The 57,671-nt window shown below is 34.3% G+C and carries 45 protein-coding genes (1 of these 45 cut by a window edge); 25 read left to right on the forward strand and 20 right to left on the reverse strand.

Annotated features, from left to right (window positions below; genetic code table 11):
* Positions 1 to 322: 322 nt before the first annotated feature.
* The 7 genes from UABHE_RS04570 to UABHE_RS04600 all read right to left on the reverse strand — a co-directional run bounded on the left by UABHE_RS04570 (position 323) and on the right by UABHE_RS04600 (position 10,584).
* Positions 323 to 2,248, reverse strand: coding sequence for an ABC transporter substrate-binding protein (locus UABHE_RS04570; RefSeq protein ID WP_372369053.1), 1,926 nt, complete (start codon positions 2,246 to 2,248; stop codon positions 323 to 325).
* Positions 2,249 to 2,255: 7 nt separating this feature from the next.
* Positions 2,256 to 3,560 carry a hypothetical protein gene (locus UABHE_RS04575; protein ID WP_372369054.1) on the reverse strand — a complete coding sequence of 435 codons (1,305 nt, stop codon included), beginning with the start codon at positions 3,558 to 3,560 and terminating at the stop codon, positions 2,256 to 2,258.
* Positions 3,560 to 3,811: a hypothetical protein gene (locus UABHE_RS04580; protein ID WP_372369055.1), complete on the reverse strand. Its 252-nt coding sequence runs from the start codon at positions 3,809 to 3,811 to the stop codon at positions 3,560 to 3,562. The genes UABHE_RS04575 and UABHE_RS04580 overlap by 1 nt, the downstream gene beginning before the upstream one ends.
* A gap of 9 nt (positions 3,812 to 3,820) precedes the next feature.
* Positions 3,821 to 4,915 (reverse strand): hypothetical protein, encoded by a 1,095-nt coding sequence (locus UABHE_RS04585; RefSeq protein WP_372369056.1) that lies wholly within the window; start codon positions 4,913 to 4,915, stop codon positions 3,821 to 3,823.
* 53 nt (positions 4,916 to 4,968) lie between these two features.
* Positions 4,969 to 7,689, reverse strand: a complete 2,721-nt coding sequence (locus UABHE_RS04590; RefSeq protein ID WP_372369057.1) for a hypothetical protein — start codon at positions 7,687 to 7,689, stop codon at positions 4,969 to 4,971.
* 158 nt (positions 7,690 to 7,847) lie between these two features.
* Positions 7,848 to 9,440: a hypothetical protein gene (locus UABHE_RS04595; protein ID WP_372369058.1), complete on the reverse strand. Its 1,593-nt coding sequence runs from the start codon at positions 9,438 to 9,440 to the stop codon at positions 7,848 to 7,850.
* 172 nt (positions 9,441 to 9,612) lie between these two features.
* Positions 9,613 to 10,584, reverse strand: a complete 972-nt coding sequence (locus UABHE_RS04600) for a S1C family serine protease (protein WP_372369059.1) — start codon at positions 10,582 to 10,584, stop codon at positions 9,613 to 9,615.
* A gap of 285 nt (positions 10,585 to 10,869) precedes the next feature.
* Here UABHE_RS04600 and UABHE_RS04605 point away from each other — a divergent pair, with 285 nt between their 5' ends.
* On the forward strand, positions 10,870 to 11,721 hold the full coding sequence (locus tag UABHE_RS04605) for a hypothetical protein (protein ID WP_372369060.1): 852 nt from the start codon (positions 10,870 to 10,872) through the stop codon (positions 11,719 to 11,721).
* Between the two features lie 205 nt (positions 11,722 to 11,926).
* Here UABHE_RS04605 and UABHE_RS04610 read toward each other — a convergent pair whose 3' ends face one another.
* On the reverse strand, positions 11,927 to 12,706 hold the full coding sequence (locus UABHE_RS04610; RefSeq protein ID WP_372369061.1) for a hypothetical protein: 780 nt from the start codon (positions 12,704 to 12,706) through the stop codon (positions 11,927 to 11,929).
* Between the two features lie 32 nt (positions 12,707 to 12,738).
* Complete coding sequence (locus UABHE_RS04615) at positions 12,739 to 14,766, reverse strand: PDZ domain-containing protein (protein WP_372369062.1); 2,028 nt, start codon at positions 14,764 to 14,766, stop codon at positions 12,739 to 12,741.
* A gap of 303 nt (positions 14,767 to 15,069) precedes the next feature.
* On the opposite strand from UABHE_RS04615, the gene UABHE_RS04620 reads away from it, so the two are divergent.
* Entirely contained in the window at positions 15,070 to 15,717 is a 648-nt protein-coding gene (locus UABHE_RS04620) for a hypothetical protein (protein ID WP_372369063.1), read from the forward strand.
* Between the two features lie 14 nt (positions 15,718 to 15,731).
* Here the strand turns inward: UABHE_RS04620 and UABHE_RS04625 are convergent, their stop codons facing one another.
* A complete protein-coding gene (locus UABHE_RS04625; RefSeq protein WP_372369064.1) occupies positions 15,732 to 16,076 on the reverse strand; it encodes a hypothetical protein in 345 nt (114 codons plus the stop codon).
* Positions 16,077 to 16,159: 83 nt separating this feature from the next.
* On the reverse strand, positions 16,160 to 19,039 hold the full coding sequence (locus UABHE_RS04630) for a tetratricopeptide repeat protein (RefSeq protein ID WP_372369065.1): 2,880 nt from the start codon (positions 19,037 to 19,039) through the stop codon (positions 16,160 to 16,162).
* A gap of 562 nt (positions 19,040 to 19,601) precedes the next feature.
* Here UABHE_RS04630 and UABHE_RS04635 point away from each other — a divergent pair.
* The 4 genes from UABHE_RS04635 to UABHE_RS04650 all read left to right on the forward strand — a co-directional run bounded on the left by UABHE_RS04635 (position 19,602) and on the right by UABHE_RS04650 (position 25,823).
* The gene (locus tag UABHE_RS04635; protein WP_372369066.1) at positions 19,602 to 22,946 is read left to right on the forward strand and encodes a WD40 repeat domain-containing serine/threonine protein kinase; all 3,345 of its coding nucleotides are present in this window, start codon (positions 19,602 to 19,604) and stop codon (positions 22,944 to 22,946) included.
* A gap of 195 nt (positions 22,947 to 23,141) precedes the next feature.
* Positions 23,142 to 23,729, forward strand: a complete 588-nt coding sequence (locus UABHE_RS04640; RefSeq protein ID WP_372369067.1) for a hypothetical protein — start codon at positions 23,142 to 23,144, stop codon at positions 23,727 to 23,729.
* A 23-nt stretch (positions 23,730 to 23,752) separates the two neighbouring features.
* Entirely contained in the window at positions 23,753 to 25,102 is a 1,350-nt protein-coding gene (locus UABHE_RS04645; protein WP_372369068.1) for an HU family DNA-binding protein, read from the forward strand.
* A gap of 49 nt (positions 25,103 to 25,151) precedes the next feature.
* Positions 25,152 to 25,823, forward strand: a complete 672-nt coding sequence (locus UABHE_RS04650) for a metal-dependent transcriptional regulator (protein ID WP_372369069.1) — start codon at positions 25,152 to 25,154, stop codon at positions 25,821 to 25,823.
* A gap of 62 nt (positions 25,824 to 25,885) precedes the next feature.
* Here the strand turns inward: UABHE_RS04650 and UABHE_RS04655 are convergent, their stop codons facing one another.
* On the reverse strand, positions 25,886 to 26,761 hold the full coding sequence (locus tag UABHE_RS04655; RefSeq protein ID WP_372369070.1) for a lysophospholipid acyltransferase family protein: 876 nt from the start codon (positions 26,759 to 26,761) through the stop codon (positions 25,886 to 25,888).
* 223 nt (positions 26,762 to 26,984) lie between these two features.
* Positions 26,985 to 27,248: a hypothetical protein gene (locus tag UABHE_RS04660; protein WP_372369071.1), complete on the reverse strand. Its 264-nt coding sequence runs from the start codon at positions 27,246 to 27,248 to the stop codon at positions 26,985 to 26,987.
* Positions 27,249 to 27,430: 182 nt separating this feature from the next.
* Between UABHE_RS04660 and UABHE_RS04665 the strand changes: the two genes are divergently transcribed.
* From UABHE_RS04665 to UABHE_RS04705, 9 genes are all read left to right on the forward strand, one after another.
* Positions 27,431 to 27,817, forward strand: coding sequence for a hypothetical protein (locus UABHE_RS04665; protein ID WP_372369072.1), 387 nt, complete (start codon positions 27,431 to 27,433; stop codon positions 27,815 to 27,817).
* The gene (locus UABHE_RS04670; protein WP_372369074.1) at positions 27,814 to 28,935 is read left to right on the forward strand and encodes an NAD(P)/FAD-dependent oxidoreductase; all 1,122 of its coding nucleotides are present in this window, start codon (positions 27,814 to 27,816) and stop codon (positions 28,933 to 28,935) included. Before UABHE_RS04665 ends, UABHE_RS04670 begins: the two co-directional genes overlap by 4 nt.
* A gap of 55 nt (positions 28,936 to 28,990) precedes the next feature.
* Positions 28,991 to 31,261, forward strand: a complete 2,271-nt coding sequence (locus UABHE_RS04675; protein WP_372369075.1) for an FHA domain-containing protein — start codon at positions 28,991 to 28,993, stop codon at positions 31,259 to 31,261.
* Between the two features lie 3 nt (positions 31,262 to 31,264).
* Positions 31,265 to 32,842 (forward strand): hypothetical protein, encoded by a 1,578-nt coding sequence (locus UABHE_RS04680; protein ID WP_372369076.1) that lies wholly within the window; start codon positions 31,265 to 31,267, stop codon positions 32,840 to 32,842.
* A 2-nt stretch (positions 32,843 to 32,844) separates the two neighbouring features.
* Positions 32,845 to 33,510 (forward strand): hypothetical protein, encoded by a 666-nt coding sequence (locus tag UABHE_RS04685; RefSeq protein ID WP_372369077.1) that lies wholly within the window; start codon positions 32,845 to 32,847, stop codon positions 33,508 to 33,510.
* Between the two features lie 7 nt (positions 33,511 to 33,517).
* Positions 33,518 to 34,804: a lipopolysaccharide kinase InaA family protein gene (locus UABHE_RS04690; RefSeq protein WP_372369078.1), complete on the forward strand. Its 1,287-nt coding sequence runs from the start codon at positions 33,518 to 33,520 to the stop codon at positions 34,802 to 34,804.
* Complete coding sequence (locus UABHE_RS04695) at positions 34,773 to 35,336, forward strand: cob(I)yrinic acid a,c-diamide adenosyltransferase (protein WP_372369079.1); 564 nt, start codon at positions 34,773 to 34,775, stop codon at positions 35,334 to 35,336. The genes UABHE_RS04690 and UABHE_RS04695 overlap by 32 nt, the downstream gene beginning before the upstream one ends.
* Complete coding sequence (locus tag UABHE_RS04700) at positions 35,333 to 35,716, forward strand: NFACT RNA binding domain-containing protein (protein ID WP_372369080.1); 384 nt, start codon at positions 35,333 to 35,335, stop codon at positions 35,714 to 35,716. The genes UABHE_RS04695 and UABHE_RS04700 overlap by 4 nt, the downstream gene beginning before the upstream one ends.
* 248 nt (positions 35,717 to 35,964) lie before the next feature.
* Complete coding sequence (locus UABHE_RS04705; RefSeq protein ID WP_372369081.1) at positions 35,965 to 39,783, forward strand: DUF4062 domain-containing protein; 3,819 nt, start codon at positions 35,965 to 35,967, stop codon at positions 39,781 to 39,783.
* Between the two features lie 349 nt (positions 39,784 to 40,132).
* On the opposite strand, the gene UABHE_RS04710 is transcribed toward UABHE_RS04705, so the two are convergent.
* Positions 40,133 to 40,291, reverse strand: coding sequence for a hypothetical protein (locus UABHE_RS04710; RefSeq protein ID WP_372369082.1), 159 nt, complete (start codon positions 40,289 to 40,291; stop codon positions 40,133 to 40,135).
* Positions 40,292 to 40,579: 288 nt separating this feature from the next.
* Here UABHE_RS04710 and UABHE_RS04715 point away from each other — a divergent pair, with 288 nt between their 5' ends.
* The 4 genes from UABHE_RS04715 (at position 40,580) to UABHE_RS04730 (ending at position 43,647) form a co-directional block, all read left to right on the forward strand.
* The gene (locus UABHE_RS04715; protein WP_372369083.1) at positions 40,580 to 41,245 is read left to right on the forward strand and encodes a type II secretion system protein; all 666 of its coding nucleotides are present in this window, start codon (positions 40,580 to 40,582) and stop codon (positions 41,243 to 41,245) included.
* 67 nt (positions 41,246 to 41,312) lie between these two features.
* Positions 41,313 to 41,915 (forward strand): hypothetical protein, encoded by a 603-nt coding sequence (locus tag UABHE_RS04720; RefSeq protein ID WP_372369084.1) that lies wholly within the window; start codon positions 41,313 to 41,315, stop codon positions 41,913 to 41,915.
* Positions 41,916 to 41,960: 45 nt separating this feature from the next.
* Positions 41,961 to 43,313 carry a sigma-54-dependent transcriptional regulator gene (locus UABHE_RS04725; RefSeq protein ID WP_372369085.1) on the forward strand — a complete coding sequence of 451 codons (1,353 nt, stop codon included), beginning with the start codon at positions 41,961 to 41,963 and terminating at the stop codon, positions 43,311 to 43,313.
* Between the two features lie 34 nt (positions 43,314 to 43,347).
* Entirely contained in the window at positions 43,348 to 43,647 is a 300-nt protein-coding gene (locus UABHE_RS04730; protein ID WP_372369086.1) for an FHA domain-containing protein, read from the forward strand.
* Between the two features lie 37 nt (positions 43,648 to 43,684).
* Here the strand turns inward: UABHE_RS04730 and UABHE_RS04735 are convergent, their stop codons facing one another.
* Positions 43,685 to 44,164 carry a hypothetical protein gene (locus UABHE_RS04735; protein ID WP_372369087.1) on the reverse strand — a complete coding sequence of 160 codons (480 nt, stop codon included), beginning with the start codon at positions 44,162 to 44,164 and terminating at the stop codon, positions 43,685 to 43,687.
* A 150-nt stretch (positions 44,165 to 44,314) separates the two neighbouring features.
* On the opposite strand from UABHE_RS04735, the gene UABHE_RS04740 reads away from it, so the two are divergent.
* The 5 genes from UABHE_RS04740 to UABHE_RS04760 all read left to right on the forward strand — a co-directional run bounded on the left by UABHE_RS04740 (position 44,315) and on the right by UABHE_RS04760 (position 51,793).
* Positions 44,315 to 46,225 carry an ATP-dependent helicase gene (locus UABHE_RS04740; protein WP_372369088.1) on the forward strand — a complete coding sequence of 637 codons (1,911 nt, stop codon included), beginning with the start codon at positions 44,315 to 44,317 and terminating at the stop codon, positions 46,223 to 46,225.
* Positions 46,218 to 47,042: an FHA domain-containing protein gene (locus tag UABHE_RS04745; RefSeq protein WP_372369089.1), complete on the forward strand. Its 825-nt coding sequence runs from the start codon at positions 46,218 to 46,220 to the stop codon at positions 47,040 to 47,042. The genes UABHE_RS04740 and UABHE_RS04745 overlap by 8 nt, the downstream gene beginning before the upstream one ends.
* A 5-nt stretch (positions 47,043 to 47,047) precedes the next feature.
* Positions 47,048 to 47,863, forward strand: a complete 816-nt coding sequence (locus tag UABHE_RS04750; RefSeq protein ID WP_372369090.1) for a rhomboid family intramembrane serine protease — start codon at positions 47,048 to 47,050, stop codon at positions 47,861 to 47,863.
* Positions 47,864 to 47,947: 84 nt separating this feature from the next.
* Complete coding sequence (locus UABHE_RS04755; protein WP_372369091.1) at positions 47,948 to 50,659, forward strand: 2-oxoglutarate dehydrogenase E1 component; 2,712 nt, start codon at positions 47,948 to 47,950, stop codon at positions 50,657 to 50,659.
* A 153-nt stretch (positions 50,660 to 50,812) separates the two neighbouring features.
* Positions 50,813 to 51,793: a hypothetical protein gene (locus UABHE_RS04760; RefSeq protein WP_372369092.1), complete on the forward strand. Its 981-nt coding sequence runs from the start codon at positions 50,813 to 50,815 to the stop codon at positions 51,791 to 51,793.
* Between the two features lie 292 nt (positions 51,794 to 52,085).
* Here the strand turns inward: UABHE_RS04760 and UABHE_RS04765 are convergent, their stop codons facing one another.
* The 4 genes from UABHE_RS04765 to UABHE_RS04780 form a co-directional block, all read right to left on the reverse strand.
* Positions 52,086 to 53,612, reverse strand: coding sequence for a sulfatase-like hydrolase/transferase (locus UABHE_RS04765; protein ID WP_372369093.1), 1,527 nt, complete (start codon positions 53,610 to 53,612; stop codon positions 52,086 to 52,088).
* A 278-nt stretch (positions 53,613 to 53,890) separates the two neighbouring features.
* Positions 53,891 to 54,523: a lysophospholipid acyltransferase family protein gene (locus UABHE_RS04770; protein WP_372369094.1), complete on the reverse strand. Its 633-nt coding sequence runs from the start codon at positions 54,521 to 54,523 to the stop codon at positions 53,891 to 53,893.
* A 9-nt stretch (positions 54,524 to 54,532) separates the two neighbouring features.
* Positions 54,533 to 55,480 carry a phosphatidate cytidylyltransferase gene (locus UABHE_RS04775; protein WP_372369095.1) on the reverse strand — a complete coding sequence of 316 codons (948 nt, stop codon included), beginning with the start codon at positions 55,478 to 55,480 and terminating at the stop codon, positions 54,533 to 54,535.
* The gene (locus UABHE_RS04780; protein ID WP_372369096.1) at positions 55,477 to 56,076 is read right to left on the reverse strand and encodes a CDP-alcohol phosphatidyltransferase family protein; all 600 of its coding nucleotides are present in this window, start codon (positions 56,074 to 56,076) and stop codon (positions 55,477 to 55,479) included. Before UABHE_RS04780 ends, UABHE_RS04775 begins: the two co-directional genes overlap by 4 nt.
* A gap of 194 nt (positions 56,077 to 56,270) precedes the next feature.
* On the opposite strand from UABHE_RS04780, the gene UABHE_RS04785 reads away from it, so the two are divergent.
* On the forward strand, positions 56,271 to 56,840 hold the full coding sequence (locus UABHE_RS04785; RefSeq protein WP_372369097.1) for a TetR/AcrR family transcriptional regulator: 570 nt from the start codon (positions 56,271 to 56,273) through the stop codon (positions 56,838 to 56,840).
* Between the two features lie 116 nt (positions 56,841 to 56,956).
* Here UABHE_RS04785 and UABHE_RS04790 read toward each other — a convergent pair whose 3' ends face one another.
* A protein-coding gene (locus UABHE_RS04790; protein ID WP_372369098.1) for a DEAD/DEAH box helicase crosses the window boundary here: on the reverse strand, positions 56,957 to 57,671 show its 3' portion. 476 nt of this gene lie beyond the right edge of the window; the window shows 715 of its 1,191 coding nt (coding positions 477-1,191); the start codon falls outside the window, past its right edge; the stop codon is at positions 56,957 to 56,959.

Below are 57,671 nucleotides of genomic sequence, written 5' to 3' on the forward strand. Positions count from 1 at the left end.
TTTTTGTAACCAAAACTCCGATGAAAATATTTGTCTTAATGCGTTATGTTGTGTGAAAGAAATATTATTTTTTGTGATGTTCAACTACTGTTGAGTTAAGAGTGTTTATTTGGCGTTTCGGGGCTAGTATATTTTTATTCGTACGGAGAAATATTGTCTTGATCAATATCTTTTCATTTCGCAAGTTATCCTCTCCCGTAGGAGAGGAGTTATACATCTCTTTTGTAAACTAAAATAGTTACGAGCTGTGAACTTAACGAAAATGTATTGTCTTTTGGCCGAACTCTACCTCGATGTGTTTATATGTGAAAAATTTCAAGTACTACCTGTCAGAAACAGACCACAAATGAACTTCATTAAAAATATTAATAAGGCCGTTTATTTGTGTATATCCATGTGGAACTTTGTATTCTGGCCCAGGAGATAAAATCTTTAATTTTGGATCATGCATTATTATGTGGTTACGGCTCCACAGAAAAATATATGGTGGATCATGATGTAAAATCAAGAAAGCTTTGCGCCATGCTTGTTGTAGTATTTTTACGTCCGTTACATCGCGAGTACTATTTGCGATTTTATTAATGGTTGCGTTATGGTAACGACCATAGTTAACATTTTTGATATTCTTTTGATTTTTTTTATGCTGAAATAATCTAGTTAAATTCGGGGTTCCGGTTAATTTGACAGTTCGGAATGCGATATCAAAATCTCCCTTTTGTAGTCTTGGGTAGTAGCTGTCGGGAACAAGATAATCAATGGTCACTTCAACACCAAATTTAGCAAAATCTTCTTTTAGTGCCCCGCAAATTTGTTTAACTAGTTGATTTTTGCCTTGAGGGTTATTGGCAATGAGTGATAGTTTTGGAAAACCACTTAAAGTATTGCCTGTAATATTGACTGATTTCCATATACCAACATCTACGTTTAGCTTGTTTTGTAGTCTACGAACAAATACACGATTACCATTTGTTACTTTAATGCGCACAATTTCTTCATCTTTGCGTTGTTCGAGTTGTTTTAGTAGTTCTGCAATGGAAGACACCGGAACGCGTTCTATTTCCTTGATAATATCACCAGACTCAAATTCCTTGACGCGTTCGCCAGATGCAGAATAAACAATAACGTTGTTATCGCTCTTGTATACATCTAATCCCCAGTAACGATATAATTTTAATAAATTAAGACCTATTTCAGTGTCATCTGTATATGGTCGTATTTTGGCATTATAAAAGAAATTACGACGTGGTAAAGGAGCGGCAATAATTTCTCCTTCTCCGGCAAGAGCTTTTTTTAACATCAAACGCTTGCGGATCATGTAATTGAAAGCACGTCGAACTGCTGCTGGAACAAGATATGGATGTTCGCAATTTAAAACAAAACCGCTAAATGAATCATCTGAATAACGAAGTGTCTTTACGTTTTTTTTGCCAAGTGTATTTTGAATATAACTGACATCTGTTTGCAAAGACTCAGTTATAAGGTGTACATTTCCGTTAATAAATTGCTCGTTACGCGTAATACGCGCATTGGGAAAAGAGAACATGGTAATATATTCAACTGGTCGGTGATTGTTTGGATATTGTAGATTGCTAAAATAAGGGTGTTTTGCTGTGCGCTTCATTTTTATAAAGCGATTTTCTTCGATCGAGTCTATTTTGTAACGACCATAGCCAATATTTTTTTGTTTTCTTTTAGAAACACGTGATTTACTTGGAGTTTGACTATTAAGGTAAGATCTTTTATCGACAATAGGGAAATAAAATTCGCCAGGAAGTGGTGCTGTTCCTAATGAATTACCATAGAAGGCATTAAAAGAGTTACTACCTTGTGTTGTAATTACTAAACTATTATTTGCTTTCCAACTGTCTGGATTCAACTTTTTGTATTCTAAAGAGAAAAGAACATCGTCAAAACTAAGTTTTTTTCCATCTTGAAAGAGAGCATTTTGTAAATTAAAACTAAGAACTTCGCGATCTCTTAACTTTACAGTTCTAAAAGTAGCTAAACATGAACGATAAGCCTGTTGCCCAGAAGTTACTTGATAAATATCAACAAGGGGATCTGTAGTTAACTCTATTAGTCTTCCTTCCACTTGCGTTTGAAACCTAGCTAGTGGATTGAATGTGTATTGTCTAATTTGCTCCACAAAACTAAGTGGGAATTCCATTTCAGCGTAAACGATTTCCTCTTGTGCGAAACACACTGAAAAAAATAAAACAGCCGCACATATATATTGTAGTTTGTTCATAGCAATCTCAATCTATTTTTTCCCAGATTTTATTTTCCGCATATACATCTTTAGGAATATTTTTATCTTCTTTTTCATATAAAGAAATAAGATCTGCATTTTCAAAATCACTCATAAGAGTACCAAGTAGAGCATGTGCAGATCGTCCTTCTCCTAAACGGCATAAGGTATCTAGTACTACTAGATAGGCCTTGTGTTCTGAATGTTCTTGCAATAACTTTTGCCACATTTGTTTTGGACGACGTTCTTTAAGTAGTATCGAAATAGATCTGCCACCCAGCCAGTAGTTATTTCCTTTTAACCAAGTAAAATGAGGATGCAATTCTTCGTAATCTTCTTCTTCCATCCATAAAATAATAGCTAAACCAAGATGTGCTTCGTAAAAACGCGAAAGTTTTTTCTTATTATTAATTATCTTTTGGAAACTTTGTTTTGCAGAAGACAAATTACCTTTAGTAATTAGTTTCCAAGCGACTGCTAACGAAAATAACTGTAGATAATCATTATGCGCTTCTTCTTGTATGTTTTTTTTATTACGCGATACGAATGCTTTTCCTTGTTCCCATATTGGAATTGAAAGTTTGGCCACAACTCCTAAATGAAAAATCATATTACTTATAATTGATTTTTCATCGTCATTTATTGGTACTTGTTTATTGGCAATGTAAAACTGTTTTTTGTCTTTTATACTTTTTAGATCGGATGAACTCACTGGTTTTTTTAATAAGATATTTGTGAGTAATATGCCCGATTTTATAGTAAGATCTTTGTTTGCATTCACCATATTAAATAGCCTATGCGCTTCATCGTATAAGTTACTTTGGAGAGCAAACCAAGCTTTTGCTACAATAAAATTTTTCAATCTGGCTTGTGGAAAACTTTGTAAAAAATTTTGCACACTTTGATCTTGTCCTGTTTCGAGCAGCAAATCGAGAATATGATAGAGTTTGTAGTCTTCAATTTGCAGTTGACGAAAATACTCTTGATAGCTAGTAGGTATTTCGTCTAAAGGATCTAAAGAGTGCCCTTGCCAGTAATAAAGACGTTCTATATGCCATGTATTTATTTTTGCTTTGAAATTGCTATTTAAAGCAATTAAACACAGTATTTCTCCCAGTTGCGCCTCAAGTACTTCTGATTTTTGTTCTCTTTTTTGAGCTTTTGTGAACAGAGAAGCGCTTTTTTGAAATTCTTTTTTACTGTAGCAAATACGAGCTTGATACAAAAAATCTTCATTTGATTCTTCATGTGTTACTTGCGTTTTATCAGTACAGCTGCAAAATAGAATAAAAACGAGGAACCATTTCCACATTAAAAATTTCCTTCTTGGATTGTTCCTTCCAAATAACCTGGTGTTACCTTTCGCAAGCCAGATTTCATCGTATTTATTTCTGATTCTAAACCATCTATTTTTTGTTGCTGGATTTCCAATTTGCCTTCCATCTTCTCTAAACGAGAACTAAGGTCATCAATTGTATTCTGTTGAATTTCAACGGTTTCTTGTACTGGACTTGCACAGCTACATAAAATGATTGCAGCTATAGTTATTATTGCAGTACGCATTTTTTCTCCTCAAAAATCTAATAGACTTACTTTATTGTTTATAAATGGGTGATTTTTATTTGCAATATTTAAATAAAAATATTGTTCATTTTTTTTGATAAACCATTTCTCTTTGCGTTTCGCTACAAAGTCAATTCGCAATTTTTCGTCTTTGAACTCTAAGTATAGAAAAGAAGCTTTCCCTTGCTTTTCTTGAAAAACATGTTTGTTTTCCCACTTAGTTTTAACACCTAAAACGGTTATTCTAAACGGAATTTCAGAGTGAATAGTTATATTTATTTTTTTTGAAATATTTACTACATGCTCACTATTTTTCGAATGGAGAAAAAAGCCATCGTAAGTAAAATAACCCTTTTTTACGAATATTCTGTAGGTTTTTTGCAGACGAATGGGCAATGAAAAGCGCAAATAGTATTTCTTTTTTTTACGATCCCAATTTTCAAAGAATCCAATTTTATGCCCATCTACTTCAAGAGTTGCATTTTTTTGAGAACAGTAAATCGTTGTATCTGCAACAGGGGTATTTTCTATTTTTTCTATTATGCTCAAATATTGCTCATATTCATCTGAACTAAAATTCTGGCGAATGTGTTTACAAGTTTTTTGTGCGTAATATAGAGCGGCTGTAGGAGTAAGTTCTTTACAAAAGCCCCTTTTTCCATTCCAATCCATGAGAACAACCAAACATTGTGGGAATTCTTTCGGTAACTTAAGTGTTGGTTTTGCTGGCGTAACATAAAAATGAATTACCCCTCGTATTCGAGGGAAGGATTCGTGTTTAGGAACAGCAGTAACAGTAATGATAAAAATACCGTTACTGTTTGTTTTGGGAATCTTCCACGACAAGCGATTTGTTTCAGGAGGTAACGTAAAAATCTCTTGAGTAACACCATTTCGCTTTGCAATGGAAATACTGTAAAATTTAATATATTTGGCAGCAGCTTTGGAAGTAAGAGTTCTGTTCTTTTTTTGTATTTGCCAAGAGTTAGTATACAATGTTTCAGTATTGTATATTAGCCCTTTTTCAGCACGAAACTTTAAAACAAGTTCCGCATCTGCGCATATAAAAGTCATAAATATTACAAATAAAAAAATATACTTCATATTGAGGTCTATCCACATTCATGTTTAAAAAGTTATTGCTTGGAATTTTAAGCTTACAAATTTCTTGCGACTTGTGTATCAGCAAAATATTTCTTTATCAAAGAATATAGTCTATTCTTTAGCTTTGTCTTTCTTGCAGCAACGTTTTTTAACGCAGATGCTAGCTGCTCTTTTTTGATAGAATATACCTGTGTATCTTTGAGAGATTTTATTGTTACTAAGGAGTTTAGCATTCCATTCAATTTGCCGCGTTTAATATTGTATTTATAGTTTTCGAAAACATAAAGTGCCAGAATTTCCTTTTCTGTTCCTTCAATATTTTGAACGTATAATTTATCTTTCCATGTACAACAAAACAATGCCATATCAAACGAACTGTGCTTTCGCTCTTTGTAACGAATAATCTTAGCAATTGATTTATGATTTAAAGAGCTAATTGATAATGTTCTAGACCCTAATAATATTTGCCACTTACTATAATTGAAATTAGCTAGTGGAGCAGCAAGAGATCTTGTTTTCGTTTGAATGTCAAAATACAAAGTCGTTGTTTTGCCTTTTAATTTTGACATTCCTCCTTGAAAACTCTTCGACACGTTAGGCAGTTTTCCTACACAATTACTCCAAAGTTGTAATTGCGGGTTGTCACCAGCTGAACTTTTGACAATCGATTGAGCCTGTTTATATTTACGACTTTTTAGTAGAGGATATGTCTTTTTCGCTATTTGCTGTGCAATGTCTAACCATTCTATTTGTTGTTGTAAACGAATGATTGAATTGAGTTTACTATTTATAATTTCGAGATTACCTAGTAATTGACCACTTTTATTTTCAATAAGCAGGTTTTTTGCCTCATCGTATTGTTTGTTTGCTAGTAGTTCATCGAATTTATTAAGTACAATGTCTAGCTTCTCTTTGCTCTTGTTTTTGATGAATCTTGTTAGATTTGAGATTTTTTTAGAAGAATAACTAGGGTTTTCATCTTTGAAATTACGTAAGACAGATAGAGCGCTATTAAATTTTTCATTTAAGATACTTGCATTAATTTCAGCTGTTAATTTTTCGAAATCAGAAATGGAGTCAGACTGAGTTAGCAATTGTTCAAGAGCTAACAACTCTTTTGCTATTTCTCTTTTGTATGGGTTTTTCGGATAGTCTTTTTGAAAATTATTGAAAGCTGTTATTCTTTGTAGTACTTCTTTTTTGTCACTTGTTTTGTATTTATTTGAAATGATCGCGCTGTAGTCTTCCTGCATTTTTTCTGTGGTATTCAAGTACTTTGCTAAAAATTTATCCATAAGACCGGTGTGGTGAGCAAAATATCCTGATCCTCCCACAACAATAAGTAGCATAAATACCAAGAAGAATTTTGAAGATTTTGTTGTTTCTTCTATTTCAATATTTGCAACTTCATGGCTTTGAATTCCTACATCCTTAAGTAATTCAGGAGTAGTGACCATTTCTTCTTGCGAAGCTTCTAACGGATCTTTTTTCGGTTTTTTTCTTTTTAATGAAATTTCACCTGTTAAACCCATTACTTCAACATCTTTAGGTACATGAGAAATATCAATGCTTTTCTTGCGTTTTTTAAGATATTTTCTTAATTCCAATAGCTCTGGCTTCTTCGGGCATTTGGAACTTTTACAACGATAGCTTCTTCCTGCTTGAAATAAAACAATTTGATATCTTTTTTCACAAACAGGACAAATCATTGTTGATGTTTTTTGGCGACTTAAAATAGTTTTTATTTGTTCATTGGTTAAGTAACCCTTTTCAGCCATAATTTTACCAATTTTTTTACCTTTACAATCGGTAACTTGGCTTAGAAGAGCGTCGTTTACTTGTTCCTCTGTCGCCATCTTTAGTAGAATCGCTGCTTTTCCAAAAGGTGTGCTCATCGATTTACCTTGAGAAGGCTTTGAATATTGAGACTTTATTTTACTTACTTTTTCACTAGGTGCTTTTTTACTTTTGTTTTTAGGCGCAGGCGCAGGTGCAGGAGTAACTTTTTTTGATACTTGTTTTTTAACTGGTTTCTTAGGCTCACGTGTGGTCGTTTTCTCTGCAAATTCTGGTAAAGCGACATTACCTGAAATAGTAAATTCTGCGCTGTCTAAACGTAATGCATCTAATTCTTTTGAAGCTTCTTCTTCTGCTTCTATTGGATCAGAGGCTCTGAATGCAGGATTTTCAAAATTACTTTCGAGAAAGTCATTATCAAATTCTAAAATTTCCTCATCGGCAACAGAAGACTTACGCATTTTTTGATCGAGAGTGTCTATCTCTGGTTGCGATTCAAGTACTTCTTCTGCAAATGCCGCAGGCTTAACAAATGTAGACCCTTCTCCAAATACCGGCTCTTCAAAACTAGAGTCTTCACCAATAATAGCATGAGCAGCAATTGCTGATCCTTCACCTATAAGCAGTGGATCTTCTGAATGTGCTGTATTGAGAGGATCTTTTGTTTGTTGAGAGCTAGGAGTTTTGTCTTGGTTTTTTTTCTGTTCTTTGTTGTTGTTTGTCTTGTTCATCTCAGCGTCTAGATCATCGACACTCATTACTTTTAGCTTTAAGTCAGAAGATAAGAAGCAATCATCGTCATCAAGCTCTTCCCATGTTAATTTATCTACTTGTTCTTTAGATAAAAAATCTTTGGCCACTAAAACGTCCAAGACACTCTGATCTTTGCTTTTCTCTATGGAACACAAGTCTATCTGTTCTTGTGTTAACCATTTTCGTGCAATAGCTTGTTCTAATATATAGTCATCAGATAGCATCTACATAACCCTTCGCAATTGGGAGTCCCTATTCATATTTCTTACAATTTGGCATTAACTTGTTGTTTTTGAAGCACAACAACATTATGTACCTCAAGGCACTTCCTCTTAAAAGTACCCAAATATTATAAAATCTAAATGAGGCTACGCCCTTATTTCTAATAGATAAAATCCACGTTATTTCCAGTAAATATTATAGCACTTTTCAAATGATTTTTTTCTGCTACTTCGAATTTTATAATATTGCCAAAGTCAGTTTCTTCTTTGTATATGTTTACAATATTTCCCTTTACAGGAAAGTAATCTTCGCATTGTCGTGGGACAGCTATTTTAATTTCCATCCCAATCATTTTTTCCATTGTAAATTTTTTGACTACTTTTTCAGTGTAATCTAGTTGTTTGGTTACGACTTTAAGGTTTTTTGCAAAAACTTTACCATCACTGGTTTTATTTTTGTCACAAACAATGGCAAACCTTGATTTGCGCGAGTATAACAATTTATCAAAATAATTAATTAGCTCATGATCAGCTGTTGAAATTGCCGTTTCATCTTGAGGATACCAATTCAAGAAATCTACAATCATTAAAACTGTTGAGCGAAGAACTTTTTCTTGTTCAACTTGTTCACTGCTGTAGCTAGGTCTTGGAGCACCGAAACCACTATCAGGTAAGGCATTATTTTTTGATATAATTAATTGCTGAATTTCAGCAGTACTCATCGCAATTTTTTCTAGTAAATTTTGGTGTAATCGTTGAATGTCTGAAATAGCGGCCCACACTAATTCACCTACTTTATATGTATCTTGATTGTCATTTCCAAAAATAACTCGAAGCGATCTGTATTTTATAGAAGAACTTTTTTTCTTTGAATTAATCATTCGCATAAAGTCTTCAACAAGCAATTCAGATATATCACTTCCTACACCAGAGTAAGTCGTGATAAACCGAATTTCTTCTAATTTTTCAAGTGCGACTTCCTCAATTAACTCATCAATAGATTCAAACTGGCAGCCGTGGGCACGGCAATAGTTTTTGACTAATAGTTCTTGAATTAATTTGTTAATTTCTTCGCAAAGCTGAATATTGTGGTAGTCGATAACGAATGATGATCCATCGTCTTCAACAATTTCTAAAAATCCACCATACTGTAACCATTTAAAAAACTTACTTTTACGAAGGACTAAAGGTTGCTCGTGTTTTTCAATACATTCTTGTACTAGTACAATGATTTCTCGATATTTTTTTTGATGTAGTAGATTCTGAATATTTTCTAAGCTAATTTGTTTTGTTTCTGCGAAAATACCACAAAATTTTTCTATGGACTCTAAAAAATCGTCATACGTACCTTTTATTTTGGGTAACATTACATCAAATTCTGTTAGTAACTTGAAAGAAATTTCAATTTCCTTATCATCAACAGGTGTTACCTCCTTGGAAGGTTTTTCTTTTAGACGATGTAATTGCTGTGTGGAAAAACGAAATTTACGAACTTTATCGTTGCGTTTTAGATTTAAGTCTTGATTTTTCTGATGAACTTCAGACATAGATTGCTGCTGATGGAGAAGTAATGCTTCTCCTATAGATTTGGGTTGAATATATAAATGTCCATCGTTTTTCTCTGCTTTATTAATATTCTTGCTGTGCATTTTGTTCAGATAAATGATAAACATAAAAAAGGCGACAAATAGTATGCCCCATTTGTAATTTTCAAACCAATATTCAATACTTCCGATGTACAATAAATCTAGCATATTACACTCAAAATATGGAGATACCTCAGTGATGTATAGGAAATAAAATGCGTATTTTATCCCTTAAATTTTGTTACATATTGATATTGTGGATGAATAGTATTTTTCGCATCCAACCACGATATCTATGGCATTATATGTATTATTATTGCTAGCATCAAGAAAATTTCCTTTATCTCATAAATCTGGCTGTTAATGCTACAGGAACAACCATTATCATTTTCTTTCTTTTAATTGTAAGAGAAACTTTTTGCCCAGGAAAGTATGTTTGAATAATTTTATGAAACTTCTTTGTTGAAGAAATCTCAAAGCTGTTGATTTGTAAAATTTCATCTCCCAACATTAAGCCATTTGCTGCAGGGCTTTCTGGTTCGATATCGGTTATTTTAAGTCGCTTGTTAACATTTGTTAATTTAGCTCCTAGATAAACAGGAAAGGTTTGTAGGAAAAAAAACTCATCTGGAACTGTAATTTTTTGGGAATAAAATCTTTTTAAAAAATGGTTAATTGTGGTATTGGGAATACCTAAACCTTTATAACGATTTTGTGCGTAGCCAGAAAAGATAACCGCTACCACTTCTTTGTTTATATTAATAATTGGTCCACCGTATAGCCCAGGATTCACTGCACAATCGGTTTCTATTACATCTTTTAATGTAATTCCCCAACGTTTAAAATCATATATACCGCTTATCATTCCAAAGCTTATGCTAAATTCGCTTACTTTCGCTATGCTTCCATATGTGTTACCTATACATATTGCTAGATTGCCTATATTATAAGTTTTACACAGTTCTAATGGAGGTAAATCGGAACGTTCTATTTTTAGTAAAGTGAGTGGACTATTGTCGTCGTATGCAACGACATGAGCTTTAACTATTTGATTATCGTAGCATATGCAACGGGCAAATAGCTTGTCTTGCATAACTTTGCGCGTTGTAATTACAAGGTTTTTTCCAACAACAAAACCTGTTCCGTAGTAAATACCTCTTTTTAAAATACCTTCTTTTTTTATCTCTTCAGGAACATCAACATCAACAGCAACAATACTTGGAACTACCTGCTTGTATATATCATTAACATAACTTTTCTGAGCTATTAAAAAGTTTGAGATAAACAGCATCCAAAGAATAATTTTCAACATTTTTTCCTCTATTTTCTGTTACGCCCCTAAAGTGTATTTGTTCAGCTGTTCACGCTTACCATAATTATATGGTATTGTCTTTAAAAAGTTAAGTTACTTTTTTGTGGAGTATCGCTATTCGTCAGGGTTTTTTATAAAAAAAAAATTTTTCTCTTGAATTACCGTATGTTTTCCGTATAATGGAGGAAGTTGCAATATAGTCTCTAGAGCTTATTAACGTATCTTGTTTTATATCATATACTTTTGTGAGATGCATTATGCATCTCACAAACCGAGGTGTGGCAAATGAATGAATATTTAATATTGGAAAGCGAAACTTTTCGCAAAAAACTTTGCACAGATCAAAACACGCGTATTCTCAATGAAGTGGGGAAGCTTGAACATTTTACTAAGAACGGTTGGACAACTACTGAATACATAGCCAAATTTTATAGTGTTCCTGTGCCAACAATCAAAAGTATTGTGTTGCGTAATAAGAATGAATTGATTATGGATGGTTATAAAATTTTACAGAAAAAAGATTTGAAGACCTCTTTACTCAAATTACAAAAAACTTTTGGTATTGATATAGATAAGAAACTAAAACCTGTTCATTCAAAAATGCGTTCTATTGCTTTATTTTCAAGACGAGCAGTTTTGCGTATTGGTATGTTGTTACGAGATTCTGAAGTGGCAAAAAGTATTCGTTCTTATTTACTTAATACAGAACATCAAACAAAAAACCACAAAGATGATCGCCAAATTTTAGGACAAGTGGCTTATCAATTAACTCAACAAGCAACACAATTGGCCCAAAATGCAGAACAACTTATTTGTCAAGCCAATTTAGTAACTGCAGCGGTTAACGAAATACAACGAACAAAAGAAATTGTAAGAAAAATAGATAAACGCGTGGAATTACAAGAACAAAGACTTAAAGTTTTAGAAAAAAGTTTAAAACCGAAAAAGAAAATTTCGCAGAAAAAAATCTCACCCGAACAAGTTTTATTGCTAAAAATAGAATTAAAAAAGAAAAAGAAATCAGCGGTGAGTATTTGGAGTAAGTTTAATAAAAAATTTGGCATCACTCGTTATATAAACTTACCCGCGAGTTCTTTTGAGGAAGCATTAAGGTGGATGAAGAGGTACAAAGCTTAGGGAATTTTTGTAGCGGTTTTGAAATAATTACAGATGATGCCTCTTTTACTTTAGTTTGCTAATCTATTATTGGTGATAAACCTAGTTAGATCGAATTATCACTAAGGAATGAAATTTGTATACGATTATTTGCAAATAGAGGTACAAACATTCAAATTAAAGCGATACTTTTATTAGTAGATAACTTAAAAGCATCGCCCAGAATTTACTCTTCTTCTTCTTCTAAATCAGCTATAACATCTAATATATCTTCGGCTGGTAAGATCATTGGTAACATTGCCATTGCAGAAGCAATATTACTAGTATTGTTCATGCTCCCACCTCCACCAACTCGACTAAGTAGTAATCCAAAACATTTACCATTTTCATCAAAAGCAGGGACTCCAGCAGATATACCAAATATAACATAGTATGTACTTGGTTTTGCTATAATTGACATAATGCGTGTGTGGAAAATAAGTGGCGCTCTTCCTGTTGACGCATCCAACTTGGCTATAACAACTACATCATCTAACAGTTTTGGTTTAGCTGTTTTATCTAGGGAGATGTAAGAAAACTTCTTTTTGTTTTCTTTTGGTTTTATGAAAATGATATCCAAGTCTTGATCTTGCATTGCTATTTGTGCTGGGACTTCTGTACCATCATTGCAAACAATTTTGATGTCGGTAAACTCTGTTTTGGCATTTTGAGCTCCTTGCTGAAAGCGTCGCATTGCCACCATTGGATCAGCTTGCGCATTGGACACAATAATTAAACCTTCTTCGCTGACAACAGTACCTGGTATTTCTAGTTTACGTTCGAAGTTTCCCATTGCCGGAATTTTTACAACGAGTTGTACGGATACTACAGCATCCTTGTTTGCGTTGACAATATCCAAAACTTTTTGTTTTTTAGCTTGGCTAAGAGCCTCTACTTGCGAATGAACTTCTTCATTTTGCGCATACAAACAACTTACCACTATAAGTAAGACTAATAATCTATACATTTATTTTCCTTTGTGAAATATTGAATCTTTTTTTACCATTTTGGGCGCGCTTCTGCATAAAAATATCTTCCGCGGCGGTAAATGTAGAATACAACTGAGTTTGGTTTTTCTTTATGTAAATTTTCCATAATTTTTGCTACATCTTTGACATTTTCGATCTTGTTATTATTAATATTAAGTAAAATGTCATTTGTTGCAATGCGCGCAAGACTCATCCATCCTCCCATACGCACTTCTTTGAGGATAGCTCCTTTGTAGTCTTGAGGTAAATCTAAACTTATTTTATCCATCACTGCTAGATTACGCACTGTAAATTCAAAGTGTTCGTTGGTATATGTTTTCATTTCTTCGCTAGGTTTTGGAGACTTAGGTAATTTATAGTTGATAACCATTTCTTTACCATTGCGAATAATAGAAAAGTCTACTTTTTTTCGCGCGCGAAAACGACGAATCATTGTAGGAAATACCTGAGAGTGAGATGTATTTGAAGCGTCAATAGATGTTCCATTTAGATGAGTAAGAATGTCACCTAAGCGAAAATCACTATCATGTAATTGTGGATAGAGACGTGTAATGCGAACACCTTTTTTACCTTCTAAATTCAAGGCTTTTGCCAATGGAGTTGTTAGTACTTGTACTTTTGCTGGAAACCATGCTTTTCGAGCCCGAGCCCAATTATCCTTGTCATCTTCTCCAAGTTGTACAGCTGTTAAATACAGATCTTTTCTTCGCTCAAACTCTACGACAATTGTTTTCTTTTCCACAGAGAGTTTTGTCGTCAAATCGAGTAGAGAGTTTAAGTCGTTAACTTCCATTCCACCAATTTTAGTGATAATGTCGCCTATACGGATAGAAGGTTTGGCTTGTCCACATGGTCCTCCAGGACGAACACTCGAAATATAAACACCTTTTTTACTTTCGCGGCGTAATCTAACAGTATTGAGCTTCGTTAGGTTTCTTGCTGTAATGCCCCAATAAAGTATTTCTTGATCTGTCTCTTTTGCTTTGCCTCTTGGACGAGTAGTTAGTTTTAACTTTAATTCTTTGTCTTTACGTAAAATAGTTACCGAAACTTCATTTCCTACAGCAGTATCAAAAACAAGAGAATTAAAAACAGGGATTTGCTCTTCATAGCGACCAGAAATTCTCTCGCCACCAAATTCGGTGATGATATCTCCAGATTTAATACCAGCTTCATCAGCGGGAGAGCCTTTGATAATATCACTTGCTAAAACACCATATATGCGTTTATCAGATTTTAGAAGTGTTTGTACGCGAACGCCTGTCCAACTACGCTCTACGTAACCTTTCTTGATGATGCTATTTGCAACGCGTTTTGCCGTATTAGCAGGTATAGCGCCGCCTAAACCAGCAATACCAATTTCGTTAATTCCAATAATACTTCCATCGAGATCAACAAGTGGGCCTCCACTATTACCGCCAAAAATGGTAGCGTCATGTATAATCCAACGTACAATGCTACCAACGGGTTCTCCGTCTAACATAAAACTATTTCTACCACCAATAGCTTTAGGAATAACCATGTTCAAGTTGCCGATAATTCCATAAGTAACAGTTTGCGAAATAGCTCCAGGACTACCCATTGCGAATACTTTCTGCCCAATCTTAAGATCTTTGGAATCTCCCCAAGAAGCATAAGCAAAAGAGCGAACTGGTATACGCATTGTCCATGGTTTAAGCTTAATAACAGCAATATCGCATAGAGCGTCAGTACCAATTAGATCGGCTTCTACTTCTTCCTTGTTAGAAAGGGTACACCAAATTCTTTTTGCCCCTCCTACAACATGGTGGTTAGTAACAACATATCCGTCTGATGATATAATCGCACCACTTCCACTGGTAAAAGATTTTTGTTCGCGACCTTGCGACACAAATGCCGTTACTACAGAAATTCTGACCAGTGCTGGGTACACTTTTTTCATCACTTTACGAATTTCTACCTGGTTATTGGTTTGATCTGGTTTTGCTGTGCTTTCTTGTGCTTGCAAAGAAAGCATCATTGCTAATATCAAACACAAGTAGTGTTTTGTTCTGTTCACACTATTTCCTTCCTTGTTACATTTTAGTGAGTTATCTTTTCCAGGTGTTACATGTATGAATATTTTGTCAATAAAATCTAAGAATGACAAGGTAATTTTGTATTTGCGCGAGTATTTTGTGTGTTGTGAAATTTTGAACATTGGTGGTAGAATAAGTTTTCATCTAGGACGCTGAATAGTTTTATCTAAGTTTCATGATGACACGCTCTAAATATTTACAGTTTAAAATAACTTTGTTATAATCTTTAGAATATTACTAAATATTATGGTGCATTAAATGGAATTTTTAAGTTGAGAAAAAAGATGAACTTAAGTAAAAATGTATACTTTTTTATACTACTGAACATTTTTCCTTTGTTACTTGCAGAGCCTATTACCGTTTTGAATGCTGGATTTGAAAATAATGTTTTGGGAGATGGAGCCTTCGTAACTTTTGCTGATGACTGGATTTTGTCTAATATTGAAGGTGGAGATGGTCTTGCAGGAAGTTTTAATCCTAATTCATCGCAACTGACAAACGAAGCTCTAGAGGGAAATAATATTGGATTTAGTAATGGGCAAGATTTTTCTCAAGTTCTTAGTGATGTATTAATTGCCAATACTGCTTATACTCTTACTGTTGGTGTTGGAGATCGAGCAGACACCGCTTTCCCTGGTTATAGAATTCAATTTTTGGCAGGTGGAACAGTTCTTGCGGAGGACAACAATACACAAGCAAGTGTTAACGATGGTTTTATAACATCTACGGTCGAGTTTATTGCACTAGTAGGGGATGCAAATCTTGGGGAGGCTTTAGAAATTAGGCTTATTAATCCAGGAGGAGCACAACTGAATTTTGATAATGTACAGTTAAATGCAACTGCAATTGCAGTTCCTGAACCGTCAATCTATGTTCTTTTATTGCTTTTTTGTTGTTTGGGTTTTTTACGAAAAAACTCTTTTAAGAGTTAGAGCTTGTCACCAGCTCAAAACTTATTTTCTATTAATTTCCAAAGAGGCGCTTCTAAAGCAATTACACTAAGAACCATAAATGAAAACATTATTATCGTAGCAATGAGCACCGCAAAATGTTCTTTAAGAGTTGTTAACTTACAAAAAATTATTGGTAAAAATGAGAGAAATAAAACAATAGCGCTAAACCTGAAATCGCCGATGCGTAGTAACGTCGTCGTAGCTACTGGCAGTTCTATTCCACAATCTTTGTAAATACCAAATAGTTGTTCTATTCTTCCGTAGTAACTAACAATAAAACCTATTCCAAAAATAAAATGAATATATGTAAATATTTTGATTATTTTGTTCTTGAACATAATGTTTTCCCTACAATACTTTATTTGTAAACTTCGACCCTAAACAATTTCAGGATCGAAGTTTATTTTGAATTACAAGTTATCTATTTTGGAAAAGGTACGCCACGTTTTTGATATGCAGCGAGTATTTGTTGTGCCCGCTCTTTTTGTCCGACTGCTGTATAAAACCAGTAGCTATCAAGCAAAGCGTGAACGCTTGTTGCATTTAAAATGGTATTTACTTCTTCGAAAGCATTGCGTAGTTGCGAATTTTTCAAATTTTGCAGCATGCTTTTGGCTTGTTGCTCACCAGACGTAGATAATAAAACCCAATACAGCACTTTTGTGGACTCGGGAAAAGAAACGGTATTTTTCTTTATGAGTTTTATTGCTTGTTTAAAATGAGCGTTTTGTACAATAGTTTGTTTGAATTGTGGATAATTGCGTAATGCTGTAGCGATTAAATATTCGTGCCCAACATCTTTTCCATATTTACCTATCTGGCCCTTGTAGGTTTTGTTTTGCATTAACACCACGTGTGTTTGCAATAGTAGACTACTGACTAGGTTGCGGTGAGCTCTTGTAGATGGAAATTTCTTGTAAAGATCTTGGGCTACTTTTAATGTTTGCGCTACGTTGGTATTGGTGCCACATTGCGCTAGAACAAAATCGTAATAAAGATGATAGGCTCCCGCGATTGCAATTGTTGTCGGATTTTTGGATTTAGTTGCCAAGCCATTGTAGTAGTTAGCTTCTTGTTGAAAAAAGCTTATAAACTGCGTTAGATTTTCTCCCCCATAATTTTTTTGCGGAAGATATTTTTGAATGCTACGTAGTTGCGTAAGTAATCCATGCATAGACTCATGGTCTTGTAGTAGAAAATAAAAAGCCGCTGCTTTTGAGTAGGTATCTATTTTTTCAGGAGCAAGAACCATGCTTTTTTTCATGTAAGACATGGCTTTTTTAAATGTCTCATTGTTGTGTAGTTGTTTTAGTATCTGTTGTTTTGAGCTTTTATTTTTGTAAAAAAAACGAAGAATCGAATCAGAAAGAAAAGACTGAAATAGTTTTAAGTCTATGCGTGAACCAATCACATCGCAAATGGATTTCTCTAAAAGATAGATATATGCATTGCGAATAATAATACTATCATTCGGAGACAAAGACACTGCTTCATCTAACAAACGCGCGGCATTATTAATGTGTTTAGGATTACCTTCTATGCCAAATAAAGAATAGTGTGCGAGTGCTTCGTTGTTTAGTGTTGCCGATGTTTTATGTTGTTTTTGATAAGAAGTAATTGCTTTTTGTAGATATTTTTGTGCGTTTGCGTTATCACCTTCTTTAAGGGCTTTGTTACCAAGTGCACTGTTGAGTAGCGCAGAGTTATTTGCATCTTCTTGATTAGTTTTCTTCAACCAAGAAATTTTTTCTTCATTATCAAGACTAGACAGAGCACAAATTTGTGCGGCGTACATTTTGTCTTCCTCTTTAGTTGAAGAATTGTAAGCTTCCTTTGCTAACTTATGTGCCTCGGTGCTATCTCCTAGTTCGCGATATATTTCTGCAAGTTCTAAGGATTTTACAGTTTGTCCTTTGTTTTGCTTTAGGAATTCTGCAAATTGTTTCTTTCCTTGTTCTTTTTTGCCCATCCAGTAGTACACTTGTCCAAGAGTAAGTTGATAACGATCACTTCCCCCAGCAACACTTTGAATTGATAGAAATAATGCTTCGACTTTTTGAAGTTGTTTTTCGCGTTCTTTTTCGTTTTGCTGTGTTCTTGCTAGGTATAATTTTACAAGACCTAAGTCCATCGCTACATTTACAATACGCGCTGCTTCACGATATTCTTCGAGTTTCGCTTTTACATTTTTGTCTTCTTTTAAATGCTTTTGAATATAGTCCATGTAAATTTTTCGCATCTTCTCTTCAGAAGTTGTACGATCATAGCGATAAGTTCTATCCATTATATTGATAGCGTCTTGGCGAGATCTCTGCCATACTCTTTCATATTCACTTTCAATACGCTTTAGACTTTTGATCCCCTTTTCTACGTAAGGAACAAGAAGTGCATCGGACATCTTTAGGTTGCCTTGTTGTGCGTAAATTTGCCCTAAGATTCGCGCACCTTCGTATTTGATAAGTTTGGTACCATGCGGTTCTAAGATTTTCTGGCAATCTTTCCAACGTTGTTGTTGTTCGTAAAGTACCGCTAAATCAGATGCGTAACTTACTTTCCCAGGATGTTGTTTCACAATAGATTCTAATAAACTTTGGCGAAGTTTAGCATCTTGTTTTTTATTACCTATTTTGTAAGTAAGATTATACAATTTATAACTTCCAAGAGCATCTGTTTGCGCACTTTTTTCTATAACTTTCATTGTTTGTACAAGGAGATTCTTATTACTTTGTGTATAATTTTGATTCACAAAAACAGTCACTATTTTTGTGGCATCTTTGATTGAACTTTTATCCAAATTATTTATGTGGTTGTCTATTTCTACTTGTCCTTGTTGCGCATAAGATGTATAGCTACGAGCTACTAATATATAATGATATAATGCTTCAGCAGTGTTGTTTTGTTCTTGAAATTGTTGTGCTTTCGCTAAATTTTGTTGAGCTCTATACTCCGGTGAGTTTGTATATTCCGACCAAATACCAGTAGCAATTAAGGAAGTTATACCTAGTAAGAGAAAATAATTCCAGCCTCTGGCAAAACGAGAAAGTGGCTCGCGGCCAAGAAAAATCCATCCTCCATTTTGTGCATCGAGAACACGGTAAGCGCGGAAAGCTAACACTGGTATAAAAAGAATAGCCAAGCAGTATGTTTTTAGGTAAGCGCCTGTTTCAGCATGATAATCTCTTTTCCCATAAACATTAGTACCAATGCCATTGACCATGTACATGGTAGGGGCTTTTTGGGTTGGTTGTATGTTCGGAAATATTTCTTGTATATCGATTTGTTCGTTTTGTTCGTTTTGCAAAATCAACTCCTTTTAATTTGCATTTGTAATAAGCGACACACGTGTTATTTATTTGTTTTTGTATTTGTTTTTATATTTGTTGTTCCTTGGCTATAAAGCTATAGCTACCCGCTTTACTAAAAGGAAAGAGATGACTCTAAATTGAGCTAAGGCACTTAATTATGATAATCTTAATTGATGAATATGAAAAAAAATGTAGAATTAAAGCGTGTCGATATTTAAGTTTTTATATAATATAGGATATTTTAAGGAATAGTTAATTTTTTGAGGGTTGTATTCTAAGAGCCTGTTATAAAATTATTTTAAGGCGCAAAATTGCTACTTTTAAATTCTGATTTCATTCTTTTTAGTGTAAAATAATAATTTTACACTAAAAAGAATGGCTTGTTTAGAAGTTGATTTTGTAACAGGTTCTTAGTGATCTGACAAAAGTAGAAGTTAAGAGAACAAAATGTTAACCGGTAGATACTTTTGCTAGGTCTTAGTAAAAAATAACTAATCACAAGCTAAGTATAAACTATTTTTTTTACAAATGCTTTAATTTTTTAATTCGCGAGATAATATGGATTTTGATACTTTTTTTGAGAAGTACTATAGTGAAAAATTTGATGTAGCAACAATGAAAAAGTGTAAAGAGCATCAACTCCATTTACGTATGCAGAATTGTCATATACGACTTATTGATGCTTTTGCCAAAATGCAGTTGCTTTCCTCTGCACAGTTGGAAATAGTTGAGCAGAAATACCAAGAATATCTGAGGCAACAAAAAATAAAACAACAAAAATCGACAGATAATTCTTTGGTAGATGATATAAGTTCTAGAGGAAATTGTCCGTCGGGAACAAAACAACAAAAATCGACAGATAATTCTTTGATGGATGATATAAGTTCTAGAGTATATGGGAAAAATTGTCTATTAGAGAAAGGCTTTGGTCGTTATAAAATAATAGAAGAACTTGGGCGGGGAGGAATGGGGGTTGTCTACCGCGTTTGCGACCCTAAACTCAATCGAGAAGTGGCGCTAAAGATTATGTTGTCGCAAGATGAAAAACATTTGCGACGCTTTACTCAGGAAGCGCAAACGATTGCGCGTTTGGATCATCCTAATATTATTCAAATTTTTGAAGTAGGCGAGAAACCACAGCATTATTTCACTATGGAGTATATTTGTGGAATTACTTTGAATCAGTACATTGTGAAGAATGAGCTCAACGAGAAAAAAATTGTTGAGATGTTTATAAAAATAGCGAAAGCTTTAGAAATGGCGCATGGACAGAATATTATTCATCGTGATTTAAAACCTGAAAATATAATGCTTACATCAGAAGGTGAACCAAAAGTTATGGATTTTGGTTTAGCTAAGATAAAGCATAATACTGCTTCTTTGTCGAAAAACTTTGTCGGGACGCCTGCATACGCTTCGCCAGAACAAATACAAGAAATAAATATCGATGCAAGAAGTGATATTTATTCTTTAGGAGCAACTTTGTACGAAGCTCTTACAAAACGGCGCGTTTTTCAAGGGCAAAATACTGTAAACATTATGTACCAAGCAATAAATAGTGAACCTATTGCTTTGCGAGCCTTAAACCCTGATATATCTATGGATTTAGAAGCTATATGTCTCAAGTGTTTGCAAAAATCTCCGAAAAGACGATATACTGACATAAGTTTATTTGCGCAAGACATGAAAAACTTCTTAGCGCATCGCCCTATCATAGCGAAACCGCCTTCCATGTGGCAAGGAATCCAAAAACTTATACAGCGCAATTTGCTTTTAACAACAACAATATCAGTTGCGGCCATGATTATTGTAGGTTTATTTGTTTTTTTTACCATTAAATTAACTAACAAACAGCTAGAGTTACAGCAACAAGAAGCGGTTCTCGATACTCAAAAGAAAGAGCTTGTTACAAAAGAAATATCATTGCAAAACGAAAAGAAAAAATCACGAGAAGGATTTTATCCTTACGTTATTGCTTTAAGTGATGTTTATATCGAAAAAAACGATATTGCTGTTGCAAATCGCTTGTTGAAGTCTGAATATTATTGCCCTCCTAGAATGCGCGATTGGGAGTGGTACTGGCTTACATTTAAGATTCGTAATCAAGTTTTAGACAAAAGACTAGGTTCCAAAATAAAGCGATTTGTTATTACACCAGATAAAAAATCACTGATAACTCTAACCAAAAAAAGAATAGTCTCTCGCAACTTTCTTTTTAAGAAAGAGAGAGAAGTAAAGGAGGCCGCTGAATATGGAATTGTAGATAAAAATGGTAGCTTTTTATTGACAACAAATAAAAATATTCTTACTTTATGGAATTTGCAAAATTTTCAAAAAATAAGGACAAAAAAACTAAAACATAATATTGGTGCTTTAGATATAAACTATCAAGATAATGTTATTGCTATAGCAATGCTCGAGAAATTGATTTTTTTGTCTTTTCCGAAACTAGAATTTCTTTATCAAATAAGTGAAATATCGCAACATTCAGATTGCTTGGATTTCCACCCTAATAAAAACCTTTTGGCTTATACTGGTAAATTTGAACATCTGCACCGTTTTGACTTCGATAGAAAAAAACATTTACCTAAACTAAAACATCCAGGGCATTTATATACTTGTCGATTTAGTCACTCGGGAGATCTCCTTGTTTCCGCAGGAGACAACCATGATATTCGTTTATGGAACTCTGAGGAGCTTGAAGAGCTTGAAAAACCTATAGGATGGTATGAATATGATTCCGTCCAGGGACCTCATCGAAAAATATTAAAATTAGGACATACTGGAATTATCCGCGCTTGCGCTTTTTCTTCCGATGACAGATATCTAGTTACGGCAAGTGATGATAAAACTTTAAAGCTTTGGGATTTAGAAGTTCGAAACTTGCCTGGATTTTCAGAATCTAAGACGTTACAATCAAGGTCACTACTCAATACTTTTCGTGGACATATTGGTGTCGTATATGACTGCGAATTTGTAGATAATGATCGCTATATTATCTCTTCAAGCGGTGATGAACAACTTCATAAATGGGATACGACAAAAACAATGCCTTTTTCGATAGATATAGGCAGTGGTATTGAAGATATTGATATTGCAGGCAATTTAATGATTTTTGTTTCGCGTAATAGGATAACTTATTTATGGGATCTTAAAAAAAAGAGAATCTTAGCAAAGATACCGAATATGAATAGATTAAAATTTTGTAAATTCTTTATAAAAAACGACAAACAAAAGTTTTTAATTTCTAATGATAAAGGTGTTATTCTTGTTTACGATGTGCAAACACAGCGCCAGGAAAAACAACTTTACATACAAGATGAAATAGCTGATTTACAAGTAGATTTTCAGTATAAAAAGCTAGTCGCTGTTGGTAAAAAAGCTACTTATATATATGACTTACAAACTTTAGAAACACTACACGTTTTTCGCAAAAAAAGATTTTCGAACGTAATGTTTAGCCGCGATGGAAAATGGCTATTTGCTTGCTATAAAAAAAAGTGTTATGTTTTTTCTGCTGATACTTATAAGCAAAGCCATGTGATTGATCTCCTTCTTGGAAAAAGTATTAGCTGCATTTCTATAAGTCCTGATGGTGATACATTGGCTTTTGGTATGTCAAATCACTATATTTATTTATATGACATAGCCACTCGAAAACAATTGGCTTTACTCAACGGACATAATGGTAGTATCACAGACATTTCTTTTAACAAAAGTGGAACGCGGATTATTTCAGGTTCCAAAGACTGTAGTATACGCGTGTGGAATTGGCATGGAGATCAAATTCTTGTGCTTAATGAGCATACAGGCTATGTAACGGCGTGCAAATTTACGAAAGGCAATTCTTTTGTCTCTGCTGGGATAGATGGGCATATTATGATTTGGGAAAACGATTACTAAGAAATTGTGAAAAATTACGATGGCATCTTTCACTACAACAAAACACAAGCAAAATTGTGTGAATACTTTTGTCAGGCCATGTAGTTAATAGTTGACAGTTTTTATGAACTGTGATAGCATATTTTCAAGCGTATATAAAAAACTTTAGGGTGTACTACAAATATATTAAAACATCTATATTTTGGCGGCATAATTATGGATAGAATGAAACTAGGAAATTCCTTAGTCAATGCGAAAAAAATAACAAAAGAAGCTCTCAAAACAGCTCTATCAATGCACGAAAAAATTGGCGGAGATTTTGCGCCACTATTAGTGAAACTCGGCTATATTTCGGATAAAGAACTTACGACAACATTAGCAAAACTAGAAGGTGTCCACAGCATTGATATTTCTTCCCTAGTAATACCAGCAATATTAGTACGCGAAATTCCGCGTAGTGTAATAGAACAACACAATGTAATGCCTATTAGTAAAAAAGATGGTCAAATTACACTTGCAATTTCAGATGTGAATAACTTTGAAGCTATTGAGTCCATTCAGTTTCTAACAAATTGTCGCGTAGAGCCTGTTTTGGCCTCTAAGGAAGCTATTCGCAAAGCAATTATCCAATTTTATAACTCCGAAGAAAATAGAAAATTCTCTTCTTCCGATGGAATAACAGCTTATTTAGACGGTTCAGCAGAAAAATTTAAGGTATTGCAAAAAGCTGTTATTGAACTATTATTGGAAAAGAAAATTATATCAGAGTCAGAGTTAATCAACAAAATAGACAACATAAAATAGCATGTCAAGAGGAGTGAATGTAAATGGATATTATTGTCAAAAAAGACATACTTGATGAACTCCAGTCGCAAGGTTTTTGTCATAGCTCAGAAGAAGCGGATAAGCTTCTAACTTCCGTTAGCAATAACATTGCCAAAGTTATACAGAAAAATAAGAGTGTTAATATTGAGGAATTTGGTTGCTTTTATACAGGAAAAACTCCTCCTAAAGAATCCTTTCCTATTGAAAATTTAGTAGACAATGTTGTTAGTGACACGGGTATTACAAAGGTAAGAGCTAGTAGTGCTGTATCCAATTTATTCCACTTTGTGAAAGACTGTATTTTAAAAGGTTTAGAGATTCAGTTAATTGATTTTGCCTCTTTCCGATTGGTAGAAAAAAAAGCCCAAATTATAAAAAACCCTCGAACGGGGCGAAAAACAATAGTTCCTACGAAAAAAGTGCTTAAATTCCAACCGGAAAAGTCTCTAATTAAAAAAGTAAAAAAGAATGTAAAGTTTGCACCAGAAAAGGCTTTTGAAGAACATATCTCTCGTTTAAGAACAGCTGCTGTGCTTTTAGTCTTACCACAAAGAGATTTCTTTGTTAAAACATTGGAGTATCACTTTGATAAGGCTGGCTGGAAAACCTATATGGCGCAAACTGTAGAAGAAGCAGAAAGCCTTGTAAATGAAGGACACACTTATCTCGTAATTTTAGACACTGCGATTGAAAATCATCAATCACTTTGCGAGTCAATAAAATGTCGTAGACATGGTAGATTGATACCTCTCATTACTCTTTTTCCTAAAAGTATAGATTTAGCAAACTCCGAAAATTTGCGTATTTGCGGCGACGAAGAAGTTGTGCAGCCTTTTGAAATTCGTCATCTTTTAACACTTTCAGATACGGTTTTGAGAAGATCTACGGAGGAAGAAGCTATATTTGACCAAGAAGTTCTCATGCAATTTGCTACGCACGACGAACATATAGAGAAATCAAATAAATTAGCGCAAAAACTTTTTACCATTTCAGGATTATCATCAGAAGAACAAATTACTATGGCTGCTGCTTTTCGCGAGGCTGTAGGAAATGGGGCGCAACACGGAAATAAGCACAAAAGCGCGGCGATGATGGAAGTTCTTTATATTTTAGATAAGAAAAAAATTACTCTTGTGGTAACAGATAGTGGACCAGGTTTTGACTGGCAAAGTTATCTTGAAATTGGAAGACAAGGTGATGTTGTTGGTCGAGCGCGGCAACGTTATCAAGAAGGACGAATTGGTGGTTTAGGAATAATGTTGATGTTAAAATGTGTTGATAAAATAGAGTATAACGACAAAGGAAACGTGTTAACTTTAACAAAGAATTTGAACAAAGAAGATTCCAAGTAATAAAAACTCTACTTACAATAAATCAAAAACCACAACCACTAAACCGAGCATGAGTAAAAACAGTCCTTTTATAAAAGAATCGTATGGCGACTACCTAAAAGCAATATACATTATAGCATTAGACCAAAACCCCGTTTCCACTTCTTCTCTAGCAAAGGAAATGAAAGTGTCTAATGCATCCGCTTCTGATATGGTTAGACGTTTGAGTAAAGAAGGCTATGTGGATCACTTACCATATAAAGGCGTTTCTCTAACTGAAAAAGGAGAGAAAATTGCTTTAAGTTTGTTGAGAAGACATAGATTATGGGAAGTATTTCTTAATAATACTTTGAAAATACCGTCGGAAAACGTTCATCAGTACGCAGAACTTTTGGAACATGTTACTGACTCTTCTCTCGAAGAGTATCTCGACGCATTTCTTGGTTATCCTGAGAAAGACCCACATGGGTGTCCTATACCAAGTAAAGATGGGAAAATCGTACGCGTTCCTCAGTGTAGATTGAGTGAATTGAAGCAAGGGCAAAAAGCCGAAATTATTCAGTTTCGCGAAGAAGATCCTGTTTTACTAAAATATTTGTATGATGTTGGAATTGACTTAGGGACAATTGTTGAAGTTGAAGACAAAGTTAATTATGACAATTCCTCACAATTGCGAATAGGAAGTAAATCTATTTGTCTTGGTGAAAAAATTACAACGACTTTAATTGTCAAATTATTATAGTGAAGAGCCGCGTTCTATTCGACATCATCTTCATGGGGATAATGTCGAATAGTTAGATCAACTTATTTTTCGTTCACAGCTGCATATTCTACTTCTGCAGACACTTCATTTTCTGCTAAATCTTTATTACCTTCTACCGTATCTTCGATATCTTCTTTTTCTGTATGTACCATTGTCGGAGTTGGTATGTAGTCGACTAGGCGATATTTTGCTTCCCACTTAGTATATAACCTTTGGACATATTCAGCATACTCCTGAGGATCTTTAAAACCGTCTGGGTATATAGGATTAAAAACATAACAATGGGCATTTTTGTTTACAGCTTTTATTAAGTTTAACAAATGCCTCACCAGGCCATAATCTCCCCACTCAAAACAATTTTCAGCTTCGTATTGTAAATAAACTGGAAGTATTGGAATATTGGTACTCATAGAGATATCAAAAGCACCATATTTAAAAGGACGTAAGTGTTTTCCAAGGCATCCTCCTTCGGGATAAATCAGAACATTCTTACCTTGTTTCGCTGCTTCTCGGCATGCTTCTTTTGAAGCGTGTCTTGATCCTTTATCTCCGCGTTTAACGAAAATGGTACCGGCAGAATCAGCAATTTTCCCCAATAAAAACCACTTACGAACATCTTCTTTAGCTAAAGGATATACAGGAAATATTGCATTTAGCAGTAATATATCGTAGCCAGAAGGGTGATTTGAAATAAGGATATATTGTTTGGGTAGTTTGGATTGGAATTTTTCATGGATATGAGGACTACGCCCGATTAGGTGAATAAAGCTTGAGCATACTAATCTAAATAAACGTCGAATAAAATATTTGTTGATTGATTTAGGAAGTAAAGCGCACAAAAAGGTAATGCTTGTAATAATAATTGCATCTAATAAACAAAAAATAAAACGCAAAATTTTAAAGAGTAGATAGAACATCGGCAGTCCCATTCCTAATAAAAAAATGATTTACATCTTGTTATTCTCGACTTTATCCTTTTATTTTACTGGATTTGAATAACCATGCAAAGTGCCTTTTTAAAATGGCAGTGCAATATTAATATTGCACTGCGCGTTTTTAACTTGAAATTCTATTTCTTTTTTCTATAAACATCGAATTTGCATTTCATAATGATAACTAGGTAACGTTAAGTCGTTTAAGTCAATCAAAAACAATTACACAATCTTGTGCGAATGTTTCTCTTATTATTCTCTGTTGTTCTTCATCAATAGGATTTCCTACTAATATTAGTTTTTTTAGAGAACGTAAATGTTCTAGTCCCTTAGGTAAACCTGTTATTGATTGTAACTTAAGTCGAGAAATTCTAAAGAGGCATCTGAAATATACAACGAAGTGAAAAGTACAACCATTGTAGGTGGTATTATTTTCTATTTTTTGTAAACTCTGTTTATTTACTATTTTCAAAAGATTTTCCTCAAACAATGCCGACGCATTTCAGGAACGATAATAAGAATAATAATATATTGTAGCTACATTTTACAAATGTATAGAGTACTTTCGTCTAGCGCCAGCAAAGATATTTGTTTATAATAACTTGAATATTGCTTTATAAGCGTTTTGCCATTTGGCACACAGAAAGGACTGTTGTGAGTAAACAAAAATCAAAAGGAAGTAAATTTTCTTTTTACCTTGAAGCAATGGGTTGTTTTGTCTTTTTTCTGCTATTACTTGTAGGTTTTCTTTTTTTAGCAAAAAAAATGTATAAAATTTATACCGCGACCTCGATTGAAAAAGAATCGGGAGATATAGAAGAAAATATTAAACCACAAGAGGATACAAAAGAAGAGAACAAACAACAAAGGTCTAAAAACAGCCATTTGTCTGATGCTTTTATCGATTTGATAAAAAAAGCTAAGACTAAGGAACGAGTGTATGCTCTGCTCGATAATGCCAGTCAATTACCTTTGACAAAAGAGGAAAAAGAGTGGATAAATTCATTTGGAGAAATACGTCTTAAAGAACTACAAAAATGAAAAAAACGTATGTTGATACTTTCATCATTGGTGGCGGAATTATTGGCCTATCTTGTGCTCTAGAAGAACTATCTAGAAAAAAAACAGTTTGTTTATTGGACCAAAATAAAATTGGGAAAAACAATGCTTCATGGGCTGCTGCAGGAACAATGGTTGTAAGGGACGTAAAGAAATTTTATTCACCATTGAGAAGACTATACGTTGATTCTGTAAAAATGATGCCGCAGTGGTTAAAGTTTATGGAGCAAAATTCTGGTATTAGCATTCCTTTTACCAAGGGGGGTTGCTACTATATTTTTGATTTTTCTCAGCCAGAGGGGGAGAAGGAACACAAAATACTTTTTTCGCAAATTAACCGCGAAATGGCACGCGATTATGTTGAAATGGAACGGCCGCCTTTTTTGGAAGAATTTTTACCGAAAAATTGTAAAACAGTTTATTTTCCGAATGAATATTACGTGGATAATCGTGCACTTTTGAAAGCGATAGTGAAAACATGTACTTCTTTAGGATTGAAGACACGAGAAGAATCTATACAAAATATTGAAGATGATAATGGAGAAGTGCAAATATTCCTTGAAAACGAGGTTATTTATGCAAAACACTGTATTATTACCGCTGGGGCTTGGTGTAGTGATATATTAAAGTATTTTAATTACAAAATAGATTTAATTCCAGTAAAAGGACAAATGGTTACGATTCCAAAGTTTCATAGTTCTAAAGCAATGACATTTTTTCACAGAGATGTTTATACTGTTCCAAGAGGTGACTTTCTTCTTGTAGGATCTACCCAAGAAAAAGGTGTTTGGGAAGAGGACTTTAATGATTTTGGTTATGAATATTTACGAAGTACTTTACACAAGTACATGCCAAGTGTAAAATTTGAGGTTATCGAAAGGTGGGCAGGTGTACGTTCTATTATAAAAGATCGGTACCCAGTAATGGGATTTATAAATACGAACAAATCGGTGATTGTGTCCACAGCACACTATAAAGTTGGATTTGCAGTTGCCCCACTTTGTGCAAAGTGTATTTCGCAATTAATCGCAGAAGAAGATCTTACTTTCAATTTGGATACATTTGATCCACTACGCGAAAAAGTTTTGCACTCTCTCTAGTGTAAAGTAATACCTAAATAATTGAAAGTAAAGAAAACAAACCACAGGAGATAAGATGGCTCAATTACATATCGATGGCAAAGATGAAGCATACAATATTGAAGATAAACCTATTATTGTTGGACGCTCCTCAAAATGCGATATAACAATGAGTGATAGTCATTTTTCACGCCATCATTTTGAAGTAGGGAAAAGTGGTGATAAATATTATATAAAAGATTTAAACTCTTTTAATGGAACACTACTCAACGAAAAAAAGATCACTGAGCATGTTATAGAAGATAGTGATATTATAACTGTAGGGAAAATGCGCTTTATTTTTAGTACTGACAAACAAAATAAAAATCAGCTGCCCCGCGCTTTTGTTTTGATAGGTAAGCCGAAACAGTGGCAGCAAAAAATACCATTGAAACTAGGAAAAAATACTATTGGTCGTAAGAAACACAATGATATTCATTTAAATGATGACCAAGCATCATCTGCGCATGCTGAAATTTATGTTGATGAAGGTGGTTATAAACTACAAGATCTTGGAAGCCGTAACGGTACAATTGTCAATCAGAAACGTCTTCAACCCAAGAAGATTTATAAGATTCAACATGGCGATATGTTACAAATAGGAACAAATTTTTGTCTACTGCAGGTACCGAATTACAAGAAAGTAAGTAAAGAAAAGAAAGCCAAAAAATCGCAGGTACTAATACCTATTGTTTTCAGTACAATTTTTGTATCTCTTTTTGCAGCTGTGTATTTCTTACACAGTAGTTTACAAGACAATTCGTTTATAACAGGTAACCTTGTTGATAATTTTTCTTTTGAAGAAGATAGTGGTTGGAATTACAAATTTGCACAGCGTTTGTTGAAGGAAAAGGATGCAAAAACAGGAAAATACTATCTAAATTTAAAGAAAGCAGATGAAATAGAGTACTGGGAGTCTATTGCTATTGAGTACGGAAAAAACTATCGTGTAAGCTGTTGGTTGCGTTACCAAGTATTGGGAAAGATTGCGATTAAAGTCTCGTGGAAATGTGAAAATGAAGCTTCATATATTATCGAAACATACACGCCGTTTTTAAATGGAAATATTGCAAAATGGGAAGAACTTTTTGAAGTAATTGTTCCGCCACCGTATGCTAAAAGCTTTAACATTTCAGTCATTGTTCGCGGTAAAGTGACTAACGTAGATATTGACCATCTTACAGTTATCGCAGTCGATGAATCTCCACAAATTCCTGATGAAAAAATAGTGGAAGATGTCTATAACAAAATCACGATGGATGCCACAGGAAATGTCAATGTATTTCGTAAAAACAAGTTCGTATTTGGTAGTGCACATTTTAAAATCTGGCAACAAGATAAAATTATTTTACACCAAACGTTTAGTAACGGGGACACTTCAAAAGAGAATAGTAAACTTTTTTGGAAGGGGAAAGAAAAGATTCATGTTGGTTATGAAATAGTTGAAGATGGCATTAAAATTTCTTATGCTCTTCCGAAAGAAATAGATTTAGATGAGAAACAAATACAGTGCTCTTTTCATATATCAACGGCATATGCTTCCGAAATGCAGGTGATAAAAAATACAGAAGTATTTTTAGCAAATATCGATAATTTTTCTAAGCAAGAAGATGTAAGGCAAATAGTTTGGCAAGAGCAGCAACTTGGTTTTCTTTATTCGCAAGCCGGCATCGCTTCTATTGAAAATGTAGGAAATGCCTTAGTTCTTACACAGCGTTTTAATAATTTACAAAATCATAATTTCGTTGTGAAAGTAAAAACTAACTACGAAAAAGATCGTGAAAAATTATTGGAACTTCGAGGGTTAGCAAAAGAATACGAACAACAACAATTATTTGGTAAAGCGTATACTAGTTATCGAAATATGTTGGGAAACTTTTTTGTTTATGAATATAAAATTTCTCCCCAAGGTGAGATTGAGCGGATTGTCAAATTGTTCGAAAAAGATCAAAAACAAGCGCGGCTTCTTTTAGAGGAAGCACAGTTCTTTAAACAAAGTAGTAAGTTCGATACATGCATCTCTTTTTGCCAAGGAATATACAGCAAATGGCAAGAAATGTATACCATCGCTGAACTTGATAAAATTCTAGCGCTTGCAAAAGCAGAAAAAGAAGATCTACGCTTGCAAAAAAAACAATATTTTGTTGAAAATTTAATGACTAGAGCGGAAAATTTTGCAGTAAACGAACAATCATACCTTGCCATTTTATGTTATAAACAAGTATTAGCCTACACACAAGATTTACAATTGCAAAATGATATAAACAGTCAAATAACTAAATTAGAAAAAAAAGCTGCAGGAGAATAATCTATGTCTGAAAATTTAGGTGTAGGTATACAAGTGTCAGATAGTTGTTTACGTATTGTTAAAATGAAAACTTCTGAGAAAAGTACATCTTTGAACAATGCTTGTGAATTTGAATTGCCTATTTCCCAAAATGATAAATTTTCGGAAGAAACCGCAAGTAAGTTCTGCGATTTCTTGGTAGATAAAAATATAAAAATATCGAGCGCTGTCGTCGGAATTTCAGGCGAAAATATAAATATTCGTTATATTAAAATACCACCTGGATGTCCCCAAGAAAGAATTCATCATTTAGTTGAAATGGAAGTAGAGCAAATCTCCGAAAAATCGCAAACAAGTTTGAGCTATGATTTTACTGTTGTGAATATACCACAAAAGAATCCGGTTGCGGTTATCGTTTTAGTACGCAATAGTTTTCTTGATTTGTTGAGTGATTTTTTGCGAAAGGCAAAAATTAAGATTGATTTTTTTGTACCTTGTGCACTTGGTTTGTACCAATTTTTTTTGAAATACAACGATATAGATTCAGAAAAAAAATATGGTATAGTTGATATAGATAAACATAGTTTAAATTTAGTAGTTGTAAATTTTAACGAACTGTATTTCATGAGAAATTTGAATATCAACGAAGAAGAGAATTTCGAAAACAAAGATGATTACAAGCTCGTTGAAATTGATTTAACAAGCGATGATCACGAAATTGAAGAAACGGTAAGTACACCCTCTCCTATTTCTGGTCGTGAGATACCTAATCTTGTGGAAGCCTCTATTAAATTTGCAGCGCTGCAAACAGGGATTGTTAACTTACAAGTAGAGCAATTGCTTCTTTCTGGAGAAAGAAGTAATGAACGCATGTTGCGTGATATGTTGCTGAAGAAAGTAGGTTGTCCTGTTAGTTATTTAAATTCTAAGTCATTATTGACTCACAATTTACCAGGAGCAAGTGGCCCATTTTTCCAGAAATTCTCGCAGAATTTTTTTATTGCCATTGGTTTAGCAAAAATTCATGCTCATAAAAAAGATTCTCTTATACAAATTATCAGTGAGCGCAAAAAAACAATTGAAAAATTGATACGAGAAAAATTATTTGTATATGCTTCAATAGCTCTGACATTAATTTTTGTGTGTTTTTCAACTCTTTATGTTGTGACAACTGAGAATTACTATGAAAATATTTACAAAAATATGAGTAAACGCTATAGTACGTATCAAAATCGCGAGAAAAAAATCCAAAATGCATTGCAAAAAAGCGCTACTTTTAGTAAACAATTTACTCTACTTGATAATTATGTTGTAAGTAATCGCCATTTTTTTGAAATTATGGACTTTGTACATTCCCAAATACCTGAAAGTATGTATCTTACGGAAGTAAATTTTAACACAGGTTACGCTACTTTATCTACTGTACGTATCGAGGGGGTTATTGAAGAATCTTTGATTGATGTATATAGTATACTCGATGATTTTCGAACTAAATTGAAGAAAATAGCTATTGTGAAAACAATAAAAGACAAAGATCCACGTTTAAATGAAGAAGAAGGCAAATTATCTTTTGAGTTAGAAATTACTTTAATAGGAAAGTAGACATGGTAATTGAAGAGGTGGCTTACAAATATTATACACAATTAACTGAAGGGAAAAAAACAGTAACTCGTAGCCGCGGTGGCGGATTAGTAATAGTAGAAAAAGAGCGAATTATCAAAGTTTTCTCTCCTAAGAAAAAAGGACTTTATTTTTATCAATTTATTGAGAACGTAACAAAATTACAAAAATTAAACGTACCGATCATGGAGCTAATGGGAACTTACCATGTTGAAGGAACTCCTATTTTTTATATGATATACAAACCGCTTGTAGGTGTAACTTTGCGGGATCATCTCAAGCAATCACCTGAAGATTGCGAAATAATAAAAGAACTCGCCTCTTTTTTTGCTCATATTCACAAATTAGGAATTTATTTTCGTGCAGTACATTTTGGAAATATTATTGTTCTGCCCGAAGGTGGATTTGGTTTAATTGATTTTGGTAATATGATTATTCGTAATAAGTCATTAAATCCTTGGTTTCGCGCGCGAAATTTCCGCCTTTTTACTCGAAAAAACTACCAACAAGATTTCGCTCAAATTGCAAAGTTTGGTGTAAAATCTTTTATGGAGGAGTATTTACAAGAATGCCGATACTCATGGGGAAGAAAACAGGTTTTTTATATGTGGCTACGTATGTATTGTAATAAATTTAATGCTTTTTTATAGGTAAAGAATGTCTGACACTATTACTTTGCAAAACTCAAAAGAATCTTTGGTATGTGGAGAGTGTTTACGAAATGTGCCTGGTAAAAGATCTATATATAAGGGAAAGTATCAAGAGCAAGAAGTGATTATAAAGGTTTTTTTTGGAAAAATTAATGCTAAAAGAAGAATGCATCGCGAGTTAGCGGGAATAAAAGAATTAGATAAACGCAAGATCACAACACCACTTTTGTTGTTTTCGGGAAAAACTTTGCAAGGTAATTGGTGTATTATTACAAAATATATATCTTTCGCAGAGAATGCTTCTGATTTATGGACGCAATCACCAACTATCGAAAGTAAGAAACAAATACTGCAAAAAATTATTGCTGTCCTTGCAGAACATCATCGACAAAAAATCCAACAAATGGATCTACATATCGGTAATTTTTTAATTTCAGAAAATGATGTATTTACATTAGATCCAGCGCAAATAAAATTTCAATATTTTACAGTTAGTCGAGCAGCATGTTTAAAAAATTTGGCGATTCTCGCTGCTCAATATTCTGAAATTTCGCCTTATTATTTTCTCAAAGTGTATGCTCGTTGTCGTCAGTGGTCTATTGATTGCACATTAAAAAAAAATTTTTGTCGCGAAACGACGAGAATATCACGAAAACGTATAAAAAAAATTCTTCGCAAATACTTGCGCAAAAACACGCGGCATTATGAAGTAGTTGAAAAAAATTTGCACGCAATTGTTGATAAAACACTATGCGAATACGATGAAATAATAGATTTTATAAATAAAATTTCGCAGGTAGATAAAGAAATATTTTATTACAATAAACAGCAAGTTTCAGTAACGCGTTTTTCTAACAAATCGCAAGCTCTAAAAAACTGGTGTAACTCCCATCATTTACAGTTGCTCAATTTCGAACATCCCACACCGTTAGCTTATGTTAAAACACATAACTACAGTTATGTTGTATCCGAACATATTTCCTATGAAAAATTTTATAATTATCTTGAGAATAGTAAAGTCGAAGATAAAATTCGAACTACTGTTGTCCGTAAAGCAATTAAATTTTTGGACATTATTTCTCAAAAAAAAATAATTCACCAAGATATATACAATAACTTAGTTGCTAACGACGAAGCCGTTTTTTTTTCTAATGTAGAAAATATAATTTTCTATAACGAAGATATGTTTACTCAAATCTACCAATCTTTTTATAAGCAAATTTGTCGCTCAAAGTATTTTTATTTTTTCGAGAGAGAACAACATGCCGAAAATAACAAAGGTATACACTCGTAAAGGAGACGATGGAACAACTTCTTTAGGAGGTGGACAACGCATTCAAAAACATGCGCTACGCATTGAAACATATGGAACAGTTGATGAACTAAATTCGTTTATTGGTCTAGCGATAAGCACTACTAACGTTGACAAAAATAAACAACGACTAGGTGAAATTCAAAATGAGCTTTTTCATCTAGGTTGCGATTTGTGTATTTTAGAAGAAGACAAGGAAAAAATGCCTGTACCAAGCGTTGAACAAAAACATATTGATAAACTAGAATTGTGGATGGATGAAATGAATGAAGAGCTAGCACCTTTGCAAAATTTTATCTTGCCAGGTGGAGCTTTAGCTGCTTCTTATTTACATGTTGCGCGCACTGTTTGCCGCCGGAGTGAGCGCTTATTATCAAAACTTTGTAAAGAGGAATCCGTGGGAAAATGTACACTGCAATATTTAAATCGTTTATCAGATTTATTATTTGTTATGAGTCGTTATGAAAATAAACAAAATAATATCGAAGAACCATATTGGGATAGCAAGGCATGAAAGCACAAGATGACTATCGCATAGATGAAATAGAGATTGACAGTTATAAAGTACATATTGGACGAGACGCAAAAAGCAATGATTATTTGAGTCTTCGTTTTGCACGCGCCAACGACTACTGGTTTCATGTCAAAGGAATGCCTAGTGCGCACGTTGTTTTGGCGTGCCATGATAATTTGCCAGAAAAAAGTACTGTAAAAAAAATAGCGGCTATTACTGCTTACTATTCAAAGCAAAAAAATGCTGGCAAAGTAGCGATTATCTACACAATGGCAAAGTATGTAAGCAAGAGTCGCGGTGCAAAACCAGGTAGTGTTGTAGTAAAAAAAGAAACATTGGTTATGGTAAAACCTGCTTCTCCTGAATCTTTTTTTCTGTAAAAAATTATGAATTGGCACTTAAGCAAGTCGCAAAAAGTTTTTAAGAGTACGCAGCTTGTCTTTGAGTATCATAGCGGCGTTGAGCCTTCGGTTACATAGCTACAGTTATGTGCCTCTCAGGCTCTCCTTGCTCTGACACTCAAATTCTACGCTGACTCGAAACGTGCTCAAAAACTTTTTGCGACTCACTTAAGATAAGTTTCTGTTCGCACAATTTTCCAACACACTTTTAAATATAGGAATAACAAATGCATATTTGGACCACCTTAAAATTTTTTATTAGTTCTACTTTTAAAGATATGGAACTGGAACGCGATCATCTGGCTATTATTTTTCAAAAGCTACAACAGAAAATTTTTGAACGACGGTTACATATTATTCCTTACGATTTGAGGTGGAGAGAAAAACACCACAGCGATCTTGTAAATTGGTGTATCGATATGGTACTAGAGTGCCAATATTTTGTAGGAATCCTGGGTTATCGTTATGGGTGGCGCCCTGGAAAAGACGCGAATGGCAATCTAAATAGTGCGCAAATTTCTATTACTGAAATGGAAATAAAGAAGGCTTTAGAAACGATTCCTAAACATCGCCGTTTTTTTTGTTTTGGTGATGTAGCTCAATACGATGAGAGTCTTGTCGCGAGTGAAAACGAACAAGATAGAGATTCTCTAGAACGATTAAAACAAGATTTAGAACTGTGCCAAGAAAGAATATTTTATTACACAAATCCCAATGAACTTTTAGAAATTATTGCTAACAATATTGAAAAAATTATAGATGAAGAGTACCCTCCAGGTGTCAAAGTTGAATTACAATCTTATAGCAAAGAAGATGCTTTAAAAGAGATCATCGAAGAAAAACGTCGCGGTTTTGTTGGCCAAGAACAACACTTACAAAGATTGACGCAGTTTGCTTGCGATAAATCTAAAGAAAATGTTTTGGCAATCGAAGCTGTAGCAGGTACCGGGAAATCCGCATTATTAGCTCAGTTTATCCATTCGTGGCAAGGCCCAGAACCGATTATTGCTCACTATATGAGTATGGCCGGTGACAGCCGATCTGTAAGAGGTGTAACAGTTAGTCTCGCGCAGCAGCTTCATAAATTAGGATTTATTGATGATTTATCCGGTATCGATATGACAGAACAAATTCATCAAGTCCTGCAGACGACATCGCAGCGAATTGTTATTGCTATCGATGGTATTGATGAAATGAACGAAGAAGGCCACGATTTGTTGTGGATTCCTCAAAATTTAAGTGAAAATGTTCGATTAGTGTTAACAACACGCCCTACCTCTGTGTGGCCGAGAATTCAAACATATTTATCACCACAAGTTCTTTCTCTTCCTCCTCTAAATGAGGATAGTATACGTCTTATTATTCGTCACTATCAACAAGAACAACAAAGTTCTATAACGATAGAAGAAGAAAATATTCTTGTTGATAGAGCATGCGGGAGCCCTCTATTTTTAAAGGTCGCTTTGGACGAAATGAGTGCAGGTGGAATAGCTGTCGGGCAATTGGCAGAAACCGTGGAGTCTTTGTTTTTTCAGATTCTTAACCGGTTAGAAGATACTTATAGTAAAGATGTGATATCCTGTTATTTGGGATTAATAGCTGCTAGTCGCAGCGGGCTTACTGAAGTTGAATTGCGAGATATACTACTTTGCGACTTTGGTACAGGGGATGACCTTCTTGTTATTTTGCAAAATGACTTAGCTAATTTTGTTATTCAGCGCGAAAAACTATTGGCTTTTTTCCATCCTGAATTTGAACGCTCTGTTAAAATGTGGCTGGGAAAAAACAACTTGCGAAATTATCATTTGCGTTTAGCTAAATATTTTAAAGAACAAGGGTTTGATTACGAACGTTCTCTTACTGAGATTGCTTATCAGATGCAGTGGGGAGAAGATTACTCTTCGTTGCTCAAATTATTTGCAAACATTGATTTTCTAGAGAAAAAATGTAATGCAAACATGTTAAGTGATTTACGCAACGATCTAGAATTTGCTACAACTTCTATTACCGTACCTTTGCCCCAGGATTTAGAAATAGAGATATTTGATGATGTTGCTATTAAAAAAGATAGTTTAGTACTAATAAGTAGTATCATTGATTTAGATCTTCATTTTTTAGTTCGACATCCACAATGCCTAATTCAATCACTGTGGAATCATGGATACTGGTACGATGCTCCTGAAAGCCGTCTTTACTACAAAGAAAAAAAGCCAGCAGCGGTAGCACATTTTTATAAGCTTGTTGATTATTTGCGAAAACAAAAAGCGGAAAGTGGAGAGTGGACGTGGATTCAAAGTTTATCTCCTCTTCCTGAAACTCTAAATGCCGCAACAATTAAAATTTTTCGTGGTCATGAAGATATCGTAACTAGTGTTGCGACCAATAAAGAACAAAGTGTTGTTATTTCGGGATCTTGGGACCAGACTTTGAATATTTGGAATGTTGCTTCTGGACGTCGTTTGATGTCTCTAAAAGGCCATGAAGGATATATTTCTAGTGTATCTTTTTGCCATCCGCAAAAAATTGTCTCTGCATCAGGAGATAAAACTTTACGTATTTGGAATGTACAAAATGGCAACTGCGTGAAGACGCTAAGTGGTCACACTAAGGAAATAGCTTGTGTGAGTAGCAATGAAAATGGCCAACTGATAGTTTCTGGTGCTAAAGACAAAACAGTTCGCGTTTGGAATAGCAAAACAGGAGAGTGCTTACATGTTTTAGAGGGGCACACAAAAACAGTAAATGGAGTTTTTGTGTCTAACGATGAAAAACTTGCGGTCTCTGCCTCTTGGGATAACACTATTCGAATGTGGTGCACAAAAAGCGGTAAGTGTCTTCGCGTTTTTGAAGGCCATGAACGCGATGTAAAAAGTGTGTGTATGGACAAAGATAATCGTTTGCTGTTTTCAGCTTCGCGCGATTACACTGCTCGAATATGGGATATTGAAAGTGGCGAATGTTTGCAAGTTCTATCTCATAAAAGTACTGTATTTACTATTTCATGTGATGATAAAGGCGAATATGTCGCGACAGGTGTTTTTGGAACCATCCGAGTATGGGAAACTAAAAGTGGTAGGTGCGTAAAGAAATTTGAAGGACACGAAAGTGCCATTTTTGGTTTGCACATGACTGGCGATGGCCAAAAAATTATCTCAGGTTCAAGTGATAAGACCATCCGTTTATGGGATGCAAACTGCGAATCCCAAATTTCTTTTCCGATAGGACACTCCGATAATATTCAAACGGCATCTTTTAGTCATTGTAACAGATTACTTCTTACATCGTCCAAAGACACGGATATTCATATGTGGGATGTTACAAACGGACGAAAAATAAAAACAATAGCAACAGATGAATATATTCGTTTTGCACACTACACAACGAATGATAAAGCTATTTATTTTGGTGGTAATTCAAAAAATATCACTTTTTATAACCTAGAAAATCAAAATATTGAGGCTACACTAAAAGACCATAAAAAGATCGTTTTGTGTGCAAAAATTAGTAGAGACAATCGCTTTCTTGTTTCTGGAGACCGCGGACGTAATGTTTATTTGTGGGATGTAGTTGAGCAAAAATGTATACAGCAGTGGAAAGAACATGAACACGATGTTCGTAGTGTGGATATTAGTGAAGATAATCGTTACGTTGTATCAGGAGCTGAAGATCGAACTATCCATGTTTGGGATGTAGAGCAGCAAAAATTAGTGGCGGTTTTGCACGGGCATAAAAACGGAGTAACAAGCGTGGCGTTTGTAAAAGATAAAATTATTTCAGCGTCTCGCGATAATACGATCCGTTATTGGGATCATAGAACACAAAGCTGCTTGAAAATAATAGAAGGAAATTGTAATGTCGAGCAGTTTTTTTATTCGAACAGTTGTTATGTAACAACGCAGGAGTTAGAAACAACTTGCCAAAACAACTCCCATGAAAAAATTGCTTTCTTCCCTTCATTTGTACGCAATTCGTTCATGACACCAAATGGTTACATTTGTGGTTATGGTGGCTCTTACACTTATTTCCTGAGATTGTGGAATGGTTAAAGTGTTTTTATTTTAATACCTGCGCTAGAATACGATCTCGTTCCATGATAGGAATGAGATCGATAGATTTTTCTAGGACGTGTCATCATTCAAAATATTGTGTTTTTTCGAGCCCGAGCCCGTTTGCGAAACTTTCACTAACAATTTATCAAAGAAGCAAAGTTTCTTTTTCCATCGCAAAAAACTAGTATTGAACCAATAAATCACTTTCTGTCGCTCTCAAAAAGTTTTCGGGCGCGGGCTCGCAAACGGGCTCGGGCTCAATACTACTGGCGTATCATTAAATGAATCCGTTATATTTTTATCTGTATTGAATGATAACACGCCCTAATAGCACAAGCTATTTACTTTAGAATATTTGCTGAACCGTAATTCGTTTTTTGACGCCGTCTGCTTTTTTGATAGATAAAATAAATGACTGTTGTTTTTTAAACTTCTTTTTGGTGAGTATAAATTCTTGGTGTTCGCTAGTATTGAGTGTTTCCAAAATTTCCAATATATCGTCCATGCTAAACTCCCTAAAAAAATTAAGCTTGCGGCTTATAAGTTACTCTTTAGAGAAACTTCAATTGGTCAAAGTTCCTGAAAATTTTATTTTATGATGAATGAAGTGCTGTTAGCGGTCTAGAGTAAAATTTGCAAAATAAATAGTTTACACCCAAAAAAAAATTGCTTTTTTTTTGGGAAGAAAATATAATGGGTTATATATATATATTATATATCGTAAACATATTTTTTAACGCTCACGCAACTACCTTATTTTATGTAGAGCATGTGGGCAAGATAGGAGATTCACATGAAAAAAAGAGGATTTACTCTAATAGAACTATTAGTTGTAATAGCTATTATTGGTATTCTGGCTGCGATGTTGTTACCAGCTCTTAGCCAGGTAAGTGAAAAAGCTAAGCAATCTAAGTGTAAAGCTAACTTAAGCCAATTCGGAAAAGCATACAATATATTCTTACTTGATATCGGACGTCAAGTTCGTTATCCAACCGGTGCTGATGTTGCTGGTTCTGGTCTTGGAGCAAATGGTAGTATGTTTATTTTTGCACTATACCTAGAAAAAATATTGATTGAGCCAGAAGTATACCTATGTCCTTCTACTCCAGACCTTAACTCTAGTGATCCAGCTGTAATAAACGGAGACCAACTAGACGTTGCTAACATGGAAGATCCAGGTAACGCTCCTGGTACTGCAGCAACACCAGATACAGTAGAAGAAATTAGTTACGCTGGTCGTATGAACCAAGACCAAAATGCATACCCTGGTATTTTCCGTCCAACCGAAGAAACCACTACTACTCCAATCACAACTGATGACTGGAATGATGGTTTTGTTGAAAACCACGAAAACGGTCAAGTTATGGAATTCTTATTCCTAGACGCTCACGTTGATCACCAAAGACGTGCTGCTGCTGACTGGGGTGGACAAGATATCATGGATACAATTGCTAACTAGTTTTAGCTAAAAACTATACAAAAATGCCAGGAATGTTCCTGGCATTTTTTATTTCAGGAGAAAATACGTGCTACTTAGATTTTTAATATGCAGTATGTTTCTACTGGGTTGTTACCAAGTAGAAAGAGAAAAAGTAACTCATCTTTCATCATCAGAGCCTGAAGTTGAAAAAATCTATCGCATTAGATCAAATAACATTCCTGCTGGATATGCTCATAAATACTCTTGGTTAAACAAGACAAACAAAACGAGAAATCACTTTTTCGTTTATGATTTACGAGGTAATTTAGTTGGTTATGTAGGTAACGATGGCCATACAAAAAAATACGACCATGATCGCGAAGTAGCTATGGGCAATTTTGACTTCAATACAGCTCTCCAACGTATTTTTGATACCAATAATATTAGTTACTCGGTTAGTGAAAAAGCCAATCGTAGCAAAAGCAACAAGCGTTCACCTCAAAAAGCACGTGAGCAAGCAGATGAAGAAGATGATGACTACGAAGAAGATGACGACTACGAAGAAGATGATGACTACGAAGAAGATGATGACTACGAAGAAGATGACGACGATGAAGATGATGACTACGAAGAAGATGATGATTATGAAGATGAAGATGAGACTTCTGAAGATGAGGACGAAGACGATTACGACGATGAAGAATTTTAGGTCCAAACGCTGTAATCAAAATTTAACACTAGCTGGAACAAAACAATGACAAATATTCTGATTGTAGATGATGATCAAGGTATACGCAAAACGCTTGAAATGGTTCTTTTATATGAAAATTACCATGTGGATAAAGCAGCAAATGGTAAAGAAGCTCTCAAATTATTAAAGAAAAAATCGGATATTGATGTTGGATTAGTAGATATCAAGATGCCCGGTATGGACGGTCTTGAGTTGTTAGAGATAATCAAGAAAGAATACCCTGATATTGAAGTCATTGTTATTTCTGGAAATGCTGAAATTCCTATTGCTGTAGATGCTACTAAAAAAGGTGCTTTTGATTTTTTAGCAAAGCCTCTAGATCAAGATAGAGTTCTTATTACTATCCGTAATGCACTGAAGAAGAAAAAACTATCGAGACAATGTAAAGAATTGTCACAAATTGTGAATGATGATCCTCAAATATTGGGTAATAGTAAAGCTATTCTCGAAATTCTCGATACAGTAGAACGTGTAGCTCCGACAGAAGCGAAAGTTCTTATTACGGGAGAAAATGGAACAGGTAAAGAATTAATTGCTCAAGCAATCCATCACAAATCTATTCGTAAAGATGCACCTTTCATAGAAGTAAACTGCGCGGCAATTCCTGAAAGTTTGATTGAAAGTGAACTGTTTGGACACGAAAAGGGAGCGTTTACTCACGCACATGAAAAGCGCAAAGGAAAGTTTGAACTTGCTAATAAAGGAAGTTTATTTCTCGATGAAATCGGCGATATGAGCCTGACTGCTCAAGCAAAAGTACTGCGAGTGCTCGAGCAAGGAAAAATTACACGCGTAGGTGGTGCCACCCAAATAGATGTAGATGTTCGTATTATTGCTGCAACAAATAAAAATTTAGCAGAAGAAAGCACTGAAGGTGGTTTTCGTCAGGATTTATTTTATAGACTTAATGTTGTTCCTATACATTTACCACCATTAAGAGAGAGACTTGCTGATATACCAGTAATTGCTAATTTTTTCCTCAATCGTTTTGTCAAAAAATATAAACTGCCTGCGAAAACACTAGAAAACACCGCTATTAGTAGTTTACAGTCTTATTCATGGCCAGGAAATATTCGAGAGCTAAGAAACTTAATCGAAAGAGCTGTGATTCTGGCTAAATCAGATATAATTACAAATAAAGATATTAATCTTTACACCAACACAACATCCTCTAATGATTTTATGTTTAATTCAGAAACATTCGAAGACTTTAAAAAAGTGTCTGAAAAAGCTTTTTTGTCTCAAAAATTAGATGAAACGAATTGGAATGTAAAGAAAACAGCCGAAATTTTAAAAATGCAACGCAGTAACTTGTACAAAAAAATGGAAAAATATGACCTAAATAAACCAAACTAGGACATTGTGTTTTAATGGTTGAAAAGGATGCTGTATGAAAATTGGAAAACTCAAGGTAATTCAGGGAGAAGGCGAAGGTCTATCCTGTACAATAAATGACGGTGATGAAGCTTCTATCGGACGAAATCTAGAATGTTCTATTCCAATTCCAGATATCAAAATGTCACGTATTCATTGTATTGTTCGTAATGTCGGGGGAGCTTTCGAAGTTTTAGATAACAACAGCCAAAACGGTACCTGTGTTAACGGAAAAACAATAACATTTAGATACGATTTAAAAATTGGGGATATTATTCAGATTGGTGACACTAAAATTGAATTTTCGTATGAATAAGTTAGTTTTGGAACTTCCTGTTGGAAGTTCCAAAAACCTATTTTGAGTAGGCCTCTAATTTTGCTAAAAAAAGCTTATATTCATCGACAGAAATTTGCTGATCGACGAACATATTATTGATATCTTGTCTTAACTCAGCAAAAATTCTTTGCCACTTTTTAGTTGAGTTCTCGTTGTAGTTTATTATTAGATTTTGTAAAGCTATTGATACTTCTTTATGTCGTTGTTCTAATATTCGCTTTTTTATTTGCGCTTCATCAAAACTAGCTTCACCTTTTTTACCTTCATACTCAATTTTATACTCTTGATCTTCTGAGAATTGGTAGTGTTTTTCGGAGGTTAAAGAACTTGACAATTGCGAAGAGTAAAAGTTTAGAGCGTATATTGTAACAGTCTTTTTCTTCCAATAAAAAAGACCTGTCGCAATCATAATAATGACTACAAAAATAATAAAAATACGCATAAGAAAACTCAAGAAGCCTTTTTTCTTTTTCTTTTCATTTGATGGTGTTTCCATCTGAATTACTTCCATAAAAGTTGAATTAGCTGTCCATAATTTTTTTATGTTAGCTATTTTTCTACAAATTGTCAATAGCAGCATATTTTTTTATTTGAAGAAGGGAAGAATGAGACAAAGGCGTAAAAATCTAACTCTCATTATTAATCGATGAATTTTTTACAGGGACTCAATAAACCACAGCACGATGCTGTGAATCATGATGAAGGCCCACTTCTTATTTTAGCTGGACCAGGTAGTGGAAAAACGCGCGTCATTACACATCGAATTGCACGATTAGTCTCAACAAAAATATACTCTTCTCAGGTACTAGCACTTACTTTTACTAACAAAGCTGCAAAAGAGATGCTAAAACGCGTTGAAAGTTTGACAAATTATAATATTGGTTGGATCACGACATTTCATTCTTTTTGTTCGAGAATTTTACGCAAAGAATGCACGGCAATCGATTATCAACCCGATTTTACAATCTACGATGCAGATGACCAAAAAAAAATTATAAAACAAGTTCTTACAGAACTGGATATTGATCTATCTATAGGTGTAAGTAAGTATCAATACGCTATTAGCCGCTATAAAAACCACGGAAAATCCTCGCAAGAAATACTTGAATCCAAAAATTATTGGGATCGACTCATTGGAAAAGTTTATAAAACATACCAAGAGACGCTACATCGAAATAATGCTTTTGATTTCGATGATCTATTATTAAAAACACTTGAACTTTTCCAAAAAAACGAGGATATACTAGAGTTTTATCAAAATAAATTTCAGTATATACTTATTGATGAATTTCAAGATACAAACGAGCCTCAATATCAAATTGCAAAACTACTAGCACAGGAACATCAAAATATTTGTGCAACAGGAGATCCTGATCAATCCATCTATTCCTGGCGGGGAGCAAATATTCAGAATATTTTAAATTTTGAAAGCGATTTTCCTGATGCAAAAGTGATTAAACTAGAGCAGAATTACCGCAGTACAAGCACTATATTAAAAGTGGCCGATAGTCTAATTTCGCACAATACTTTTCGCAAAGCAAAAGAATTGTGGACAGAAAATGGAGAAGGAGAGTCGGTTAAAATTGTTCGTGCAGACGATGAAAGGCACGAAGCGGAAATGGTACGCCGTAAAATACAACAGTCACGTAGTGATTATTCACTTTGTGATATTGTTATTTTTTATCGCACAAATGCTCAAAGCCGTATTTTAGAAACAGAACTTGTTGAAGCCAATATTCCTTATACGATTGTTGGTGGTCTTGAGTTTTATAAACGGGGTGAAGTTAAGGATGCTCTTGCTTACCTCAAATTTATGGCAAATCCTGTTGATGAAATTTCTTTGTTTCGCATAATTAATAATCCTCCTCGTGGTATTAGCAAAAAATGTTTAAAATGCCTAATCGAAATTGCTAGAGAAAATGATATAAGTATTTGTGAGGTGCTTGAAGCTGAAGCGCTGTGGACTCGTATGACAACGCGACAACAAAATTCTTTGCGAAAATTTATGGGAATAGTTACGCGACTTAGAGGCAAAATGGACCTTCCTATTTCACAATTTATTGAGTTTGTGATCGAGGAAAGTGGATATATGAATCATGTTAAGAAAAATGACGAAAAGAAAGAAGAAGAACGCCAGGCAAATATTCTTGAACTCCTAATTTCTGCAAAAGAATATGAAAAAATACATAACGATGCAAATCTTTCTAACTTTTTACAGCATATTTCATTACTAACAGACAGCGGAAAAGATACTGCTGATCAAGATCATGTTACATTAATGACTTTACATGCGGCAAAAGGACTTGAGTTTCCGATTGTTTTTATTGTGGGGGTTGCAGAAGGTATATGTCCACACAGCCGAAGTGAAACGCAAAATGAAATAGAAGAAGAACGGCGATTATTATTTGTAGGTATAACAAGAGCAAAGAAAATTCTAACAATTAGTTATAGTCGAATTTCTTCGCGTGGAGACACGTATGGATTTCGCAATTCACCATCGCGTTTTTTGAAAGAAATTCCTTTGCACTTAATTGAAAGAGATACTCAATATGACTGATGCACAACTTACTGTACTAGAAGGACTAAGGCATCAACTTAATCAAGTGTTCCTATTACCTCAAAATAAAACGCGTTTACTTGGCCGTTCAAGTGTGTGTAATTTTCGCGTTGATGATCCGCTTTGCTCTTCGTTGAATTTAATGATCACAAGTCAAGGAGGTGTCTTTTATATTACGGATTTACTCTCCGCAAATGGTGTATTTGTCGAAGGTGAACTTGTTGAGCATCATCAATTACAACCGCAACAGAAAATAAGAATTGGTAAAACAATTTTGCAATTTTCACTTTTCGAAAGTGAAGAGGATGACAAAGATTATCTTACAGGAGAAGAACCTGCTTTACTACAACCATTAGTTGAAGAACAACAACCTTCCGTTCCCTCTACAAAAGATTCAAAAACAATACCTCTTGGCCGTAAAATTAAAAATACTAAAGAATTGAGTATTCTAAGGCTTGCAATTCGCTATGAACTTATTACTCATAAGCAAATTACGCAATTACTTGACAGCGCAAAATCAATTGTAGCCGCTTTAACAAAAAAAAATATCATTTCGCAGCAAAAAATTGATGAGCTTCTTTGTGAGCATCGGTTTAATAAGATACTGCATAAAGATACTGTACTAGGTAAGCTTGCGATATATTATGATTTTGTTTTAGACAAAGAAATAGAAGAATGCTTGCTTTTACAAAGAAAAGCATATGAGAATAATAAAAAAATACCGCGTCTTAGTGAAATGATGGTCGAAAAGAAATATATTTCTATACAACAAAACAATAAACTAGTAAAAATATTAGCTCAACAACGCTATGGATAATCTCTATGAGAAAAATCGGTAAACTAGAAAATAAAAAAAGTGCTGAAAAGCTAAACAATTACCTCTTAAGTAAAGAGATTGATAACATTATCAAGTCTACTAACGAGAAAGAATATGTTCTTTGGATAGAAGATGAAGATAAACTAACGGAAGCCAAAAAAATTTTTGGTGAGTTTATACAAAATAGTGAAGATCCGCGATATACAAGTGTCATTGTTGACAAATCACCTAAAAAAAAGCGTGCTAAAAAAATCACGTTGGTTCTTGGACCTCGTTACCCTTATCTAACACAAGTGCTTATTTTGACCTCTGTGATTGTGACAGCTTTATTTCATTCTCCTGAATTAAAAGAAATGCGTATTCCTGAAAATGTGTTATTGTGGAGAAATCCGTTTAATGGTTATTATTGGACGCTCATTACTCCTATATTTGTCCATTTTGGTGTTTTGCATTTGCTTTTTAATATGTTAGCACTACATCACTTAGGATTTTTAATAGAAGGAAAACAAGGGACTATTTTTTATTTAACTCAGGTAGTTGTGATTGCGATTATATCTAATGTGGCAGAATTTGTTATGAGTCCTAGTTACTTTGGCGGAATGTCAGGCGTTCTTTATGGACAGTTTGGTTATCTGTGGATTCGTGGTAGGCTCGATAAAACTAGAGATTGGGATATTTATTTAACTGATAGTGTTATTAAGTTTGCCATAATATGGTTTTTTCTATGCTGGTTAGTTATACCTGACATTGCTAATTATGCCCACACTGGCGGATTGTTGTCTGGTATGCTATGGGGTTATCTCGCAGCCCAAGAATCCTAGAACCAATTACAGAATTATAACAGACTCTTAGGCATCTATCCTTGAAAATCATATAAATTTAACATCTTTGAAAAGGAAGGAATAATGAAAAATTCTTCATTTGTTATGCAAGCTCATCCTGAATATATAGAGTCATTATACAAGCAATATTTACAAGACCCTAACGCGGTTGATAGCGATTGGCAAGCTTTTTTTCAAGGTTATGATCTTGGCAATCGCGAAGTAAGCCTTGGGCAAAGCTCGCAAATTCACAAAGAAATAAAAGTTTTGAATCTAATAAATGACTATCGAAAACGCGGGCATTTTTTCACCGAAACAAACCCTGTGCGTGAAAGACGTAAATATTTACCTTCTCTAGGTATTGAAAGTTTTGGGCTAACGAAAGAAGATTTAAGCAATAAATTTGAAGCAGGAAGTGAAATAGGTATAGGTCCTGCGACTTTGGAGAATATTATTGCTCATCTCAATCAAACATATTGTAGTTCCATTGGTGCAGAGTATATGTTTGTAAGAAGACCGGAACGAATTAAATGGCTACAAGAAAAAATGGAAAGTTCAAAAAATACTCCCAAATTTTCTCTTGCAGATAAGAAACATATACTTACGAAACTTACTAATGCTGTTGCATTTGAAAACTTTCTGCACACCAAGTATATCGGCCAAAAAAGGTTTTCTCTTTCGGGTGTAGAGTCTGTAATTCCAGGTCTTGATACAATTATTGAAAAAGGCGCAGAATTAAATATCGATGAGTTTGTTATTGGTATGGCACATCGCGGTCGCTTAAATGTTTTAGCAAATATAATGCAAAAAAGCTACTACGAGATGTTGGCTGAATTTGAAGGTAGTGCAGCACAAGATGCGGTTTTTGCAGGTGATGTAAAGTATCACATGGGGTATTCAAGTGATGTGAAAACTCGTTGTGACAAAAATGTTCACTTAAATTTAATTCCAAACCCTTCGCACTTAGAAGCTGTTGGCCCTGTTACCCAGGGTGTCGTACGAGCTAAAATAGATAGGCGTTATGGAGGTGATGCAGGCAAAGTGGTGCCAATTCTTATTCATGGTGACGCCGCTATCGCTGGTCAAGGTATTGTCTACGAAGTAAGCCAAATGTCCACACTTCCAGGATATCATTGTGGTGGAACTATTCATGTAGTACTCAATAATCAAGTTGGTTTTACTACTAATTATATGGAAGGACGTTCTAGCACATATTGTACTGATATTGCAAAAGTAACTCTTTCCCCTGTGTTTCACGTAAATGCTGATGATGTGGAGGCCGTTGTTTTTGCTATTCAGTTGGCAATGGAGTATCGTCAAACCTTTCGTACAGATGTATATATTGATTTGCTTGGTTATCGTAGATATGGACATAATGAATCTGATGAACCGCGATTTACACAACCTAAACTTTATAAGACAATTGCGAAACATCCAGACCCTTGTAAAATTTATGCAAAAAAGCTACTAGAAGAAAAAACTTTTTCATCAGAAGAGATTAAAAACGTCGAAAAAGATTATCGTCAAATGCTACAAGAGAAACTCGATATTGTCAGACGCGAAGAAGGTGCAAAGTCTACTTATACTTCTTTTAAAGGAGATTGGGCTGGCTATCGTCGTCCAAATAGTAATGATTTTCATGATTCACCGCAAACAGGTATTTCTCTCAAAGATTTGCGTAAAATGGGTACAAACATCTTAACTATTCCTGAAGATTTTCAAGTAATACCTAAGATTAGAAGAATCTATGATACCCAAAAGAAGTTACTCCTTAAAGAGGGTAAATGCGATTGGGCTGTAGCCGAATATCTTGCATATGCCTCGCTTTTGACCCAAGGTTTTCCTGTACGCTTAAGTGGTCAAGATAGTAAACGTGGTACTTTTGCTCATCGTCACAGTGTTATATTACGCGAAGATACAGAAGAACAATACATTCCCTTAAATAATGTAGCGCTTGATCAAGCGACTTTTTATGTATATAATTCGCCTTTATCTGAGTATGGAGTGATGGGGTTTGAGTTTGGATATGCAAGCGCTAATCCAAAAACCTTAACAATATGGGAAGGACAGTTTGGCGACTTTGTAAATGGAGCGCAAATAATTATCGACCAATTTTTATGTTGTTCAGAAACAAAGTGGAAGCGTAATAATGGACTTGTTTTATATTTGCCTCATGGTTATGAAGGTCAAGGACCAGAACATTCGTCGGCACGTATGGAACGTTTTTTAGAGTTATGTGCCTATAATAATATGCAAATTGTGAATTGCACAACAGCAGCGAATTTTTTCCATGTACTTCGCCGTCATGTTCTTTTTCCATTCCGTATGCCGCTTGTTATTTTTACTCCAAAAAGTTTATTACGTGGTGTAACAAGTCAAAGTCCAATAGAGGATCTTGTTACAGGAAAATTTCAAATGGTCATTGATGATCAGATAGAAAAACCACAAAAAGTAAAAAGAGTTCTACTCTGTAACGGAAAAGTTGCTTATGACCTTTTGAAACACAGAAATGAAAATAAGAAAGAAGATGTTGTTGTTCTACGTCTTGAACAACTGTATCCTTTTCCACAAGAAACATTACAAGCGATTTTTGATCAATACAAAAATGCCAAAGAATTTATTTGGGTACAAGAAGAGCCTGAAAATATGGGCGCATGGTCTTATATATTGCGTAAATGGCCTTATTCTTCACAAATCAAGCTAGTCTCACGTCATGAACTTTCTGCTCCAGCAACAGGATCTAATAAACAACACAAAATAGAACAACAAGAACTTGTTGAAAAAGCTTTTAAGTAAATATTTTTAGAACTGATTTTTTATGGAATCTTTGTAACAAAAACGCAAAAGATTGTAGGGATATCCTTTATGGGTGTTCCTACATCTTTATGATTACTCTCATACCAGGGCGTGCATCTTTGTTTTTATACGAAAATCAAAAAGGAGAAGTAAATGAAAATTTTGGTTTTAACCTTACTCTTTGTTAGTACATTAGTGGTTGCTGATGATAAATGGACTATAACTATAGAGAATAACCCTGATATCAAAAAACATGATTTGACTTCAGTATTTGTTGCAGGAAAGACTGCTTTTGCAGTAGGAAAAAAAGGAACCATTTTGCAATACAAGGACTCTGTTTGGCGTGTTTTTGACAGAGTCACTGCTCAAGATTTAAATGGAGTATGCGTCGATTTAATCGAAGGCGAAGGCACTACAGGATATAATGTTGCTGTAGTAGGAAATCAAGGTACTATTCTATATTACTACAAAAACTTACCTATGACTCCAGAATTAAAGGAGATGATAGGAGACGAATACCAAGAAGATACCAATGAAGAAAAATGGAAGGTTATGAACAGTGGGACACAGCAAAATCTCCATAGTGTTTCCTGCAGTATAAGTTACATTATCGCTGTGGGAGATCAAGGGACTGCTTTAAGCTTTGCTCCATCTGATCCTGAAGATGGCTGGGAGAAATTACAAAGTAACTCACAGGCAGATCTTATTAGTGTATGTACTACAGCAGAGAGTTTCTTAGCTGTAGGTAAAAAAGGGACTATTCTTAGATACAAAGAATTTTCTTGGAAAAGTATAGAAAATTTACAGACCAATACACAAAGTATTTATTCAGATGGTCTTGCTACCTATATTTTGACCAATAACACACTGTCTTCCTATAACACAAAAAAACGAATTCCAACACCAAAAGATCTACATAACTACGAGGCGTTTTTTAAATTAGGAGACCATCTGTTTCTTTCTGGTTCTAATAACCAAAAAGAAATCTCTTTACAAAGTCACTATGACAATTCTTGGAAATTATTAAACAGTGGCTCTACAATCAACAGTATCCATGGAAATAGTAACTTAATTTTTGCTGTAGGAAATAATGGAGTCATTCTGAAGATAACACCTCGAAAAAACGTAAAGTAGATTTTTTCAAACTCATAGACAATTAAAGAAAACGCTTAAATTGTCTATAGTTTAATTAATTTAACATTGTCCAGTTAATTAAACTATGGATGATTGACAGAGTTAGATATAAAAGGAAAATGATTGCAAAAAAAATTGAACATGATAAAAAAAACAAAAGGCTGCTAAGTCTCACAGCATATATTTTAACAATAAAAGCCTATTGCATTTTCGACAGAGAGTTCCTCTTTGATGATTTTTTTACCATTTTCACTGCATTGATAGTTCCCTACCTTTTAAAATCTTTTAAAAATCATTTTCTCCCAAAATCTTCTTCAGTAATTTTTATAAAATTGTATGGATAAGCCCAGCTGGCGAAATAGCTTTCGTCAGGTAGTAAGTCTAATTTTAATGAAAAGTAGTCGTTAAGTATAATGCGAAATGAATTTACAGGGCTAATTTCTGGGTATAAGTTTTGATATTTTTGATTTGGAAAGTAGTATGCATTGAGAATATTGAACTTTTCATTAAGGTTTGTTGCTTTGTGATTTTTCCAATTGGTTTGGAGTGACGGACCATGATCAGCTTGAATTATAATAATGGAATTGTGAGATTTTTTTAGGATTTTATTAATTGTGTTTTGTAATTTCTGATTTAAAAAATCTACTTGATTACGATAACCTTCTATGTACCACTGAACATTTTTTCCCTCTTTCTTTTCATGATCTTTTAAAGAAAAAGTATGTTGAGGAAGGTTTCCTTGTCGATCAAAAACAAACGGTGGATGAGGGCACACCAAATGAGCAAACACAAACTTTGGTACCGGATTTCGCAAATTACCCATTTTATCTAAAGTATACAAAATTCGTTTGCGATGTGCGGTATGATTGTCTTCGACAATTAAATTAAGAATAGGGGCATAACTTATTTTTACCAGTGGTGTTGTATTCATCCATACTTGTTGAAATTCGCTAATTGAATATTTATTGGGAGCAAGGTAATAGTCAGCATTTGTTAACTCAGTACCTGAATATCCAGTTGAAAATGCCCAAAATTGATAACCTTGTTTTTTTAAAAAACGCGTAGTGCTATTGTTGCGAATAAGTTTTTTCAAAGGTGTTCGACTACGATAATCTTCGCCCAGTTGTCGTTGTAAAAAATCAAGATAGGCAAGATTTAGTGAAGATGCTAGCGAAAGGTATGTTTGAGGATAATTAGAACGCGATTTATCAGCGACAAAAAAACCCTTATCGCGTAAGAAAGATAAAAATAGCTTATTATCGTAATTATAAATGCTTTTTAAGGTATCATTACGGGCATAACCATCCATGATAATATAATATATATCTGGCTTTTGTGATATATTGCTTTGTCCGTTTTGAGCTACATGTTGGGATTCGAACGTTTTTGTTGCATAAACAAACCACAAACAATTAAACAATGATATGATGACAAGTATAGCCGAAGAAATATTTAAAAACGATGTGACATTTTTAAATTTGCGTTCTGTTTTCCAAGACAGATATAAAGCGACCAAAAATAAACAGATTTGCAAGTATAGCAATAATTGATATATGTTAGGAAGTCCCCATAGATTTTTAACTAAATTAAAAATATGGCCAAAACTAAAAAACAATACCAAAAATAGAGAAACTAACACACCTGATTTTTCTAGGTCTTTTAGCACTAACAATAAAACTCTCCAAAGCACAGAAACAAATAAAACTGTTATAAGAAGAGGTAAAACCGTTTCGCTTACATTTGTTTGATCAATATTGTGCTGGAATAAGAATAAAGTTGGAAATATTGCCAGTAACCATGGATGGAAGATTTTTCGCATTAAATATTCCTTTTTTCAAGAAAATCGTTTAGCTAGTAGAGGATGAACACTCAAAATTATAACATTTTGTGGTGCATAGCGCTATATAGGAACATTTGATTTAAAGTAGGCTTTGTCGACATTTAAAAATCGCCCGATCTTATCCTAAAATAAAGACCATTCTCTGATTTATCACTACTTTTATAACTATTTGCTTTAAAAGAATAGAATTTTTCAGGATCAGGATTGTAGTCTATATTTTTACTCGCTAAGTTCTAATCGACACCTAATAAAATCCCCTATTTCCAAATTGGGAAATTCCCTTGCTTCTTTAAATTGTCTATTGATTTTCGTATGGAGTTAAGGAATATTTGTTTTTCACCATTCCACATAATTTTTTCACCTACAAATACATCGCAAAAAAATGGGACGGGTAAACATGATCCTTTTGGTAACGTTTTTCCAAGACCATGCATGTATACTGGATGTACGGGAACATGTGAATAATTTTCGACTAAGCGCGCAATGCCAGATTTAAATTCAGCCATTTCTTCGGGTTTGCCTCTTGTTCCCTCTGGATATAAAATCAAAATTTGTTTCTTTTCTAAAGCCTCGTAACAAGGTTGCAGCAAGTCTTCTCCTTCTTTTGTTCTTTTTCTTTTAATAGGGACAATCCCCAAAAAATTTTGGCTCAACCAACTAAAAAATCGATTACGACAAAAATAATCCATAGCAGCAACTGGACGCATTTTTCCAAGTAATTTGCCTGGCGCAAGAGTCATAAGCACAAGTGTGTCTAAATGACTGTTGTGATTAGCCACAATGATAGCAGGACCTTGTTTAGGGAAGTGCTGGTAGTTGCGAATATTTAATCCGAGACCAATTAAAATAATAGGCTTTATGAAAAAATAGAAAAACAAATACTTTAACATTTTCTACTCCTAAAAATTGGGGATTAAATAAGAAGTAAAATGGAAAAATAGGGGAGCTGTATAAGTTAAGCTATCCAAGCGATCAAGTATTCCTCCATGACCGGGGACAAGTTGGCTAGTGTCTTTTATCCCTAGATCGCGCTTAACAGCTGACATAGTTAAGTCTCCAAGAAAACCTGAAAATGCAATAATGGCACCTGCAACAATAGAGTTTTTAGTGTTGAAAAAGGTTAAGTATGGTGCTAAAAGCCATGCAAGCGTTATTGTTGTTGCTACTCCTCCAAGAAACCCTGCCCAAGTTTTATTAGGACTCACACTCGGAATTATTTTACTACGTCCAAAACTTTTACCCCATATAAATTGTGCTATGTCGTTTAATTGTGTTAATATTACCAGATAAAGAACTAGTCCTCCTCCACCAGCAACAGGATTAAATTCAAGGGGAAAAACAAGCATATAGGCCATGTGCCCAATAGTAAAAACAGTTATCATTAGTCCCCACTGCAAAGTTCCAACTGCTTTTAGAAAACCATTTGTTTCGCCGATAAGAACCATTTTGGCTGCCAACCATAAAAACATATAAACAGGTATAAATATAATAAACATGTCATACCAGTTCATCATAATCCAATAAGTTTGCACGGGAATTGCTGTATACGCCCAAAATATGACACGGCGATCGACGCTCCTTGTTGGAATGATAGATAAATACTCTTTGAAAGCCAGAAAGCTTACAAAAGCCATAAACCACAAAGATATGTTTTTATTGAGTGTCATGGCTAGAGCAAATACACTTGCCATTACCCACCATGAATGAATACGCATTTTTAACTCATCGTAATTTTTTTGTGGATGGAATTTCTGCAGTAGTATTGTGATTAATGTTGATAGAAGCAGTAGGCCAAAAATACCGCCCATCATTAATAATATATTTTGTGGAATTTGAGAAAGATTCATTGTTTACACTCCTTTAGAGCATTTTGAGCACGGTTAATAATGGTCAATATCAAAAGCATTGTAACTACGACTAAAATTGTAAAAATCCAATTTTCAGGTAAAGCACCTACAACTAAAAGTAACGATAATAAGCCAAACATGAAAGCGCGATCACTTTTTCCCATTGGACCATCGTACCTGCGACTAGCTCCTATTTGAACAGCAATAACTCCCATCATTTCAGATATTACAGAAAGTAAAACGATAATTACTATCAAAACAGTTGAAAAGCCTGTGATCCAGGCAAAAGGTAAGTATAAGGCTGTATCAGATATAACATCTCCTATTTCATTTAAAATAGCACCAAGTTTACTTTGCATATTGTGTTCTCTAGCAAGCATTCCATCGATAGCATTTAATGCCATGCGTATAAATAAAAAAATAGGAAGTAGAACAAGCCCAATGAAAGTATTTGTGTAGAGAATAACTCCGACCAGACAAGACAAAAGCATAGCAAAAATGGTAATCTGGTTTGCTGTAATTCCTATTTTTGCCACTCCTTGTGTAATAGGTCGCAAAAAGCTTTGAAATTGTGATTTTAATTTATAAATACTCATGAGTTCTCCAGTAAATTAGCGGCTGATTTTTCGTTTCATTTATAGTGCTTTTAGTTAGAATGGAATGCAAAATCCGTCAATTAATGAATGAATGTTTATTTATTAATACGTTAATATTTATTTGTTTGTTTGATAAAATAATAAAAATTGATATTTTGGTTTTATGATTGATACTTTAGTTTGAGAGGAAAAAAATGGCAAGACCCATAGAAAAAAGAGATACAATTGTGCGCTCAGCACTGGAAGTGTTTGTAGAAAAGGGCGTAGATGGAACAACTATTCAGGATATTGCAAATCACGCAAATGCAGCTGGAGGAACTTTATATCGTTATTTTCGTAGTAAAGAAGAGCTAGCACAAAGCATTTTTTTTGAGAATTTATCTTTGTTTATGTCTGAACTAAAAAAAGCTATTTTAAAAGAAAAGCATACAAAACAAAAATTGTATGCTATGGTCGATAAATTCTACAATTTTTTTGAAAATGACAAAGTGCTATATTCTTATTTGTTATTATCTGAACACAATTTTGCCAAAAAAATGACAAAAAACTATCAAACTCCCGTAGATCTCATTATTGAAGTAATAAATAATGGTGTCGCAAAGAAAGAAATTTTTTCTAAGGACAGTGTTTTCGCCGCAGCTTTCGTTTATGGTGCTGTTGTGCGTATAACTTATTTTAAGATTTATGGTCGTATTCATGAGGATCTTAGTATTTATAAAAACCGTGTTGTTGAAGGTTGCTGGGCATTTTTACAAAACGAGTAACTGAGTATCGCGTTGAAAATCGAATGTGTTTACTTTTATTAAGTATGATAAGAAATAAACAGTTATTTAAGTATTGTGATTAATACCGATATTTATGTTTTATACGTTAGATACCCTTAGTATCTTGATTTTCTCTTAGGACCGCGCTTATTGTATTTTCTTGAATGTTCGCTAGATCGTGCTTGTGGTGTTTCATCACCAACTTTGATTAATTTAAACTTTGAAGAAACCAATTTTTCTAAATGCTTCAAGCAAGATAAGTCTCCGTGAGTAACAAAACTCGTGGCTAAACCGCTTGAAGCAGCGCGAGCAGTACGTCCAATACGATGTATGTAATCTTCAGCACTACTAGGAAAATCGTAGTTAATGACATGCTCAATGTTTGCAACATCGATACCTCGTGCGGCGATGTCCGTTGCTACTAAAATATTGAATTTGCCACTACGAAAACCTTCCATGGCGATTTTACGTTGTGCTTGCTCATAGTCACCGTGTAAACGTGCAACATTGTTATTCAGTGCTGAGATGCGACGAGCAAGTTGATCTACCTTACGCTTAGTACGTGCAAATATAAGTACACGTTGCGATTTTTTGCTTAAAATATCCATAAGTAGCAATAATTTGTCTTGTTCGCTAACGCGAAATAACTTTTGTTCTGCACGCGTAGCGGTCATAGTTCTACCTATTTCTATACGCTGAGGAGAACGCATGTTACGTCGTATCATTTGTTCTATTTTTTTAGGCATTGTAGCGGTAAACATCATTGTTTGGCGTTCGCGGGGTACAACTTCTAGAATTTGCTGAATTTGAGGTAAAAAACCCATTTCGTGC

This window comes from Candidatus Uabimicrobium helgolandensis (assembly GCF_041508025.1).
In the GTDB taxonomy this organism is placed as follows: domain Bacteria; phylum Planctomycetota; class Uabimicrobiia; order Uabimicrobiales; family Uabimicrobiaceae; genus Uabimicrobium; species Uabimicrobium helgolandensis.

What these genes read in the sequence shown, in the direction of transcription:
- UABHE_RS04570 (WP_372369053.1), bottom strand. Translation starts at nt 2,248, where the DNA reads ATGAACAAACTACAATATATATGTGCGGCTGTTTTATTTTTTTCAGTG.
- UABHE_RS04575 (WP_372369054.1), bottom strand. Translation starts at nt 3,560, where the DNA reads ATGTGGAAATGGTTCCTCGTTTTTATTCTATTTTGCAGCTGTACTGAT.
- UABHE_RS04580 (WP_372369055.1), bottom strand. Translation starts at nt 3,811, where the DNA reads ATGCGTACTGCAATAATAACTATAGCTGCAATCATTTTATGTAGCTGT.
- UABHE_RS04585 (WP_372369056.1), bottom strand. Translation starts at nt 4,915, where the DNA reads ATGAAGTATATTTTTTTATTTGTAATATTTATGACTTTTATATGCGCA.
- UABHE_RS04590 (WP_372369057.1), bottom strand. Translation starts at nt 7,689, where the DNA reads ATGCTATCTGATGACTATATATTAGAACAAGCTATTGCACGAAAATGG.
- UABHE_RS04595 (WP_372369058.1), bottom strand. Translation starts at nt 9,440, where the DNA reads ATGCTAGATTTATTGTACATCGGAAGTATTGAATATTGGTTTGAAAAT.
- UABHE_RS04600 (WP_372369059.1), bottom strand. Translation starts at nt 10,584, where the DNA reads ATGTTGAAAATTATTCTTTGGATGCTGTTTATCTCAAACTTTTTAATA.
- UABHE_RS04605 (WP_372369060.1), top strand. Translation starts at nt 10,870, where the DNA reads ATGAATGAATATTTAATATTGGAAAGCGAAACTTTTCGCAAAAAACTT.
- UABHE_RS04610 (WP_372369061.1), bottom strand. Translation starts at nt 12,706, where the DNA reads ATGTATAGATTATTAGTCTTACTTATAGTGGTAAGTTGTTTGTATGCG.
- UABHE_RS04620 (WP_372369063.1), top strand. Translation starts at nt 15,070, where the DNA reads ATGAACTTAAGTAAAAATGTATACTTTTTTATACTACTGAACATTTTT.
- UABHE_RS04625 (WP_372369064.1), bottom strand. Translation starts at nt 16,076, where the DNA reads ATGTTCAAGAACAAAATAATCAAAATATTTACATATATTCATTTTATT.
- UABHE_RS04635 (WP_372369066.1), top strand. Translation starts at nt 19,602, where the DNA reads ATGGATTTTGATACTTTTTTTGAGAAGTACTATAGTGAAAAATTTGAT.
- UABHE_RS04640 (WP_372369067.1), top strand. Translation starts at nt 23,142, where the DNA reads ATGGATAGAATGAAACTAGGAAATTCCTTAGTCAATGCGAAAAAAATA.
- UABHE_RS04645 (WP_372369068.1), top strand. Translation starts at nt 23,753, where the DNA reads ATGGATATTATTGTCAAAAAAGACATACTTGATGAACTCCAGTCGCAA.
- UABHE_RS04650 (WP_372369069.1), top strand. Translation starts at nt 25,152, where the DNA reads ATGAGTAAAAACAGTCCTTTTATAAAAGAATCGTATGGCGACTACCTA.
- UABHE_RS04655 (WP_372369070.1), bottom strand. Translation starts at nt 26,761, where the DNA reads ATGTTCTATCTACTCTTTAAAATTTTGCGTTTTATTTTTTGTTTATTA.
- UABHE_RS04670 (WP_372369074.1), top strand. Translation starts at nt 27,814, where the DNA reads ATGAAAAAAACGTATGTTGATACTTTCATCATTGGTGGCGGAATTATT.
- UABHE_RS04675 (WP_372369075.1), top strand. Translation starts at nt 28,991, where the DNA reads ATGGCTCAATTACATATCGATGGCAAAGATGAAGCATACAATATTGAA.
- UABHE_RS04680 (WP_372369076.1), top strand. Translation starts at nt 31,265, where the DNA reads ATGTCTGAAAATTTAGGTGTAGGTATACAAGTGTCAGATAGTTGTTTA.
- UABHE_RS04685 (WP_372369077.1), top strand. Translation starts at nt 32,845, where the DNA reads ATGGTAATTGAAGAGGTGGCTTACAAATATTATACACAATTAACTGAA.
- UABHE_RS04690 (WP_372369078.1), top strand. Translation starts at nt 33,518, where the DNA reads ATGTCTGACACTATTACTTTGCAAAACTCAAAAGAATCTTTGGTATGT.
- UABHE_RS04695 (WP_372369079.1), top strand. Translation starts at nt 34,773, where the DNA reads ATGCCGAAAATAACAAAGGTATACACTCGTAAAGGAGACGATGGAACA.
- UABHE_RS04700 (WP_372369080.1), top strand. Translation starts at nt 35,333, where the DNA reads ATGAAAGCACAAGATGACTATCGCATAGATGAAATAGAGATTGACAGT.
- UABHE_RS04705 (WP_372369081.1), top strand. Translation starts at nt 35,965, where the DNA reads ATGCATATTTGGACCACCTTAAAATTTTTTATTAGTTCTACTTTTAAA.
- UABHE_RS04710 (WP_372369082.1), bottom strand. Translation starts at nt 40,291, where the DNA reads ATGGACGATATATTGGAAATTTTGGAAACACTCAATACTAGCGAACAC.
- UABHE_RS04715 (WP_372369083.1), top strand. Translation starts at nt 40,580, where the DNA reads ATGAAAAAAAGAGGATTTACTCTAATAGAACTATTAGTTGTAATAGCT.
- UABHE_RS04725 (WP_372369085.1), top strand. Translation starts at nt 41,961, where the DNA reads ATGACAAATATTCTGATTGTAGATGATGATCAAGGTATACGCAAAACG.
- UABHE_RS04730 (WP_372369086.1), top strand. Translation starts at nt 43,348, where the DNA reads ATGAAAATTGGAAAACTCAAGGTAATTCAGGGAGAAGGCGAAGGTCTA.
- UABHE_RS04735 (WP_372369087.1), bottom strand. Translation starts at nt 44,164, where the DNA reads ATGGAAACACCATCAAATGAAAAGAAAAAGAAAAAAGGCTTCTTGAGT.
- UABHE_RS04740 (WP_372369088.1), top strand. Translation starts at nt 44,315, where the DNA reads ATGAATTTTTTACAGGGACTCAATAAACCACAGCACGATGCTGTGAAT.
- UABHE_RS04745 (WP_372369089.1), top strand. Translation starts at nt 46,218, where the DNA reads ATGACTGATGCACAACTTACTGTACTAGAAGGACTAAGGCATCAACTT.
- UABHE_RS04750 (WP_372369090.1), top strand. Translation starts at nt 47,048, where the DNA reads ATGAGAAAAATCGGTAAACTAGAAAATAAAAAAAGTGCTGAAAAGCTA.
- UABHE_RS04755 (WP_372369091.1), top strand. Translation starts at nt 47,948, where the DNA reads ATGAAAAATTCTTCATTTGTTATGCAAGCTCATCCTGAATATATAGAG.
- UABHE_RS04760 (WP_372369092.1), top strand. Translation starts at nt 50,813, where the DNA reads ATGAAAATTTTGGTTTTAACCTTACTCTTTGTTAGTACATTAGTGGTT.
- UABHE_RS04765 (WP_372369093.1), bottom strand. Translation starts at nt 53,612, where the DNA reads ATGCGAAAAATCTTCCATCCATGGTTACTGGCAATATTTCCAACTTTA.
- UABHE_RS04770 (WP_372369094.1), bottom strand. Translation starts at nt 54,523, where the DNA reads ATGTTAAAGTATTTGTTTTTCTATTTTTTCATAAAGCCTATTATTTTA.
- UABHE_RS04775 (WP_372369095.1), bottom strand. Translation starts at nt 55,480, where the DNA reads ATGAATCTTTCTCAAATTCCACAAAATATATTATTAATGATGGGCGGT.
- UABHE_RS04780 (WP_372369096.1), bottom strand. Translation starts at nt 56,076, where the DNA reads ATGAGTATTTATAAATTAAAATCACAATTTCAAAGCTTTTTGCGACCT.
- UABHE_RS04785 (WP_372369097.1), top strand. Translation starts at nt 56,271, where the DNA reads ATGGCAAGACCCATAGAAAAAAGAGATACAATTGTGCGCTCAGCACTG.